Source organism: Microtetraspora sp. AC03309 (assembly GCF_020826795.1).
In the GTDB taxonomy this organism is placed as follows: domain Bacteria; phylum Actinomycetota; class Actinomycetes; order Streptosporangiales; family Streptosporangiaceae; genus Microtetraspora; species Microtetraspora glauca.
Genome location: NZ_JADDIL010000078.1, coordinates 1 through 45905 on the forward strand (window position 1 = coordinate 1; position 45905 = coordinate 45905).

Here is a 45905-nt window from a genome sequence, read left to right on the forward strand (position 1 = left end):
AAAGTGCCTTCTGAATTGGCGCGGACAGGACTCTCGACAAGCCCGATCCTCCCAGTTCAGAGGCGCTTTTCTCATGTAAACGATCAACCTCGGAGAAATTCGTCGCGAAAGCCCGAGGTTAATGAGCATCCATAACTATATGGTGGGGAGATCTTCGATCCCGTTGATGGCGATAACCCAGAATGGATCACCCATCCGGTAGCCTCCGGTGCTGGGGGTGTGGGGCTCGAACTGGCCGGGGCCTAGAAGGACGTGAACACCTTCAGCGCGTAGTGTCTCCACGCTGCGGCGGAATGGCTCGCGTGAGGCAAGGGCGCTGTTCACGAACGGCAGGATGACGACGGGGATGCCCAGGCCGGGCGCCTCCGCGAGAAGGCCCAGGGCGTAGGTGTCGGCGATGCCTTGGGCGAACTTGTTGATGGTGTTGTACGTGGCCGGGGCAACGATGATGGCGTCGGCCCTCGGGGACTTGGGTTCGCCCGGCTTGCGGTACTGGCTGCGGACAGGGTGACCGGTCAGCTTCTCCAGTTCGGGCACGTCGATGAAGTCGAGCGCGGATGGGGTGGCGATGATCTGGACGGTCCATCCCTGCTCCTGCGCCATCGTCACGAGGCGGCCGACGTCACCGGCCGGTCCTGCGGCGCACACGATGATGTAGAGGACCTTGCCGGGTTCGGTCACGCGCTGACTCCCAGGGCTTCGGCGTACTCTCGCGCTTCGCGCCGGACGCTGATGGGGGCGGTGGCGAGGATGTCGCGAACAAGCCTAAGCGTGGCCGGGCGGCCGGTGATCTCTTCGGGGGCGATATCTCCGGCGGCGCGCAGGACGTGCAGGGCGCGGTCGTGCTTGCCCCACGCGAGGAACGCGCGGGATGTGTCGAGTAGGACGGTGGCCTTGCGCTCGTTGATGGGCAGGGCGTTGAGGTCGATCTTGCGGGCGTTGTCGATCGCGGTACCGGCGTCGCCGAGACGGAGCGCGATGTTCACGCGGTGGCACAGGACGTTGTTCGGGCCGAACGCGGTCCACATGTGGTTGCCGTCGTGACCGAGTCGCCGGCCTGCCTGCTCGGCCTCATCGAGGAGTTCGGCCGCGGTGTGCCGGTTGGCATGGAGGGCTGCGGCGACGGCTCCCCGTAGTAGGAGCGTGCCGTACACCGACAGGTCGTCCGGAGAGGGGTAGGACAGGTCGGCGTCCAGGCGCTGGGCGGCGGTGCTGGCCATGGTGGTTGCGGCTCGGTGGTGGCCGTCGTCCATGAGTGCGTGGGTGATGATGCGGGCGCTTGATCCGATCATCAGGGGGTTGCCGCTGGCGTGGGCGGCCTGGACGCTGCGATCGGCCGCGAGCCAGGCAAGGCCCTTGTCTTCGTGCTTGAGCAGGATGGATGCGGCGACGTGATGGGCCTCGGCGGACAGCGCGTACGCGCGTAGCTGTTCGTCGCCGGTGAGCATCGTGCATGCGGTGCGGAGCTTGCGCAGCAGCGACGGGAGGGCGGCGGCCACCTGGGAGTAGTGGCATGCCTGGTAGTTCTGCTTCGCCGCTGCGACGGATGCGGCGAGTGCTCCGAGATCTGTGGGGCCGTCGACCGGGGCGGAGTAGTCGACGAGAGCGGCGGCAAGGGTCTCGATGTTGGACGGGATGTCATGGACCTTGTCCGGCTGTCCGACCACCGCACTGAACAACGCGGCCCCGGCCAGGCCGACGAACTCGCGTCGCCGCATGCCGTCCTCGTCCTTTCCAGATTCGACGAGATTCACAGCGTGTGGGCTGATTATGCGGTCATCAACCCGCATGGAATAGTCGCCAGGCGGAGTGATTGCGGTATCGGCGACGGGCGCGGCTACGGCTCGGGCGCGTTTGGTGGGGGCGAATCCCAGGTCTTCGGGGTCGTGGTGGGTGACCTCGGCGAGTGCCAGCCGGTACGGCTCACGCGGCCAAGAGACCTCTCCGGCCTCCCACCTTCTGATGCGCTCCTCGTCGCAGGTCAGGCCGTACTTGATGCCGCTGGCGGACAGGTTGACCATTTTCGCCATTTCGGCACGCGACAAATTCGCGCGGCTACGCCATGCCCGGAGTTTCACGTTTGGTGTTGCTTCGGGCATATCTGACCTGCTTCCCGATGGGCGATCGAAAAGGGGTTAAGAGGGGGGTCTTTTAGGGGGTCTCGCCATTCTGCTTTGCCGGTGGACTTGCCATCAAGCAACCACGGTACGTCAAGCGGCCTCCCAGGCAGAGGGAACGCCGGATGAACGAGGAGATGGCGACGGTGACCCGGCCAGACGAGAACAGCGAGGCACGGCCCTGTCCTTCGTGTCGGGGACGTGGCAGCAAGGAACGCCACGCACGCCGGGCGCTCCTAATCGGCGGAACCAATGCAGATCACGAATCGGGTGGGGAGCGGGTGTGTCTCGACTGCCTCGGAAGCGGCCGGGCCGAAGGGAACGGAACATGAACCCCATTGATGTCATGGCGGTGGCCTACATGAACCGCACAGACGAGGAGCGCAAGCTCCTCCGGCTCCGCCACGAGTTGACCCAGCTCAGCATTCACACCGAGCTGCGGGACAACAACACCGCACTCATGGTGCACCCTCCCGGCGGGCGGGGGCTGCCGCTGTGGGTGTTCGTCGGGTACGGCGGCGCGTACTTCTCCTGGCAGTACGCCGAGAAGCGGCACCCGGTGAACGACGCCCCGGGGGCGGCGAAGGTGCTGGCGGAGTACGTCAGCCGCTAGAGCTGGCGCGGCGAGATGACGGGAGTGCCCGGCCGGGGGTGGGCGGGCGTCGGTGGTGTCCATCGCCCCGGTCTCGTCGCGCCTGCGGCAGGGTCACGGACAACCACGCCCCCCGGTCCCCGTTCGTGGCCCTGCCGTTCCACCCTTGTTCACCTCTTCCGGCACGTTGTGGGTTGCGGGTATGGGGTGACAGAAATCCGGAGCCGCGTTAGGCTCAAACTTGGTAAAACAACCTGTCGGCTGCTGGACGGTCGTGATGTCGCTAGAGTCCGTGCCTCCGAAGTATGCGCAACTTGTGCAGACGCTTCAGCGGCGTATTGAAGCGGGAGACTACCCGCCGGGGACGCTGCTCCCCAGTGAGAACCAGTTGATCCAAGAGTTCGGCGTGTCCCGGCCCACTGTTGTTGCCGCGTTGCGGGTGCTGAGGGAACAGGGCTGGATCGAGTCGCAGCAGGGCAAGGGACGTTTCGTGCGGGGCCGTCCCGCGCTCGCCCTGGCCGAACAGCCACGCCCCGGCCACGCCTACCTGACCAACCCCGAGGCCGCTTCCCCTGGCGAGGTGCTGGAAGCGGGCGCCCAGGCCGTACCCAACCGGGTCGCCGCGCTGCTCGATCTGCCGGCCAAGAGCCGGGCGTTCCTGCGTCGCCGCCTGGTCGTCCGCGACGGTGAGCCGTCCGAGATCGTCTCGTTCTGGCTGCCCTTGGATCTGTCGGAGGGGACGGACCTGACCAGCGCCGACCCGCTTCCCGACAGCATCCGCGATCATCTCCAGGCGCGTAAGAGCGTGCGGTTCGATCACATCATCGAGCAGATCACCGCGCGCATGCCCTCGACGGACGAGACCAAGCGGCTCGGCATGCCGAAGAACACGCCGGTCCTGGACGTCTACGCGGCCGTGCGTGACGCTTCCGGGCACCCCTTTGTCGTGGTGAACGTACTGCTTCCCGCCGACCGTCACGAGTTGGAAGACGCCTACCCGATCGCCTGATCGGGGAAGGCACGATAACAAGGCATGTGGAACGAGCCCCGAGCGACGTGCCATCACCTGCGGCGGGGCGACACTTCCGACATCATCTTGTCGATGATGTCGAGTGCCGCTTGAAAGTATGCGGCATGATGCTCGACATCATTCGGGCTGACGTACACGATGCCGAGAGCGCCGTGAGTCGCAGCCTCGACGTACTTACCGTCCCTGACGCCGGTTTCCAGGGACAACTTATGTTTGACGGTCTCTTCGCGTCGGACCTCTGCCTCTTGGTCAAAGTCCGATTCAGGTACGCCTATCCGCTTGCTAGCCAGTTCTACGGTGGCGGCACCAACGAGGTCTAGCAAATGTCTATGGACCCGCTTCCTGGCTCTCGGGGCGAGATGCGGGAGCTTCGCTAGGACAGCACAGGCTAGCTGTTCACGACCATGGAAGGAGGCGGCGCCCAAGCCCTCGTTACACACGCCTCCGGTATAGGTGTGTCCATGGATCAAACGGACTCTGTAGGCCGCGAGCGTCTCGCATACGGCCGCCTGCGCCTGGAATCGATGCTTCGCAGCCTCGCCCCGCCACGCGATTTGGCCAGAAGCGAAAACACCACCGACCGCGCCAGAGAACAGTCCTGAGACAGCCCCGATCAAAACGCCCCACACGTCCATGACCGACACCGTAACGGCGGAATGTCTTCAGCGATGGAGGTACGGCGAATGTGACTACGCCCCTAAACATCGCTCACGATCTCGGGAACTTGCTGGAGCTCCACCTCTTTCACCCCTAGGCACTTGACCTACCAAGTTCGCCGACCTACTCTCGAGGCAGTTGATAGGTTAAGTGCCTGTCAGTCGAGAGAGGAAGATCTCCAATGGCTCTGCAAGGACCCATCCCGGTCACGTTCGACATGGTGTTCCCGCACGGCTGCTACGTCGTCGGTGAGGTCGAGCCGGTCAAGGACTTCGACGCCTCGACCAACGGCCGGTTCGTCCAGGCGCGCGACAAGCAGACGGGCGAGCTCGTCTGGCAGGTCGCGGTCATGGACGCCGATCCGACGCTCAAGCCCGCTCAGAAGACGGTGGCGGTCAAGATCCTGTCCGGTGTCCAGCCGGTTCCGCCGGCCGCTGTGCCGGGGGTGCCGTTCACGCCGGTCGAGTTCGACGGGGTCAACGTCACGCCGTACGTGAACAGCAACAGCAACCGGCTCGCCTACTCCATCCGGGTCCGCGAGATGCGCCCCGTCCGGACCGCATCGGGCAAGGCCGGGGGCAAGGAGGCAGCGGCGTGACCCGCGACCCGTACACCTACGTCTCGATGTCGCTCGACCCCCGGCCAGACGCCCCGGATCAACGTCTCGTTCTACACGCTGGATCTGCGGGTGTGGGCCTCAGCGCTGAACGGCGAGCGGCCGATGCTCTCGGTGTCTTCCCGGGAGGCCGACATCTCGATCTCGACCAGCGCAGGCGGCCCGGTCACCGCTGCTGATCTCGACATCGCCCGGCAGATCTTCACCGCCGCCGCGCGCTACCTGGCCGACTGCGAGCACCAGCACGCGCAGCAGTCGGCCGCCTCCGACCAGGTCGACGCCCCCGGTGACGAGGTGGCGGCCTGACAAGCAAGGCGGGGCCGCTGGAACTGGCATTCCAGCGGCCCCCAGATCTCCCACACACGCGAATGTTTGAGAGGGGCACCAGCCTAATGTTCCGCAAGCTCCCCGGAGACGAGGCGCGTAACCTCGTCTCCACCACTCCCGACACCGCTGTCGTGTTCCGTCCGGCCGTCGTCCGGACCCCGGCGTTCATCACGATCGTGATCTGGCTGTCCCGCCTGGTCGCGGGCCTGATCCGGATCGTCTGGCGGCACCCGATCGCCGTCACCGGCCCGGCCGTACCCGGTGTGATCTGGACGCTGTACGGCTGGCGTCTCGCCCTGGTCCTCATCGGCCTTATCGCCCTTGCGGGCCTGTCCTGGGCGTCGCTTCACCGGGCCTCGTTCTTACGGGTCATCGGCTGGCGGCTGTTCGCCTTCTGGCGACGGATCTGGATCTACCGCCGTCACTGGCAACCCGTGATGATCGTCTCGGGTCTCGGGCGGCACTTACGCGGCCGGGACTACCTGCCCCGGCTCGTGCGGGTCGAGTGCGACGGCTGGGCCGACCGCATCACCGTGAAGATGCTCAACGGTCAGGCGGTCAAAGACTGGGCCGACCGAACCGACCAGCTCGCCCACGGCTTCGGCTCCCGAACCTGCCGCGTCTCCATCGCACGGGCGGGACGGCTCGTCCTGACCTTCCCCCGTCGTGATCCGCTCGCCGTGCCGCTGCCTGCCGTCCCGATCCCGGACGTGGTCTCAGTGGGACCGGTCGAGATCGGCGCTCGGGAAGACGGCACGCCATACCGGCTCAAGGTCCACGGCACGCACGTCCTGATCGCGGGAGCGACCGGGGCCGGCAAAGGCTCGTTCCTCTGGTCGACGATCCGCGGCTTGCTCCCCGCGATGCGGGCGGGCTTGGTCGAACTCTGGGCGCTCGACCCGAAGCTGATGGAGCTCTCGTTCGGCCGGGACCTGTTCACCCGGTACGCGGCCGACTCGGAACAGTGCGCCGACCTACTCGACGAAGCGGTCACGGTCATGCAGGAGCGCGCCGGGCGCTTCGCCGGGCTCCAGCGCTCCCACAAAGCGACGGTTGAGGATCCGTTCGTCCTGGTGCTCGTCGATGAGGTCGCGTTCCTGACCGCCTACCAGTCGGACCGGGTGCTCAAGCAGCGGATCACGGCCGCGCTCGCGACCCTGACGACGCAGGGGCGAGCGGTCGGCGTGGGCGTCATGGCGGCGTTGCAGGACCCGCGCAAAGAGGTCATGAACATCCGCAACCTGTTCCCCGACAAGATCGCGCTCCGGCTCGATGAGTCCGAACAGGTCGACATGGTCCTCGGCGACGGCGCACGCGATCGGGGCGCACTCGCTGACCACATCTCGCCCGTGCCCGCGCTCGGGGCCGGGATCGGATACGTCCGGCTTGAAACCTCGCCCGATCCCGTCCGGGTCCGGGCCGCGTACGTCTCTGATGATGACATTCGCGCGATGGTCGTCGAGTACGTCACGCCCGTGGATGCCTCGCAGGTCGCGGACTCTGCGGCGGTCACTGGCTCCGCTCCCACTGTCGACTCCGCTCCGGTCGAGCGGGAGGGAGTGCGGGCCAATGGTTGAGATCTCCCACCTGCTCGACGAACTGACCTGCGCGGGCTGCGGCACCACCAACGCGCTCTGGCTGTACCCGGTCCGGGGCGTGGTCGAGTGCCGCGAGTGCGGCGAAAAGGCGTCCATCCTGCTCGACCCCCTCGACGGCTTCGACTCGATCGACAGCCTCGGCTCCTGCGGCGGTGACTCGTGACCAACACGATCGACAGGACGACCCCTCGGGCGGTGCGGATGGCTCAACCGCTCGCCCGCGAGGTCGTCGAAGAGCTCGCCAAGCAGTACGGCGTGTGCATCCGCCCGATCGCCCTGCGGCGGCTCGACACCTTCACGGGCAAGGTGGAAACCATCGACGTGCCGTGCGGGGCCACCTTGGAGAGCAAGTGCCCTCCGTGTGCGAAGCGGAACCGACAGCTTCGGATGGCCCAGTGCCGGGAGGGCTGGCACCTCGACCACGAGCCGGTCAACACCCCGAACGAGGCGGACGACTATCAGCGCTACCTCGTCGAACTCCGAGCCGACGCCCAGGCCTGGCGGGACAAGGCAGAAATGGCCGGCGACGACACCACCGACCTGGACGCCGCGATAGGCGACCTCGACGACGAGATCAACCGGGCCGGGATGCGCGGCACCGTCCTCGGCCGCACCGCCGGGAAACGGTCACGCTCGACCCGGCGGCGACAGGACGCCCCGGACCTGCCCAAGCGCACCATGAGCGCCACGACACTCGGGCGAACCTTCACCAGTGCCAACGGCAAGACCTTCCGGCCGTCGATGTTCATCACCCTCACCCTGCCCTCCTATGGGCGGGTCAGGAAGAACGGCGCACCCGTCGACCCGAGCACGTACGAGTACGCGCGGGCGGCTCGGGACGCGCTGCACTTCTCCAAGCTGGTGGACCGCTTCGTTCAGAACCTCCGCCGGGTGGCCGGGTTCGATGTCCAGTACTTCGCGTCCGTCGAACCTCAGAAGCGCCTCGCTCCGCATCTGCACATGGCCGTGCGGGGCCACCTCCCGCGTGCGGAGATCAAGCAGATCGCGGCGGCCACGTACCACCAGGTGTGGTGGCCCTCCATCGATCGGGTCGTCTTCGAGGGCGAGCATCTGCCGGTCTGGGCGGACGGTGCCGGATACCTCGCCCCGGCAACCGGTGAAGTCCTGCCCACCTGGGATGAAGCCCTCGACGAGCTCGACCAGGACGACGAGGCCGAACCCCTGCACGTGCTGACCTTCGGCCCTCAGCTCGACGTTCAAGGCGTCCTGGCCGGGACGACCGATGCGGACACCTGCATCCGGTACCTGTCGAAGTACCTGACCAAGTCCATCGGCGACGCGATCGACCCGGACGACTCCGCGCAACGGGAGCACGCGGAACGCCTCGGCAACGCCCTCCGCTACGAACCGTGCTCGCCGACCTGCCCGAACTGGCTCCGCTACGGCGTGCAGCCCAAGGGCGCCAAGCCGGGCATGATCCCCGGTCGGTGCCGGGGCAAGGCGCACAAGCCCGAACACCTCGGCTACGCGGGTCGTCGCGTCCTGGTCTCGCGGAAGTGGTCGAACAAGACCCTGACCGAGCACAAGCACGACCGGCGTACCTGGGTGCTGGAAGCCCTCGGCCTCCCAGACGAACCCATAGCCCCGCACCGGTACGTCTGGCGACAGGTCAAGCCCGGAGATCCCGGCCTCGACCCCATCGGCGTCCGGCTCCTGCGCTCGGTCCACGAACGCCAGCGCTGGCGCAACCACTTACGAGAGCTGGAAGCCCAAGCAGACGGACAAGATCTTTCGGCAACCGAAGGGAGGGCGGCGTAGTGGCGAACAAGGACGGACGGCGGCGGTTCGGAAGCATCCGCAAACTGCCCTCCGGTCGGTTCCAGATCCGCTATCCGGGGCCTGATGGACGGATGCGAACCGGTAACACGACCTATGAGCGGGAGCGCGATGCCGACAAGGCGCTGTCCCTCGTGGAAGCCCAGCTCACCACAGGGGACTGGACGGACCCACAGCGGGCCAAGGTCAAGCTCGGTGACTACGCCGCGAAGTGGATCAGTGAGCGGACCAACCTCCGGCCTCGGACGGTAGAGATCTACACGGGTCTGCTCCGACGCTACGTCGTTCCGCATTTCGGCAACGCCCCCTTGAGCAAGATCGATACAGCCATGGTCCGGGAGTGGCGGGCAACGCTCACCGGGAACGGCGTGGGCGCGTCGGAAGTAGCCAAGGCGTACCGGTTCCTGCGGGCCGTGCTCATGACGGCGGCGGATGATCGGATCATCCCGCGTAACCCTTGCCGCATTCGGGGTGCCGGTGAGGAGAAGCCGGAAGAGCGCCCGGTCCTCACGGTGGCGAAGGTCTTCGAGTTGGCCGACCTCGTCCCCGTACGGCTCCGCGCGCTGATCCTGCTGGCGACCTTCGCGAGTCTGCGATGGGGTGAGGTGGCGGCACTCCGGCGGATGGACCTGGACCTGAACGCGGGCACCGTCAGCGTTCGGCAACAGCATGTCGAGTTGGACACGGGCGAGCTGCTCGTCGGGCCGCCCAAGTCGCGGGCCGGTGTCCGGACGGTCGCCATTCCTTCGGCAATCATCCCCGCGCTTCGGGATCACCTCGACGACTTCACCGATCCGGAGGACGATGCCCTGATCTTCACCGGCGCGCGGGGCGGCACCCTCCGGCGAAGCAACTTCCGCCGAGCCGCCGACTGGGCGAAGAACACGACGAAGATCGGTTGCCCTGGCTTGCACTTCCATGATCTCCGGCACACCGGCAACACGATCGCGGCCAGCTCGGGCGCGACGCTCCGGGATCTCATGGAGCGGATGGGGCACGACTCCGTTCGCGCCGCGATGATCTACCAGCACCGCACGGCGGAGGCGGACCGCAAGATCGCGAACGCCATGAACGGAAAGATCACGGAAGCCCTGCCAGCCAAGGCGAGTGATCTCTAAGCAAGATCGAATGCATCGGCTAATGGCACGTTAATGGCACGAAGCCTCGTAGCAAGATCGCTACGAGGCTTGTTTTCGCTGGTGGGCGGTACTGGGTTCGAACCAGTGACCCCTCGCTTGTAAGGCGAGTGCTCTACCGCTGAGCTAACCGCCCCAGACGGGACTACACCTTACGACACCGGGACGCCTTTCAGCACATCGGGAGATCCGTCCGTGTCTCCCGACGCCAGATCGGGATCCGGGTGCCGCGCGCCGTTCGCGTTGTTCCGGGGCTCGCCGCCTACTTCGCGCCGTTCGCGTTCCGGGCCCCGCCTCGCCGTGGCGGGCCACGTCCGGAGCGCGATGCCCGCGACTCTAACGACCGCCCAGCAGCGTTTCCGTGGCCCAGCCGGCGCCCGCGTCGGGCACACCGGCCGCCTGCCAGCCGAGCAGCGCGGCGCCGAGCATTCCCGCCTGTACGCCGAGAGCCGCCGGACGAAGCTCCGGGGGCTCACGGAAGGTCAGCCGCGCGGCCAGCCGTTCCCTGAGGGGCTCGAACAGGGCGGGCCCCGCCTCCCCCAGCCCTCCGCCGATGACGACCAGCGACGGGTCGAGCAGCAGCGTGTACGACGCCAGCGAGATCGCCAGCGCCTCGATCGCCTCGTCGAAGACCTCGCGCGCCGCGACGTCGCCGGACAGCGCCAGCTCCACGACCTCCTTGGCGGTGGCCGTACGGCCGGAGCGTCGCTCGAAGCGCCGGGCCACGGCGGAGGCGGACGCGTAGGTCTCCAGGCAGCCGACCTGGCCGCACGCGCACTTCTCACCCGAGGGCCAGACGGGCGTGTGCCCGATCTCGCCGCCCCATCCGTGCGCCCCGCCGTACGGCTCGCCGCGGACCACGACGGCGCCCGCGATGCCGGTGCCGATGGGGAGGAAGAGGAAGTCGGCGGCGTCGCGTCCAGCGCCGAACACGCTCTCGGCCAGCCCTCCGGTGCGTACGTCGTGCCCGAGCCGGGCGGGTGCGTCGCCGGGCACGAAGTCCTCGGCGGGCACGTTCCGCCAGCCGATGTTGGCGGAATAGACGGCCGTGGAGGAGGTGACGATGCCCGGAACGGCGAGACCGACACCGGAGGGCCCCTCGCCGAAGCGGGAGACTCCGTGCCCGGCGAGCTCGCCCACGTAGGCGCGGATGGCCTCGACCACGGCCGCCGCCCCGCGCTCACGTTCCGTCGGGCGTCCCTCGAAAGGGGTCACCTCACCGGAGCTCGTGACGAGCCCGCCCTTCATCGACGTACCGCCCACATCGAGCGCAACGACGTAACTCACTCGGACATCGTCGTCACCGGAGGACGATTCGCCAAATCGGGCAGATCAGGAACGTCCGAGGACACGGTTCAGCGCCGCCTCGACCTCGGCGGACAGGTCCGGCGAGCCGGCCGCGGAGACCAGCGACTCGCATGACCGCGCGAGCCGTACGGCTCCGCACGAGCGGCACTCGACCTCCCCGAGGCGGCAGATCAGCGCGGTGGAACCGCATGAGACGCACGCGTCGAGATCGAGGTCGTGCGCACGCTGGCAGTCCGGGCAGACCAGAACCTGCGCCTCGTGGCGCACCCCGCGTTTCCAGGGACTCGCGCCACGGACCGGATCGGCCTGCCGGGCCCCGCACCGGTAGCAGGGCATCTTCGCCTCCCGTAAGGCAGGGTCACAGATGTGTGAGCACCTTCTGGTACTCGGTGACGTCACGCGCCGACCCGATCGCGTTCACGATCTTCCAGCGGATGACGCCCTCGCCGTCGATGATGAAGGTCCCGCGCAGCGCGATCCCCTTCTCCTCATCGAACACACCGTACGCCCGGGCCACCTCACCGTGCGGCCAGAAGTCCGAGAGCATCGAGAACGTGTACCCCTCCCGGTCGGCCCAGGCCCGGTGGGCGAAGACGGAGTCGACCGACACGGTCAGCACCTCGACGTCGCCCTCGGCCGCGGGGACGAGCTCGTCACGGATCGCGGACAGCTCGCCATGGCACACGCTGGTGAACGCCAGGGGATAGAAGACGAGCACCACCTTGCGGCCCCGGAGGTCGGAAAGCCTGACGGGAGCGCCGTGCTGATCCTGGAGCTCGAAATCCGGAGCCCGGTCCCCGACCTCTATCGACATGCGCCGCCTCCCCTGACCTGATCGCACATCATCCTGCCGTACGGCACCGCCGGGCCGTACGGCAGGGCGTCGGCGTCAGCTCAGCGGCGGGCCTTCGGAGCGACCAGCCGCGTTCCCGACCAGTCCCGGGCGGCGCTGATGCTGCTCGTCTGGGAAAGTCCGGCGGTCGTCGCGTCCTCACCGATGTCACTGGGCTCGACGTGGCCGTCCCGGCCCGCCTTGGGGGTCAGCAGCCAGATCTGGCCTCCGTCGGCGAGTGCGGTCATGGCGTCGCTGAGGGCGTCGAACAGATCGCCGTCGCCATCGCGCCACCACAGCAGCACCACGTCGACGACGTCCTCGTATTCCTCGTCCACCAGCTCGTTGCCGGTCAGCTCCTCGATGGACTGGCGCAGTGCCTCGTCGCAGTCCTCGTCCCAGCCGACTTCCTGCACCACCTGACCGGCTTTGAGGCCGAGTCGTTCGGCCAGGCCGCGCTCGCCCTGCGCCTGACCCGCGGTCGCGCTCACGTGTATCCCTCCTGCTTGGGTGACCCCGCCTTGTAATGCGGTTGTCCGGCTCACTGAGAGCCATGCTTCGGCACAGTCCACACGCTGTGACCCACCGTCGTCAACGGTCGCCACGACCGGCGCCCCGCACCGTTATCTATGAACCCGACAAAAACGACAAACGAACACGCCGGTCGGGGTTGTCCACGTTGAGATCGACAAGGGACACCGACTGCCAGGTGCCCAGCGCGAGCCGGCCGTCCAGAACCGGAAGCGTCGCGTACGGCGGAATGATCGCGGGCAGAACATGGGATCGCCCATGCCCCCGGGAGCCGTGCGCATGCCTCCAGCGGTCATCGGCCGGAAGCAGATCCCCCAAAGCCGCGAGAAGGTCCTCGTCACTGCCCGAACCGAGCTCGATCAGCGCGACACCCGCCGTGGCGTGCGGCACGAAGACGTGCAAAAGCCCGTCTCCCCCGCACTCACGCGCGAACTCCGCGCACTCCCGAGTGATGTCGTGCACCCGCTCGCGCGTGCCGGTACGCACCTCGATCTCCATGGATCTCACAGCGCGATATTACGATCCCCGCTGAGCTGGGACGACGACCGCGTCCGGGCCGGGGAACACCAGGCCGGTGTGTCCGTCGTCGAACCTGACGACGTACGGCGGCTCGCCACCGGGCCCGCGTACCTCGATGATCTCGCCGCGCTTGTCATGTTCTCCCACGACGGTCCCATGCACCAGGAGCCGGTCACCCACCGTTGCCTGCATCTCGATTCCTCCCTCTCTCTCCAGAGCCTGATACGGCTTTCGCCCGCAGGGAAGGGGAGTAACCCATCCCCCGCAAGAGGGAGGAACAACGCATACCGAAACGTTACGCTCCCCCGCCGTGACGCACGAGACGGATGGCGGCCGGTTACGTCGCGGTCACCGCGGCGCGCCCCGACGGCCACCGGCGCACGTGCCGTACCGGTCACTGGAAGGAGCGGTGACCGGCGGAAGGAGCGGAGAAGAGAGGTGTGGAGCGACGGGCGGGACGGAGCGGTGCGTCCGGTTCGGGGCTGTGCTTGGATGGCACATCACACCCCGCGCGGATCCGCCTTCTCCCTCGGGAAAAGGCCCGGTCGCGCACGGGCGGTCGGCCCCGCGATCGGGGCACGCTGGGAAGTCTGTAAGAATCGTCCTACCATCGGTGGTCTAGGCCATATATCCCTGCCTGCCAGCAGGGACATCCTGGTTACCCGGCAGTAGAGATGCACTTTCCGGGGCAAGCGGCCAGGATGGAAGTGCCTAGACAAGACATAGTCCATCCTCGGAAGGCGAGACCCAGTGGCTTCCGGACGCCAGCGCTTCTCGATCATCAGTGACGGCCTACCCAGCCAGTTGCCTGATGTCGACCCGAGCGAGACCAGGGAATGGCTCGAATCGCTCGACAACGTCATCAAGACGGAGGGCCGCACCCGTGCCCGCTATCTGATGCTCCGACTCCTGGAGCGGGCCCGTGAGCACCAGGTCGGCGTGCCCGGCCTGCGGAGCACGGACTACATCAACACGATCCCACCTGAGCGGGAACCCTGGTTCCCCGGCGACGAGTACGTCGAACGCCGCATCCGGGCCTACATCCGCTGGAACGCGGCCGTCATGGTCACCCGGGCCAACGCCCGCACCAACGTCGGCGGCCACATCGCGACGTACGCCTCCGCGGCCTCGCTGTACGAGGTGGGTTTCAACCACTTCTTCCGCGGCAAGGACCACGGCGAGTCGGGCGACCAGGTGTTCATCCAGGGCCACGCGGCTCCGGGGATCTACGCCCGCGCCTTCCTGGAGGGCCGCCTGTCGGCCCCCGAGCTGGACGCGTTCCGCCAGGAGCTCTCCCACGGGATCAAGGGCCTGCCGTCCTATCCCCACCCGCGGCTCATGCCGGACTTCTGGGAGTTCCCCACGGTCTCCATGGGCCTCGGCCCGATCGGCGCGATCTACCAGGCGCGGTTCAACCGCTACCTGCTGAACCGCAAGATCAAGGACACCAGCCGCAGCCACGTGTGGTGCTTCCTCGGCGACGGCGAGATGGACGAGCCCGAGTCGCTGGGCGCGATCGGCCTGGCCGCGCGCGAGGAGCTGGACAACCTCACCTTCGTCATCAACTGCAACCTGCAGCGGCTCGACGGCCCGGTGCGCGGCAACGGAAAGATCATCCAGGAGCTGGAGTCATACTTCCGCGGCGCCGGCTGGAACGTCATCAAGGTCGTCTGGGGTCGTGACTGGGACCCGCTGCTCGCGGCCGACGTGGACGGCGTCCTCGTCAACCAGATGAACACCACGCCCGACGGCCAGTTCCAGACGTACTCCGTCGAGACCGGCGAGTACATCCGGGAGCACTTCTTCGGCAGCGACCCCCGCCTGCGCAAGATGGTCGAGCACCTGTCGGACGACGACATCCGCAAGCTGTCGCGCGGCGGCCACGACTACCGCAAGGTCTACGCGGCGTTCAAGTCGGCCCGCGAGCACGTCGGCCAGCCGACCGTCATCCTCGCCCAGACCATCAAGGGCTGGACTCTCGGCAAGGACTTCGAGGCGCGCAACGCGACGCACCAGATGAAGAAGATGTCCAAGGCCGAGCTCAAGGAGTTCCGCGACCGGCTCTACCTGCCCATCCCGGACAAGGATCTCGAGGGCGACCTCCCACCGTACTTCCACCCCGGCGAGGACAACGAAGAGATCGCCTACATGAAGGAGCGCCGCGCCGCGCTCGGCGGTTTCCTGCCCAAACGGCTGACCAGGGCCAAGGCCCTCAAACTGCCCGGCGACGACGTCTACAAGCAGCTCGCCAAGGGCTCGGGTAAGCAGAACGTCGCCACCACCATGGCCTTCGTCCGGCTGCTGAAGGACCTCATGCGGGACAAGGAGATCGGTCACCGGTTCGTGCCGATCATCCCCGACGAGGCGCGCACCTTCGGCGTGGACGCGATGTTCCCGACCGCCAAGATCTACTCGCCGCACGGGCAGACCTACGAGGCGGTCGACCGGGAGCTGCTGCTCTCCTACAAGGAGTCCACCGAGGGCCAGATCCTGCACGAGGGCATCAGCGAGGCCGGCTCGATGGGCTCGGTCCTCGCCGTCGGCTCCTCGTACGCCACGCACGGCGAGCACATGATCCCGATCTACATCTTCTACTCGATGTTCGGGTTCCAGCGCACCGCCGACCAGATGTGGCAGCTCGCCGACCAGATGGGTCGCGGATTCCTGCTCGGCGCGACCGCCGGCCGTACGACCCTGAACGGCGAGGGCCTCCAGCATGAGGACGGCCACACGCCGCTCATCGCCTCGACGAACCCGGCCGTCGTCTCCTACGACCCGGCCTGGGCGTTCGAGATCGGGCACATCGTCAAGGACGGCCTGCGCCGGATGTACGGCGACGCCCCGGAGAACATCTTCTACTACCTGACCGTCTACAACGAGCCGTACCCGCAGCCCGCGGAGCCGGCGAACGTGGACGCCGAGGGCATCCTCAAGGGTCTGTACCTGTTCGCCCCCGCCCCCTCGACCGGGGGGCCGAAGGCCAACATCCTGGCCTCCGGTGTCGCCGGTCCGTGGGCCCTGGAGGCGCAGCGTCTCCTGGCGGAGGACTGGGGCGTCGACGCCTCGGTCTGGTCGGCCACCTCGTGGGCGGAGCTGCGCAGGGAGGCCCTCGCCGTCGAGGAGCACAACCTGCTCAACCCCGACGCCGAGCAGCGCGTGCCGTACGTCACCCGGAAGCTGTCCGAGGCGCAGGGCCCGTTCGTGGGCGTCAGCGACTACATGCGGGCCGTCCAGGACCAGATCGCCCAGTGGGTGCCCGGTGACTGGAGCTCGCTCGGCACGGACGGCTTCGGCCTGTCGGACACGCGTTCTGCGCTGCGCCGCCACTTCCACGTGGACGCCGCGTCGATCACCCTGGCGGTGCTGACCCAGCTCGTACGGCGTGGCGAGATCAAGGCCGAGGTGCTGCGCGAGGCCATCTCCCGCTACCACCTGAAGAACGGCGTGACCGAGGTCGGCGCTCCCGCGGAGAGCAACGACATCCAGTCGATGGGCGTATAACGCCTGAGCGTCTCCGGGTTCGCGTCGGCGGACCCGCCTGCCGGGCCCCCGGACTTCCTGTCCGGGGGCCCGGCGTGTTCACGGCTTCACCGCTTCACGGCTTCTCGGGGCCGACGAACAGGATGACCTGATCGTCGGTTCCGGCCAGCGCGTCGTGGACGTACCACTCCGGCTTCACCTGGTCACGGGTGAGCCCGTCGGGGTAGGGCCGGTCGGATCCCCTGAACACGTAGCGGTACAGGACGCGGGTGATCTTGCGTTCCTCCAGGACGGTCCACGCCTCGGCCACCGTGTGGCCGGGGACGTCCGGCAGCCCGACGCCCTCACCGGGCACGTCGCCCGGCCCCTCGTCGTACATCTCGCCGGGACGGGCGGCCCGGCCGAACACGATGCGGGCGTGTCCCTTGTAGTCCATCGGGACCTTGACGCCGACCCCGCAGACCTCGCTTCCGCACCTGCCCTCGGCGAGGATCGTCTCCAGGTGGCCACCCTCCGAGGTCTCCATGAAGACGAGCGTTCCCGCCCTCCGCGGCGACACCGGCGCCAGCGTGAGGTCGATGTCCATCCCGTACGCCGCGAACTCCTTCTTGTAGCGCGCCGGATCGGCGACCGGATCGTTGACCGTGACGACGAGGGAGTCGCCCTCCTTCCGGAAGGACAGCGCGGCGGCCTCGGCGCGGTTCGGGCCGACGGACACCGGGCCGACCCGCTGATCGGGTTCTGCGATCGACACCGCGATCATCGCCGCGGCGGCCACGGTGACGGCCAGGGGGATGCCGACGAGCAACCGCCGCCGGCCGGACCAGCCGGGCCGTACGGACGTCGGGACGTCGTCTGGCGTGGTCTTCATGACACGCTCGGCCAGGTCGTCCCTTGTCTGGCGGCTCACCATCGCGGCGGCCTCCTCTTCAGTGATCGGGTTGAGTCGTTCGATGTTCATGCGGCGCCTCCTTTCGACGCGGGTGCGGCTCGCCCGTCGCCCTCTTGCTCGTGTTCGCCCTCTTTCTCGCGCCCGTCCAGCGCGCCCAGTGCGCCCAACTCGCGGGCGAAGCGACGACGCGCCCGATACATCCGGATCCGTACGGCATTGCGGGAACAGCCCAGGACGACGGCGATCTCGCCGAAGTCCAGGCCCTCCCAGCCGGCGAGCGCGAGCACCTCCCTGTCCTGTTCGGGGAGGCTCCGGAAGGCCGCGGCGACGGCGGCCTGGTCGGCGGTGCGCTCGGCGTGCTGGTCGGCGGCGCGCTCAGTGTGGCGGCGGGCGTGCGCGAGCTCCCCGCGCAACCTGTCGCTCAGCGCCGTACGCCGCCGCGCGCCCCGGTGCAGGTTGGCGAGGGCGCGCCGGGCGACGCCGAACAGCCACGGCCGGGCCCGGTCGCCGTCGGGGACGTCGTCGAGGCGCCTCCAGGCGACGAGGAACGTCTCGGCGAGGACGTCGGCCGCGTCATGGCCGTTCTCCGTCCGCCGGAGGAGATAGGCGAGAACCGCGTCGTGCGACGTCCGGTAGATTTCCTCGAAGCGGTGTCTTCTCGTGTCGGGTGGCCCCAACAGCGCTCTCCTTTCGCGGCACGCCGTAGCGTCGCTCCTCGATCTGACACCCTCCACGTGTCCCGCACACCGCGGAGCATTTCAGGGGCGGGAAGCATTTCAGGGGAGACGGCCGGTCGGGTGACGCCGCCGGCTCCACGCCGCTCAGCCTGCCCCGGCTCTGGCGCGTTTCGGCCGCCGCGCGGCCGGCCCGGGTCGGGCGCCTTTCGGCCGGTCTTCCGCAGGGGGCCGCGTCGCTTGCGCGCGCGCCAAGTCAGTCACAAGCGATGGACAAGACGGCTGCCCGACGATTACCCGCGTGAATGGATATTTCAGGACATTGATCAGGGGGTTGGCCGCAACGGCGGCGATCGCCCTGCTAGCCGTGGCGGCCGCTACGGCGCCCGCGGCCGCGGCCGACGGCGATGAGAACGTCTCCGTGGGCACGCTGCTGGCCGCCCAGACCCACCCGGCCGTCCAGCTCACCAGCCTCACCTTCGCCGGCGAGGTGGTCGTCCCCACCGCGGACGTGCGGCAGAGCGCTCTGAACGAGCTCGTGTCGCAGATCCAGGTTCTGGTGGCCGCGGGCAAGATCCCCTCGGACGAGCCCAGCATGTACAAGTACATGTTCAAGCGCATGGCCGCCGATGTGAACAAGTACCTCGTGCCTACGGCGCCCAACCGCACCGTGGAGGCACGGGTCGGCGGCATGTGCACCGGCTGGTGGGTCACTCCGGACGGCTACATGGTCACCGGCGCGCACTGCGTGGAGATGAGCGACGAGGAACTGTCCCAGACTTTCGCGCAGCAGGCGCTGCAGAAGTTCAACGAGGAGGACGCCAAGGAGGTCATCTCCGGGCTGGAGAACGTCGTCGCCGACGAGGAGCTCGTCGCCGCCGCACAGCAGGTCTACATCAACTTCAACTCCGCGCACATGAAGCTGGAGAACCTGCAGAAGAGCCTCTCGGTCCTGCAGTCGCTGCCCGGAGGCGGCGTCGACAAGACCGCCAAGGAGGTCCCCGCCGAACTCGTCTCCGTCGGAGAGAGCTACCCCGGCAAGGACTTCGCGCTCCTCAAGGTCAACAATCAGCAGAACCTCCCGACGGTCCCGCTCGGCGACGACGCCGACGTGCAGACCGGCAACACGCTGTACATCAGCGGCTTCCCCGGCCTGGTCACGAACACCCCGTTCTTCAGCATCGAGTCCAAGCTCGACCCGGCGATGACCGAGGGTCCGTACAACGCCAGGCGCACCACCACCGAGGGCGTCCCCTACATCCAGACGCAGGCGCCGTCCTACCACGGCAACTCGGGCGGCCCGGTGTTCAGCCGCGAGGGCAAGGTGATCGGCATGCTGATCGCCGGAACCGTGAGCGACGGCGGTGAGGCGTCGGAGAACGAGAGCTTCGTGCTGCCCGTCTCGATCATCAAGGAGAAGCTCAACGAGAAGAACATCAAGCCCGCGGCGTCGCTGACCACGACGAGGTACAACGAGGCGCTCGACGCCTTCTTCGCCAAGCACTACAAGGACGCGCTTCCCCTGTTCCGCGAGGTCCAGACCCTCCACCCCAACCACCCGTACGTCGCCAAGTACATCACCGACTCCCAGCAGGCGATCTCCAACGGCAAGGATGAGACGCCGCAGCCCATCTGGCTGTGGATCGCGATCGGCGCGGGCGTGCTGATCCTCGTCGCCGGCGGTTTCGTGCTGCTCGCGACGCTGCGCCGCCGCAAGCGCTCCTCGGCCACCCCCGCCCCGTCGTACGACCGGGCGTACGGCGGCGCCTACCCCGCGGCGATCAGCAGGCAGGACGAGCGGCAGGCCTGGCCGCAGACACCGCAGCAGGCACCGCAGCAGGCACCGCAGCGGTATGCGCTGCCCCAGGGCCCGTCCGCGCAGTCCTCCTCGTCCGGCCAGTCCGCGCCGTCCCAGGGCCAGTACCCGCAGCAGCAGTACGGCCGGCAGCACAACCAGCAGGGCTATGACCAGCAGGGCTATGACCAGCGGGAGAGCGGGCGTCGCCAGTACGACCAGTACGGGCAGCCGAACCAGGCGCCGGACGGGGCCACGCAGTACGTCCGGCCCGCGCCGCAGGCGGCCCCGCAGGGCCCCGAGCGCAACGTGGCCGATCTCGAGCGCGAGGTCGAAGAGCTCCGCCGCCGTCTCGGCCAGCGGCAGCCGCCCGATGCCTGAGACGCGTGAGGGCCCGCCGGACGAATCGCGGCGGGCCTTTCGCTCGTTGTCCGCCCGGCCGCCGCGGCCGCGGGGAAGTGCGGGGCCGGGCGACGGGGCGGTGTTCCGGCGACGCCGGTCAGCCGGCCTTGGGGGTGAAGAGGCCGAAGAGGTTGCCCGCGGTGTCGCGTACGTAGGCGTGGTCCGGTCCGGCGGTGTCGCCGACCTGCTTGGACTCCACCTTGCCGCCGAGGCCCTCGATCATCGTGCAGGTGGCCTCCACGTCCTTGACGGCCACGGTGAAGACGGCATGGTTGGACGATCCGCCGGCCCCCAGCACGCCGCCGCGGGGCCGTTCCTCCTCGGCGTAGCTGATGAGCCGGTAGTCCATGCCGCTCTCCGCCGACTCCTGGTCGACGGCGAACCGCCAGCCGAACAGGTCACCGTAGAACCGCTGGAGGCCGTCGGGGTCGTCACCCGCCACCTCGAACCAGGCGATCGTGTTGAAGACGGGAACGCTCATCGTTGCTCCTTGGAATCCGAATCCGGATGGACGGCTCCACCTTCGCCGGGCTTCGCGACAACCCCCTGTCGGTGTTTCCCGAACATTCAATCGAGCGCGGGACGAGTGACGATCATCTCGGGAACGTCGGCGTCGAAGTGCTCGACGGGACGGTAGGGAGCCCGCTCGTCCGTCAGGGCGGCGGACACGATCCGGTCGAGACGGAAGACCCGGACGGCGTCCCGCAATCTGCACCAGCCCACCAGGTACCACGAGCCGCTCCGGCCGTAGACGAACGTGCCCGGCTCGACCTCCCTGGACGTGGTCGCGCCCGCCCTGTCGGCGTACCGGATGCGCAGGACCGAATGCCCGAGCACCGCCGCCTCGATCACCTTGACGATCGGCACGGCGCTCGCGGACTCACGCTTCTCGTCGATGACGATCTGGACCCGCGTCGCCAGCGTCCGCGCCCGTTCCCCCTCGGCGCCCGGCATCGCCGCCACCAGCTTGCGCAGGGCGCTGCGCGCCTGGTCGGCGAAGGGCTGCTCCTCGGCCCGGCTCAGCGCGATCGCGACGGCCACCGCCTCGGCCGGGGTGAAGTTGAGCGGGGGCAGCGACATGCTCTTCTCCAGGGCGTACCCGCCCCGGCGGCCCGGCTCGGCGTAGATCGGCACTCCGGCCTGCTGCAGAGCGCCGATGTCCCTCTCGATCGTGCGCGCGCTCACCTCGAAGCGCCGCGCGAGATCGCGCGCGGAGCGGCAGCGGGGCGAGATCGCGCGCAGATCCTCCACAAGCGCGTAGAGCCGGTCGGTACGGTTCACAGCGCGAGGTTAGGCGACCCGGCCGACATTTCTCCGGACAGCGTTTCTCCGGACAGCGTTTCTCCGGACAGCGGGCAGCGGACACCCGGCATCGGCCGCGCGAGGCGCCCGCGCTCAGGAGTCGAACGTGTCGCCCATCCGGGTGAGCCGCTCGCGGCCCGGCTCGGGATAGCGCTCGCCGGTCGGCTCGGCCGAGACGATCCGGTTGCCCCGGAACACCCGCACGTCGTCGCGGAGCCTGCACCACGCCACCAGGTAGGACACGCCTCCCCTGCCGCTGAGGAAGACGCTCGGCTCGACCTCTCTCGTGGTGGTCTCGCCCTTGGTGCCCGCGTACTCGATGCGCAGCACCTGCCGTTCCAGCAGGGCCTGATCGATCGCGCGGCGGACCGCCTCCCGCACCGCGGTGCGCCCGTCCCGGTGATCCATGCCTCGACGCTACGACCGTGGCCCGACATATCCCGGTATCACCGGGCTGTCGCAGTGGTCACACCCTTGTCACTCCCGCGACCGCGTGTTGATGATCCGGTCGGGCGGGATTCCGCACTGTACGGCTCGCGCGCAGCCGTACCGCTGCCAGTCGAGCTGGCCGGGGGCGTGCGCGTCGGAGTCGACGGAGAAGACGCATCCCATCTCGTACGCGAGCCGCATCAGCCGCTTCGGCGGGTCCAGCCGGTCGGGCCGGGAGTTGATCTCGACGGCCACCCCGAACCTGCGGCACGCCTCGAACACGATCTCCGGGTCGAACCTCGACTCGGCACGTCCCTTGCCCTTGACGACCCTGCCGGTGCAGTGGCCCAGCACGTCCACACGCGGATCGGCGATCGCCGTCACCATGCGCCGCGTCATGTCCTCCGGCTCCATCTTCAGCAGGGAGTGCACGCTGGCCACCACGACGTCGAGCCGTTCGAGCAGTTCCGGGTCCTGGTCGAGGGCACCGTCGGCCAGGATGTCGACCTCGATGCCGGTGAGCAGGCGGAACGGATGGAGTTCCTCGTTGAGTCCGGCGATCACGTCGAGCTGGCGGCGCAGCCGGTCGGCGGACAGGCCGTGCGCGATGGTGAGCCGCGGCGAGTGGTCGGTGACCGCGAGGTACTCGTGGCCGAGCGCCTTGGCCGCCGCGGCCATCTCCTCGATCGGCGATCCGCCGTCCGACCAGTCCGTGTGGCTGTGCAGGTCGCCCCTGAGCGCGGCGCGCATCGCGGCGGTCGCCTCGTCCAGGTCGACGTCCTGCGTGTCCTCCAGCCGTCGGAGATACGTGGGCACCTCACCGTTCAGTGCCTCGGTGACGGCCAGGGCGGTGACCTTGCCGATGCCCTTGAGATCGGTCAGGCCGGCGGTCCGCGCCAGCCGTACGAGCTCGGCGCGGGGCAGGCCGGCGACGGTGGCGGCGGCGCCGCGGAAGGCGCGGACCCGATAGGTGGGCTCGCCCGCGCGCTCCAGCAGGAACGCGATCCGTTTCAACGCCTCGACCGGGTCCACAGTACGGGTTGGTACCCGGAAAACCGAGATCGTTACGTTTCTCCCGAAAAGGAACCTCGCGAGTCCATAGACCCGTTGGTGATACCGAACGGTACGCTGTGCCGACCCCGATCAACAGGAGCCCGATGACCGCCCCTGGGGAGAACCCCCGCACACCGCGTCATCCGATGGCGATGGACTCACCGCATCCGATGGCCGCGGACCCGCCGAAGCCGCGCGGCATGTCGTCGGGCGCCGTCAAGCTGGGCGCCGTCGCCGTGTTGTCCCTGCTCGTGGTCGGGTTCTGCGCGGCGCAACAGGACCGCTACGAGGAGGTCGGCGCCGACTGCGTGGACCTGAACAGCCAGAACCCCGACGGCTCCTACGTCGTGGTGGACGACGACTACTGCGACGAGGACCATTACCACTACCACGGCTCACGCGGCGCGTACGGCTGGTACTACGGGGGCCAGCGCACCGGGGGCCGGGTCGGGCGGGGGACGACGCTGAAGCCGTCGGACGCGCAGATCACCACACGGTCCGGCCGAGTGGTGCAGCGTGGCGGGTTCGGGTTCCACTCCGGCGGCGGAAGCTGACCGCGCGCGCCGATGAGACGTGAACCATCGATCCCGCGCGAGAACTGGGCGGCCACGATCGAGTCCCAGGGACTCGCCTACCATCGCTCGGCCCATCCCGGCGACCTCGACCGGCCCTACTGGGACGAGAGCGTCCACTACGTCTTCACGATGGACGAGGTCCTCGACCTGGAGAACCAGGTCGAGGAGCTCCACCGGATGTGCCTGGCCGCGGTGGAGCACGTCGTCGCCCATGACCGCCTGGCCGACTTCGCGATCCCGCCGCACTGCCGTACGGCCGTGGCGGAGTCGTGGCGGCGCCGGGACCCGCACCTGTACGGCCGGTTCGACCTGCGATACGACGGCACGGGCCCGGCGAAGCTGCTGGAGTACAACGCCGACACCCCCACGAGCCTGGTCGAGAGCTCGGTGGTGCAGTGGTTCTGGCTGAAGGACGTCCATCCGGACGGCGACCAGTGGAACTCGATCCACGAGCGGCTCGTCGACCGCTGGCGGGCCCTCGCCCCGGGGCTGCCGACCGGTCCCGCCCACTTCGCCTGGACCAGCGCGGACGAGACGGGCGAGGAGGCGATGACGCTCGGCTACCTGCAGGAGACCGCCGACCAGGCCGGGCTGAAGACGGTGGCCGTCGCCATGGAGGACATCGGCTGGGACCAGCTCAACCGGCGCTTCGTCGACACGGAGTACCGCGTGATCCGGTCGCTCTTCAAGCTCTACCCGTGGGAGTGGATGGTCGCCGAGCCGTTCGGCAGGCACGCCGTCGGCCAGCAGCGGACCATGACGTGGATCGAACCCCTGTGGAAGATGCTGCTGTCCAACAAGGCGCTGCTGGCGATCCTCTGGGAGCTGTATCCGGGGCATCCCAACCTGCTCCCGGCGTACCTGGACGGCCCGCGCGACATATCCGGATATATCCAGAAACCGTTGCTCGGGCGCGAAGGCGCCTCCATGCGCGTCGTGGCGCCGGAGCTCGCGCTTTCGACCTCGGGGGACTACGGCTCCGAGGGGTTCGTCTACCAGGAGTTCCTGCCGTTGCCGGACTTCGACGGGTGGCGTCCGGTGCTGGGCGCCTGGATGGTCGAGGACGAGTCCGCCGGGCTCGGGATCCGCGAGACGTCGGGGCTGATCACCGATGACACCTCCTCGTTCATCCCGCACCGCATCGAGCCGGCCTGATCGTGCCGACCCGTTCACATACCCCGAAGTCCACCGAAGCACCTGAAGCCTTCCGATCACCGGAACGGCCCGCCCCCGACAAGGAGCCATGTTGACCACCCAGTCCACCCCCTTCGCCGAGGTGCTCGGCCACGGAGCGTTGGCGATCACCGCGTACGCCGTCCTCGGCGTGCTGCTGCTCGTCGCCGGGTTCTACGTGATCGACATGGCGATTCCCGGACGGCTCAGCAGGCTCATCCGCGAGGAGCGCAACCCCAACGCGACCGCGCTGACCGCCTCCGGCCTCGTCGCGGTCGGCCTGATCGTCGCCGCGTCCATCTGGTCGTCGGGCGGCGCGCTGCGGGAGGGGCTGCTCGCCACCCTGGTCTTCGGCCTGGTCGGCATCGCCGTACAGACGGTCGGGATGATCGCCTTCGACCGGATCGTCGGCATCTCGGTCCGGTCGCTGGTCAGCGAACCCGCGCTCCAGCCGGCCACGATCCTGCTCTCCGCCACGCACGTCGCGATCGGCCTGATCACCGCCGTAGCCGTCGTTTGACAATAAATCGCGGATATTCACCGTGGGCGGAATACGCCGCCAGGGGAATTGCCGACGGCGAAACCCGATCCTTTTCCGGGAAAACGCGGGTTACCGTCGGCGGAACAGCGATCTTTCCTTGGAAGCCAGGTGACACGGTGACGTCCCCTTCGCAACACTCGCCCTTCCCGTACGCGCGCCAGTCGGGCAGGACCGGCGGCGAGCACGGCCCGGTCGCGATCGACTCTCTCGACCAGAGGCTGCTGGGGAACCGCATCGTCGTTCTCGGGCAGGAGGTGGACGACGAGATCGCCAACCGCATCTCGATGGAACTCCTCCTGCTCAGTGCCGAGGACTCCCAGGCCGACATCCGCCTCTACATCAATTCTCCCGGCGGCTCGGTATCCGCGGGAATGGCCCTTTATGACGTGATGCACCATATTCCGAACGACGTCAGCACGGTCGCGATGGGACTCGCCGGCTCCATGGCGCAGCTCCTTCTCTGCGCCGGCGCGCCGGGAAAGCGCTTCGCCCTGCCGCACGCGCGGATCATCATGCACCAGCCACACGGTGGCATCGGCGGTACCGCGACCGACATCAGGATCCAGGCCGAGCAGATGCTCGCCACGAAGAAGCTGCTCGCCGAGCGGATCGCGCACCACACCGGCCAGTCGCTGGAGCGCATCGAGAAGGACTCCGACCGCGACCGCTGGTTCACGGCCGAAGAGGCCAGGGAGTACGGCTTCGTCGACCATGTGATCACCACCACGGCCCAGGTCGGCGCGTAGTCGCGCGAGATCCCTTCCGAGATGTCCGATTCGTTCAAGACGAACGTCGCTCCCGGCTCCTAAGGTCGGGGACCATGGCACCGACTTTCAACCTCATCGGCCTCGTCGTCGCGGACATGGGCGCGGCGCTGGCCTTCTACCGGCGGCTCGGCCTGGACGTCCCCGCGGAGGCGGACTCCGAGCCGCACGTCGAGGCGTCGCTCCCCGGCGGGTTCCGGATCGCCTGGGACACCATGGACACGATCCGCTCGTTCGACCCCGACTGGACTCCGCCCGGCGAGGGCACCCGCGTCTCCCTGGCCTTCGCCTGCGCCGATCCCGCGGAGGTCGACCGCGTGTACGACGACCTCGTCAAAGCAGGGTACGACGGGCACAAGGAGCCCTGGAACGCCTTCTGGGGCCAGCGCTACGCCGTCGTCCACGACCCGGACGGCAACGGCGTGGACCTCTTCGCGCCGCTCCCCTCCTGACGGACGGGGACGTCCAAGCGCTAGGCGATCAACACGCCGAGCGGGACGCCGGTCAGGGCCTTCACCTCACGCGCGAGGTGGGCCTGGTCGGCGTACCCCGTACCGGCCGCCACATCGGCGTGCGGCACGCCGGTCCTGGCCAGGGCGACGGCCCGGTCCATCCGCAGGATCCGCATGAGGGTCTTCGGTCCGTACCCGAACGCCGGCACGCATCGCCGGCGCAGCTGACGCTCGCTCAGACCCACCGTGTCCGCCACGGCCGCGACCGGCGTCCCCTCGCGCAGAAGGGCCACGATGCCCTGGACGACGGGATCCGGCCGGTCGGCCCGCCCGAGCCGATCGAGGGCCGCCTCCTCCAGCACGGCGCCCGGATCCGGCGCCTCGTGGACACGCTCGGCGAGCCGCCGTACCCGCGCCTCCGGCCACAGGTCGGCCAGCGGCACCCGCCGGCCGCGCAGCTCGTCCGCGGGCACGCCGAGTACGGCGGGGGCGGTGCCCGGCGCGAACCGCAAACCCGTGTAGCCGGCCGCGTCCCGCGTCCCCGTCGTGAGGTGGGCGACCGGGTCCGGTCCGGCCACGATCAGCTCGCCCTTCACCCAGATCAGGTCCATGCAGCCGTCGGGGAGGATGCGCAGCACCGTTCCGGGGCTCGGCCCGGGGCGCCGCCAGACCACCGCCCCGGGCACGCGTGACGTCCTCTCGCGGTACATGCCCCCAGCATTCCACCCGTACGGCGTGGCACGCCCGGGTGGTGACCGCCACACCGTCCCTGGCCACAGCATCGGCGGTGACCTGGCACGCTAGAACCGTGACCGAGCGGAGCGAGCCAGCAAGCAAGAACAGCGTCCCCGTCATCCGGGCCGCCGACGAGATCGGCCAACCGGACGACAGGGCGCGCATGGACACCGCACGACGGCTCGACCGTGCGATGGGCAGCCTGGGGACGGCGGCCATGGCGCGGATGGAGGATCAGCTCCCCTGGTACCGCGCTCTGTCGGCCGAGGACAGATCCTGGGTCGGCCTCGTCGCCCAGGCCGGGATCGCCGCGTTCGTGGACTGGTTCGGGCACGCCGGGGAAGGACGGCCGATCCCCAACATAGAGTTCTTCGGCACCGCGCCGCGCGAGCTGAAGCGCAACGTCTCGCTCCAGCAGACCGTGGACATGATCCGCATCGTCGTCGAGGTGGTCGAGGCTCAGGTCGAGGAGCTGGCCTGCCCCGGCGGCGAGGACCTGCTGCGCCAGGCCATGTTGCGCTACACCAGGGACGTCGCCTTCGCCGCCGCGCAGGTGTACGCCCGGGAGGCCGAGGCGCGCGGTTCCTGGGACGCACGGCTGGAGGCGCTCATCGTGGACGCGCTGGTCCGCGGCAAGGTGGACGACGGGCTCCACTCGTGGGCGGCGGCGCTCGGCTGGACGTCGGCTCCCGTCGTGGTCTTCGCCGGTCACACCCCGGGCGACGAACCGCAGAGCGTCATCGACGGACTGCGCGACAGGGGCCGCCGCGTGGGCTACGACCTCCTCGCGGGCGTGCAGGGCGACCGGCTGATCGTCATCGTGGGCGGCGCCGACAGCATCAAGGACGCCGCGCGCAGCGTGGTGCCCCGGTTCGGGCCCGGACCGATCGTGATCGGTCCGGAGGTGCCCGACCTGCACGCGGCCGCCGGTTCGGCCCGCGCGGCCATCGCGGGGCTGCGCGCGGCGGCGGGCTGGCCGGACGCTCCGCGTCCCGTGCTGGCCGAGGATCTGCTGGCAGAACGCGCGATCGACGGGGACGCGGCGGCCCGGGCGCAACTCGTGGAGAACGTCTACACTCCCCTCGCCGGAACGCCGCTGCTGGACACGCTCGCGACCTACCTGGAGCAGGGGACGTCCCTGGAGGCCACCGCCCGGCTGCTCTTCGTCCACCCGAACACCGTGAGATACCGACTGAGGAAGATCACGGAGCTCACCGGCTACCAGCCGACGGAGGGCAGGTCGGCCTTCACTTTGCAAGTCGGGCTCATTCTCGGTCGCCTGACCCTCACGTAGCCGTATGGCGTTAACCATGGGGAAACCACGACTGTAGGTTCCCTACAAGGCGATCACCGCAAACTTCGTCCGGATCTCCATCTCTGTGGCGAACCCCTACAGGGCAGGGTTGGGGATGTGCTCGTCATCGTCTCTCCGGGCCAAGGCGCCCAGACCCCAGGATTCCTGAGTCCATGGCTTGAGATCCCCGGTTTCCGGGACCGGCTCTCCGCCTGGTCCGAGATCGTGAGCCTCGACCTGATCGCGTACGGGACCACGGCGAGCGCGGACGAGATCCGTGACACCGCCGTCGCGCAGCCGCTGCTCGTGGCGGCCGCGCTCGCGTCCTTCGACGCGCTCGGCGTCACTCCGGATCTGGTCGCCGGACACAGCGTCGGGGAACTCGCCGCCGCCGCGATCGCCGGAGTGCTCCGCCCGGAGCAGGCGCTGGACCTGGTCCGGGTGCGCGGCCAGGCGATGGCCAAGGCCGCCGCCGTCACCGAGACCGGCATGACCGCGGTGCTCGGCGGCGTCGAGGACGACGTGCTCGCCGCCATCGACAAGCACGGCCTCACCCCGGCCAACATCAACGGAGCCGGTCAGATCGTCGCGGGCGGCACTCTGGAGCAGCTCGCGGCGTTCAAGGAGGAGCCGCCGCAGCGGGCCCGCCTGATCCCGCTCTCCGTGGCGGGCGCCTTCCACACGGTGCACATGGCCCCGGCGGTCGACGACCTCCGCGCGGCCGCCGCCGGCCTCACCCCCGCCGACCCGCGCACCACGCTGCTGTCCAACGCGGACGGCGCCGCCGTGGCGAGCGGCGCGGAGTACCTCCGCCGCCTGATCGACCAGGTCAGCAACCCGGTCCGGTGGGACGCCTGCATGGCGACGATGGCGGACCTCGGGGTCACGACGATGATCGAGCTGCTTCCTGGCGGTACGCTGACCGGTCTGGCCAAGCGGGGACTGAAGGGCGTGCGCACCTTCGCCCTCAAGACGCCCGAGGATCTGGAAGCCGTCCGAGAGGGGTTGAACGAGCAGTGAAGTTGTCCCAGGGGGCTCAGGGGGCCAAGATCCTCGCGTTCGGCGGCTACCAGCCGGCCGACATCGTGACCAACGACGACCTCGCCAAGCGGATCGACACCAACGACGAGTGGATCCAGAGCCGGGTCGGCATCAAGGAGCGGCGCGTCGCCGGGCCGAACGAGTCGGAGATCGACCTCGCGGTCCAGGCGGGCGGCAAGGCCCTGGCGGCGAGCGGGCTGTCCAGCGCCGACATCGACCTCGTGATCGTCGCCACCTGCACGCTGGAGGCGCAGATCCCGAACGCCTCGGCGCGGGTCGCCCACCGGCTCGGCATCGACGCCCCGGGCGCGTTCGACGTGAACGCGGCCTGCGCCGGGTTCTGCTACGCCCTGTCCGCGGCGGCCGACGCCGTACGCGCCGGGTCGGCGACGCACGTGCTGGTCGTCGGCACCGAGAAGCTCACCCAGTGGATCGACTGGGACGACCGCGCCACGTCGGTGATCTTCGCGGACGGCGCGGGCGCCGCTGTGGTGGGCCCGTCGGACACGCCCAGGGTGGGCCCGGTCGTCTGGGGCAGCGCCGGGGACAAGTTCGACGCGATCGCCATCGCGAACCGCAACTCCTTCCTGCACCAGGAAGGCCAGACGGTGTTCCGCTGGGCCACGACCGCGCTTCACCCGGTGGCGAAGCTGGCGTGCGAGCGTGCGGGCGTGGACCCCGCCGAGCTCAGCGCCTTCGTCCCCCATCAGGCCAACCTGCGGATCGTCGAGGCGATCGCCCGCAAGCTGGGCGCCGACAACGCCGTGATCGCCAGGGACATCGTGCTCGCGGGCAACACCTCCGCGGCCTCGATCCCGCTGGCGCTCTCCCGCATGATCGAGCGCGGCGAGGTGCAGTCCGGCGGGCTGGCCCTGCTGCTCGGTTTCGGTGCCGGGCTCACCTACGCCGGTCAGGTCATCGAGATCCCCTAACACTTTGTACGGTTCGCCGTACAAACACTGAAAAATCCGAAAATTCAAGGAGAAATCGCGACATGGCAGTGACCGAGCAGGAGATCCTCGCCGGCCTCGGCAAGATCATCAACGAGATCACCGGCATCCCGGCGGCCGAGGTCTCCCCGGAGAAGAACTTCGTGGACGACCTCGACATCGACTCGCTCTCCATGGTCGAGATCGCCGTCGCCGCCCAGGACGAGTTCGGCGTCGAGATCCCCGACGACCAGCTCAAGCACCTGAAGACCGTCAAGGACGTCATCAACTTCATCCAGGCCTGACCCCGGAGACCGCCGAGCGGAAGCCCGGCGGTCCCCACCGTCACACGGGCTTCGTGAATGTGCCGTGTCGCGGCACATTCACATGGACGACCAATCAAGAGGAGTGCACACAAGTGAGTACGAACCGGGTACGTGTCGTTGTCACCGGGCTCGGCGCGACGACGCCCCTCGGTGGAGACGTCGCCTCGACCTGGTCGGCGCTCCTCGACGGGCGGTCGGGAATGCGCCCCATCACCGAAGACTGGGTCGACACGGTGCCGGTGAGGTTCGCCGGTGTGGCGGCGGTGGATCCCAGTGAGGTGCTGCCCAGGCCGGAGGCCCGGCGGCTGGACCGCGCCGAGCAGTTCGCCCTGATCGCCGCCAGGCAGGCCTGGCAGGACGCCGGCGCGCCGGAGGTCGACGGCGAACGCCTCGGCGTGGTGGTCGGCAGCGGCATCGGCGGCATCGGCACGATCCTCTCCGCCTACGACCTGTACCGCGAGAAAGGCTGGAACCGGCTGTCGCCGTTCACCGTGCCCATGCTCATGCCGAACGGCTCCGCCGGCTGGATCAGCATCGAGCTGGGCGCCAAGGCGGGGGCGCACGCCACGGTCAGCGCCTGCGCCACCGGTGCCGAGTCCATCGGCTACGGCATCGACATGATCCGCTCCGGCCGCGCCGACATCGTGGTCGCGGGCGGCACCGAGGCCGCGATCCACGGCCTGAACGTCGCCTCGTTCGCCGCCGCGCGTGCCATGTCGACCCGCAACGACGAGCCCGAGCGTGCGTCCCGCCCGTTCGACAAGGGCCGCGACGGCTTCGTGCTCGGCGAGGGCGCGGGCATCGTCGTGCTGGAGTCCGAGGAGCACGCCCGGGCGCGCGGCGCCCGCGTCTACGCCGAGGCGGCGGGCGTCGGCTACTCCAGCGACGCCTACCACATCACCGGCATCGACCCTGAGGGCATGGGCGGCCGGCAGGCCATGCTGCGGGCGGCCAGGGACGCGGGCATCGCCCCAGCGGACATCGCCCACGTGAACGCCCACGCCACGTCCACCCCGCTCGGCGACGAGATCGAGGCCCGCGCGATCAAGGACGCCGTCGGCTCCCACGCGATCGTCACCGCCACCAAGTCGATGACCGGCCACCTCCTCGGCGGCGCGGGCGGCATCGAGTCGATCTTCACCATCCTCGCCCTGCACGAGCGGATCGTGCCGGCCATCGCCAACCTCGACGACCCCGCCGACGGCATCGAGATCGACCTCGTCCGCGGCGAGCCCCGGAAGCTCGACGGCGGTCAGCTCGCCGCGATCAACAACTCGTTCGGGTTCGGCGGGCACAACGTCGCCGTGGCCTTCACCTCTGTGTGACTAGGAGCCCCAGATGACTGTGCTGGACAACACGGTGGTGACGGCGGCCTCCAACGGGGAGGCCGCCGACCCCCGTGATCCCCAGGTACGGCTCGGCCACCTGCTCGACGAGGGTTCCATCCGACTGATCACGCCCGAGGACAAGAGTGGCGTCCTGGCGGTCACCGGCCGCATCGAGGGCGTTCCGGTGGTCGCCTTCTGCAGCGACGCCCGGGTCCAGGGCGGCGCGATGGGCAGCGAGGGCTGCGAGCACATCGTGCACGCGTACGACGTGGCGGTGCGCGAGCGCGTCCCGGTGATCGGCGTCTGGCACTCCGGCGGCGCACGGCTGGCCGAGGGCGTCGAGTCGCTGCACGCCGTGGGCCGCGTGTTCGCCGCCATGACGAAGGCGTCGGGCGTCGTCCCGCAGATCTCCGTCGTCGTCGGCCCGGCGGCCGGAGGCGCGGCGTACGGTCCTGCCCTCACCGACATCGTGATCCTGGCCGACAACGGCCGCATCTTCGTCACCGGCCCGGACGTCGTCCGCAGCGTCACCGGCGAGGAGATCGACATGGCCTCGCTGGGCGGCCCCGAGCCGCACAGCAAGCGCAGCGGCGTCGTGCACGTGGTCACCAAGACCGAGGCCGACGCCCTGCTCAAGGCCCGCCAGCTCGCATCGCTGCTCGGCCACCAGGGCCGGGTCCGCGACGTCGACGAGGTCGACTTCAGCACGCTGCTGCCGGACAACCCGCGCCGCGCGTACGACGTGCACCCCCTCGTCAACGGGCTTCTGGACGAGGCCGGTGTCGAGCTGCACCCCAAGTGGGCGCCCAACATCGTCACCACCCTCGGCCGTCTCGGCGGTCGCACGGTCGGCGTCATCGCCAACAACCCGCTGCGGCTCGGCGGGTGCCTGGACTCCACCTCGGCGGAGAAGGCCGCCCGGTTCGTCCGGATGTGCGATGCCTTCGGGGTGCCGCTGGTGGTCCTCGTCGACGTACCCGGCTACCTCCCCGGCGTGGGCCAGGAGCACGACGGTGTCGTACGACGCGGCGCCAAGCTGCTGCACGCCTTCGCCGAGGCGTCGGTGCCGCGGATCACGGTGGTCACCCGCAAGGCGTACGGCGGCGCCTACATCGCGATGAACTCCCGCGCGCTCGGCGCGACCCGCGTCTTCGCCTGGCCGACCACCCAGGTGGCCGTGATGGGCGCCGTGGCGGCGGTCCGCGTCCTCAAGCGGCGCGAGCTCGCCGCCGCGCCCGACGCGGAGCGCGCGGAGCTGGAGGCCAGGCTGGCCGACGAACACGAGAAGATCGCGGGCGGCCTCGACCGCGCCATCGACCTGGGCGTCGTCGACGAGGTGATCGAGCCGGCGAAGACCAGGGGCGCGATCGCCAAGATCCTGGCCCAGGCCACCCCGGCGCGTGGCGCCCACGGCAACATCCCGCTCTGACCGGAGACGAGCGAGGACGACCGAGAACGACCGAGGATCCCGCGCCGCCCACCGGGTGATCTCCCGGCGGCTGACCTTCCGGCGGGTGATCTCCCGGCGGGTGACCTTCCGGCGAGGGGCCCCGTAGCGGGACGACCCCCGCCGGCGGCGCGACAGCACGGCGACGAGACAGGCGCCGGTCCAGTGACTGGACCGGCGCCTTCTGTCATGTCCGCGGTCGGTTCTCCTGCCCGCGCCCAGGGCACGCGGCTCCGGCGACCGCGCCTCCTCGATGGTCGGTCAGACGGCGGCGTGCAGCCAGCGGACGGGAGCACCCTCCCCGGCGTACCGGAAGGACTCGAGCTCCTCATCCCACTGCTTGCCGAGCAGGCGGTCGAGCTCGTCCTCCAGGACGGCCCGGCCCTGCGTCGCCATGAGCATGACGTTGCGTAGCCGGTCCTCGGGGATCAGGATGTCGCCACTCGCGCCGACGACGGCCGTGAAGGCACCGAGCGTCGGCGTGTAGGCATGTCGGGACCCGTCGATGCCCGGCGAGGCGTCCTCGGTGATCTCAAACCGGATGCGCTGCCAGGCCATGAGCGACGAGGTGACCGCCGCCGCCGTCCCCGGACGACCTTCCCACTCGGCCTGGGCGCGCACAGCCCCGGGCGCGGCAGGCTGGGCGGTCCACGTCAGGTCGACGGGAACGCCAAGAACGCCTGCGACGGCCCACTCGATATGCGGGCACAACGCAGGCTGAGCCGAGTGGACGTACAGCACGCCACGAGCAGCTGCCACCGGACCTCCCAAATCGCATGAGGTGCGCCTTCCCCAACGGCCTCACACTGGGATGATCACAAGTGACTGAAGGAGAGACTACCGTCCGTCGCAGCCAGGCACCAGAGGGGGGTCATACCGATTCACGCTTGACAACGATTCGTATCGGGAAAACTACACCGAGTAAGATTCGCCAAGCGAAGGGCCACCCCCATGCGCCCATTCTCCGGCGGTCCCCCGCCGCACCGGCTCGTCGAACCCCGGCCCGGATGCCCCGCCCTCATCCGCCCCGGGGAACTGATCACCTCGTCGCTGAGCGCCGTCTCCCGGTGGGCCGTCGACGCGACTCCCGCCGGCCCGGTCCATCACGTACGGCTGTCTCCCGACGTCGACGTGGTCGACCTCGCGGCCGGACTGTGCGACCGGGGGCTTCGGGCCTCGCCCAACCACGTCTTCCTCGGGCAGCCGCTGCTGTTCGGCGGCCCCGGGGGCGCACCCGTCCCCGCGCACGCCGTGCCGTACGAGCGGGAAGAGTCGTGGGACGTCACCGTCGGCGTGCTGGACACGGGGCTCGCCCCGCACCCGTGGCTCACCGAGTGGTACCGGGACGAGATCGCGGAGACCCCCGACTCCGACGGCGACGGGACGCTCGACGAGCAGGCCGGGCACGGCACGTTCACGGCGGGGCTGATCCTTCGGGAGGCGCCCGGCGTCCGGTTGCGCGCCGTACGGGTCCTCGACAGCCACGGGGTGAGCGACCAGGCCACGCTGCTTCGCGCGCTCGCCCGGCTCGAAGGCGAGCGCGTCGACGTCCTGAACCTCTCCTTCGGCGGTTACACCGTGGACGACGAGCCGCCGCTGGGGCTGGCCGAGGCGTTGCGCGCCTTCCCGGCGGTCGTCGCGTGCGCGGGGAACACCTCCTCCTCGCGCCCGTTCTGGCCGGCGGCGTTGCCGGAGGTGGTCGCCGTCGGGGCGCTCGACGGAGACGCCGTCGCCGCGTTCTCCGCGCACGGCGCGTGGGTGGACGCCTGCGCCCAGGGGGTGGGCCTGACGAGCAGCTTCCTGGAGCATGCGGCCTTCCACGGCTACGCCACATGGAGCGGCACGTCCTTCGCCGCCGCGATCGTCAGCGCGGCGGTGGCCCGTCTCTGTCGGGAGATGCCGCCCGCCCGCGCCGTACGGCACGCGCTTCACGAAGGCGGGCGCGTTCCCGGCTTGGGCATCGCGGTGCGGCGGCGGCACGAGCACGAAGGGACACCGGCGGAGCCGGTCAGGTGAAAGCCACCGCCAGGGGGCGGCCCGACCGCTAGGGTGATCACCATTCGAATCCTCTCCGACGCGCAGAGTCACGAATATGCCTACAGAGAAGACCCTCACCGGCCTGGACCAGGCGGCCTGGGAGGAGCTCGTCACCCGCTTCGGCGGCCGGATGTGGGCGGTGGCACGCGCCTGCGGGCTCGGCCCCGCCGACGCGGCCGACGCCGTCCAGGGCGCCTGGCTGCGGATGGTCGAAAGCCTGGACGGCATCCGCGATCCCGAGCGCGTCGGCGCCTGGCTGGTCACGACGACGCGGCACGAGGCGGTCCGGCTCGCCCGGCGGTCGCGGGGAGAACGGCCGGGACCGTCCGCCCTCGTCGACGCGGTCGTCCCCGATCCGGCGGCGTCCGTGGTGAACGCCGACGTCGGCCGGCGGCTTTGGCTGCTGCTGGACGGGCTGGCCGAGCCGTGCCGGTCGCTGCTCCGCCTGTACGCGCTGAACCCCGACGCGAAGTACGCCCAGATCTCCATGCGCCTAGGCCTCCCGATGGGGAGCATCGGACCCACCCGGTCCCGCTGCATGTCCCGGTTGCGGGCGCTCATCGAGGAGGACCGGTGACCGACGACGGCCTGCCCGACGACCACCTGCCCGATTACCTGCTGGCCGCGTTGCGGATGGCCGCCGGCGTGGATCCCGTGCCCGGCCGCGTGTCGGACGCCGCCAGGGACGCCTACTCGTTGCGGCTGCCTGGAGGCGTCGTGGCGGCGCCGTACGAGATCGGGGCGGCCGTGGGCGCGCGGTCCGAGGGGGACCCCGCGATGCACCGGTTCGGCGCCGACGGCATCACCCTCGACGTCGAGGTGACCGTCACCGACGGCCGCCTCGACGTGGCCGGTCAGGTGTCCCCCGCTCCCGGTCCGGGGGCCCGGGTCGAGGTACGCACCCCCGGCGCCGGCGAGACGCGCATACCGTCCGAGTCCGGACACTTCGCGGTGGCCGGGCTGCCCTCCGGCTGGATCAGCGTGGTCTGCCACCGGCCGGGCCTGGCTCCGGTGGCCACGCGCTGGCTCCACGTCCGCGATTGACCACCGTGGATCCCGGCCGGGCGTACGGCGTCCGCCCATGGGCGTCCGGGCACCACGGCGAAGGCGGCGAGGACGCGACCACCCTGGTGGCCAGGGCCGAGCGGGCGGTCTGGTTGTCCGGAACCGATCCCGAACTCGCCGAGTCCGAGGCGCGAACCGTCCTGGCGGAGGCGCGAGCCGTACCGTCCGGGACGCCGGACCCGCGGCACGCCGAGGCGGTGCCGGTGGCCCTGCGGGCGGCGGCCCTGGCGGCGCGCGAGCTGGGCGACATCGATCTCGCCCTGGAACGGCTGGAACAGGCCGTTTCCGAGGGAGCGGCTTTCCCGAGCCGGGTCGCGCAGGCACGGATGTCGCTGGTGACGGTGGTCGCGGAGCTCGGCGACCCCGAGGGCGGGCTGCGGCTGGCCGAGCTCGCGGAACGCGACCTCACCGGCGCCGACCTCGCCAGGCTGGACGTCCAGCGCTCCGCCGCGCTCATCCTGCTCGGCCGTTTCGGTGACGCGGTACGGCACTGCGACCGCGCGCTCGGGATGCTGGACGGTGATCCGAGATTCCACGCGGGCGGGCTGCTCAACAGGGGCGTCGCCCACACCTATCTGGAGGACTTCGACAGGGCGGAGGCGGACCTGTCGGCGTGCGTCCGGATCGCCGGGACCGCCGGGCTCGACCACCTCGCGATGCTCGCCGAGGGGAACCTGCCGTTCGTGGCGGCCAGGCGTGGTGACATCCCGGGAGCCTTCGAGAGATACCAGGCCGCGGAGGGAACGCTGTTCGGGTATCCCGAGCGGCTGGCCGTGATGCGCACCGACTTCGCGCAGGCGCTGGTGGCGGCGCGGCGGCTCGGTGAGGCCAGGACGCTCCTGGCGCGGGTCGTCACGGACCTGGCCGCCTCAGGGGCACAGGCCGGGTTGGCGGACGCCTGGCTGTTGCTCGCCCAGGTCGAACTGCTCACCGGAGCCGCCGATGCCCGCGGCTCCGCCGAGGCGGCCCGATCGGAGCTGATCCGCCAGGGCCGGACCGCCCGGGTCCCGCTCGCTACCGAGGTGGTGCTCCGTGCCCGGCTCGCGCGGGAACAGCCGAACCGTGATCTGCTGGACGAGCTACTGGCCTGCGTGAGCGACCTCGAGAACGGCGGCTGCCTCTCCGAGGCCGCGGCGCTGCGCCTGACCGCCGCCGAGACGGCCCTGCGGCTGGGCGAGCGGCGAATGGCCCGCGCCCAGCTCGGGATCCTGATCGCCTCCCCGGCCCGGACGATGATCCGGCAGCACGCGCTGGCCACGCGGCTGCACCTCGACGGGGACGTGCGCGGCGCGCTGGCCGCGGCCTGGTCCGGGCTGGCGGCGACCCTCGCGCCGCGCCCTCCGATGGGCGACAGTCCCTCGGCGCTCGGGAGTATGGACGCCGCCTCTCAAGGCGTCACCACTCAAGGCAGCACCACCACTCAAGGCAGCGCCACCATTCAGGGCAGCGCCACCATTCAGGGCAGCGCCGACCACGACGCGGGGGACTGCGACACCGCCTGCCACGACCCCTCCGGGCCGGTCGGTACGAGTGCCGTCGAGGCGCGCGCGTACGCCGCACGTGCCGCCGAGGATCTCGCCGGCTTCTGCGTACGGCTCGCCCTGGAGACGGGTGATCCCTGGACGGTGCTCACCTGTTCGGAACGCTGGCGGGAACTCGTACGGGAAACGCCGGGCCGCCTACGCCTGGAGGGTCTCCCGGCCGAGGCGAGGGGGACGCTGGTCGAGCTGGTGCGGGACGGGGACCGGCTCGCCGCCGTGCTGGTCACGGCCGGCCGCTGTGTCCTGCGGCCGTGCGGCTCGTACTCCGCGGCGGCGGAGGCCACCGTGCGGGTCCGATACGCCCTGCGCAGGCGCAACCTCCGCGACGTCCAGGCGGAGAGCGGCCTCGAACGCGATCTGGCGATGCTCGACCACCAGTTGTTCGACCGGCCGCTGATCCCTGCGGACGTTCCCGGCGGCCCGGTGGTGATCGTGCCGACGGGCACGCTGCACACCCTGCCGTGGCCGTTGCTCCCGTCCCTGCGAGGCCGTCCCGTGTCCGTGGCCGAGAACGCCTCCTCCTGGCTCGCCGGCCCCGAGCCGTCGTCTCCCCCAGAGAGCCCAGAGAACCCGGAGAACCCGGTGGTCGTGGCGGTCGCCGGTCCGGGGCTGGAGAACGCCGAGGCCGAGGTGGAGGCGGTCGTCCGGTCCCATCCTGGGGCGATCCGGGTGAACGCGGCCAAAGCCGCAGTGCTCGACGCCCTCGGTCACGCGGACGTGCTGCACGTCGCCGCGCACGGGACGTTCTCCCCCCGCAGTCCTCTGCTGTCGCGCATCACGCTCGACGACGGACCCCTCATGGCGTACGACCTGATCCGGCTGGGCCGGGCGCCACGACTGGTGATCCTGTCGGCGTGCGACGCGGGCATGGCGCACGCACCGGTGGACGGCGCCGTCCTCGGGCTGGCCGGCACGTTCCTCGACCGAGGAGCCCGGTGCGTGATCGCGGGCGTGGTGCCCGTACGCGACGACGAGGCGCTCGCGCTGATGACGGCGCTTCACCCGCTGCTGAGAGACGGCCGCACTCCCGCCGAGGCGCTCGCCCTGGCGTCCGGCGCGACCGGTGTCGCGGGGTTCGTCTGCTTCGGCAGGGGGGACCTCCGCCTGTCCGCCCCCTGACGCGCAGGCGTCCGCCCGGGGAGCGCACTGGGCTTTCCCGCTCGCAATTCCCGTATGAACGCGCGGCCCCCGTGGCCGACCGGGAGCCGACGGCGATCAGCCGGTGGCCACCGGACGGGCGGGGTCGACCACCCAGTGGGACCAGGATCCGACGTAGAGCGCGGCCGGGATGCCCGCCAGGTCCAGCGCGAGCACCTCGTGGGCCGCGGTGACGCCCGACCCGCAGTAGACCCCCACGGGGACCCCGTCGACCGCGCCGAGCGTGTTGAACCGCTCACGCAGGAACTCCCGGTTGTGGAACCGCCCGCCGGGCTCGACATTCTCGGACGTCGGAGCGCTGACGGCGCCGGGGACGTGCCCCGCCACCGGGTCGATCGGTTCGACCTCTCCGCGGTAGCGCTCGGCCGCGCGCGCGTCGAGCAGGACGCCACTCGTGGCGAGGTCGGCGGCCTGGTCGGCGTCCAGCGTCGGCATGCCTCCGGGGACGGCGGTGAAGCCGCCGGGCGCGGGCTCCCCCCCGGCCCCCTCCTCGATCGGGAGCCCGGCGTGCCGCCAGGCCCGGATGCCGCCGTCGAGGACGCGCACGTCCTGGTGGCCGAAGTAGCGCAGCGTCCACCACGCCCGCGCCGCCGCCGTGGCGTCGGCCTCGTCGTACACGACCACCGTGCGGGAGCCGTCCACGCCGAGGCGGCGCATCGCCGCCTGGAAGTCGGCGGCCTCGGGCAGCGGGTGCCGCCCGCCGGCGCCGGGCGCGGCGGCGAGGTCGGTGTCGAGAGCGCAGAAGACCGCGCCCGGGATGTGACCCTCCGCATAGGACTCGCGGTCGGACGGTCCGCCGCCGAGCCGCCAGCGGACGTCCAAAATCGTGACTCCGTCGAGAGCGGCGAGCTCTTCGGGCGTGACAAGGGTGCTCATCTGGCACTCACCTCCAGCAATGGGACGTTCTGCTCGGCCGCGGTCAGGGAGCCGTGGTAACCGATCATGGCAGCCTCGACCGCCTCCGTCCGGGAGGCGACGATCACACAGTCACCGTACGGCACGGCCACGACATCGCCGACGCGCCCGAGCCACTCACGGCGTACGGCGGGGCCGAACCAGCCCTCATCCACGGCCTCCTCCTTGGAGACGACCCAGGCCCGGTCGCGCAGCGCGTCGGCCCACGTGTCCAGGACGGCCGCCGCCGCGCCCTCCTCGGTGTAGAGGTGGCGGACCCTGGCCTCCCCTCCGAGGAGGGCGACTCCCTCGCGGAGCTCGGGCCGCAGGTCCACGTCCACCTTGTCGGTGGCGTTGACCATGCCGTGATCGGCGGTGACGTACATGGCCGACCCACGCGGGAGCGACCCGGCGATCCGCTCGGCCATCCGGTCGACGACGGCCAGTTCCTCCAGCCATTGGGTGCTGCCCCATCCGGTCTCGTGGCCGGCGGCGTCCACCCCTCCGTAGTAGACCGTGACGAATGACCGGCCGCGCAACGCCTGCCGTACGCCCTCGATCCGGTCGTCGACGCTCTCGGCGGCGACGTGCCGCACGCCGCGGTAGACGGCGCGGGTGAGACCGGTCCCCCTGAACGCCCCGGGCGCGACATAGACCGGATCCACGCCGGCCGCGGACAGCCGCTGGTAGACGGTCTCGGCCGGTTGCCACCAGTCGGGATCGACGGCGTGGCCGGGCGCGGTCCAGCGCAGACAGTTGAACAGCCGCCCCTCCCCCGGGACGGCCATCACGATGCCGAGCATGCCGTGCTCGCCCGGTGGAGTCCCGGTGCCGAGCGTGGCCAGGCTCGTCGGGGTCGAGGACGGGAACCCCGCGGTGAGCGTCCATCCCTGTTGCGCGGAAAGGAACGGCGCGGCGTCGGGGTGGGCGCGCAGCAGGTCGGCGCCCATGCCGTCCACGAGGAACAGGCAGACCCGCTCGGCGGGGTCGAGCCGCAGGGTGTTCCCGGTGCCGGCCCCCAGGGACGCCAACACGGATCCGGGCAGGTCGGCCAGCGAGGCGCCGCCGTACTCGGGGACGTACGGCACGGCGGAGCGCCCTGCGTGGGACTCGGTCACGTCACCTCCAGGGGCCGTCGGGGTCAGGTGGCGGCGAGCGCGGTGGCCTCGGAGAGCGCCTTGGCGAATTCGAGCACGTGCGTGACGGCCTCCGGGCCGTCGGCGGCCTCGCTCACCCGCAGCGACAGGTCATCGGCGGTGATCGCGCCGGTGTAGCCGTGGTCGGCCTCGCAGTTCTCGTCGCCGCAGGTCGCGGGCTCCAGGTCGACGTGGGAGATCGCCCCCCACCCGATCGTGAGGGTCACCTCGGTGGGGGGAACCCCCGGGACATACGAGGCGGGGTCGGGAACCACCCTGGTCACGGCGACCGACTGGATGCGGCTGAGCCGTACGGCCTCGGTGGTGGTAGAGGCGTGTGAGGCGGGCATGCCCTCGGCGGGCGGGTGCTCGTCGGTGTGACACACCAGCAGCCGGGTGGGCGAGAGCACCAGCACGGTGACGTGCCTGCGCACCTCCATCGCGGGGTCGAACGTGGCCTCGTGATGCACGACGTACGCCGTCACCTGCTCCTTGCCAAGGGCGGAGTCGACCGCGTCGGCGACCAGGTCGGGGTAGTAGCCGCTGCGGTCGATCGCCTCACGCATGCCGGCGGCGGAGACTCGGGTTTCCCTCATGGGGTCCATCCTGCCCTGTAAGGGACACCGGTTTCACACTCACGCGAAACCGGCTCCTCACCGCAGACGGCGCGGTCCGACATCGAGCCGGGGACCGACCTCGGGCCGCAGTACGGCTCTCGCCCCCAGCACGACCACCGCCGACTCCCCCACCAGGACCTCGTCCAGGTCCATCCGGCAGACCTCGGGCAGGGCGTCGGCGAGGAGGCCGACCCTCACCAGCAGGTCCTCCAGCGCTTCGACGGCGACCGGCGGGTAGCCGTACTCGCCGAAGAGCAGCGGCGCGGCCCGTACCGAGCGCACGAGAACGGCGGCGTCCTCGGCGGTGAGCGGGGCGAGGCGGTAGGCGCGGTCGCCGAGCAGCCGGGCGGCGACGTCGCCCAGCCCGAAGGACACGACCGCCCCGGCGTCCCGGTCCTGCATCACGCCGACCACGGTGGCCGCGGACGGCTGCGGCGCCATGTGCTGCACGGCGATCGTCACGTCCGGGCCGAGCGTCGCCGCGAGATCGGCGTACGCCTGGCGGAGGCTGCCCGGCTCGCCCAGGCCGAGCCGTACGGTGCCGGACCTGCGGGGGGCGTCGGGATCGGCGGTGGTCACCGGCCGGAACACCGGCTTCAGGGCCACGGGCCAGCCGAGCCGGGCGGCGGCGACCACCGCCTCCTCGGCCGAGGCGACCGGCTCGGCCGGCCAGACCTCGATGCCGTAGCAGGCGAGCAGCGAGGACGCGTCGATCTCGACCTGCTCGTCACCGGAGGCGAGGGCGGCGGCGACCAGCCGCCTGGCCCGGCGGTTATCCACGCCCTCGACGGCCGGAGGCGTGCCCACGGGCTGCTCGCGCCAGCGGGCGTAGCCGACGACGTGGGCGAGCGCCCGCACCGCCTCCTCCGGGGCGGGATAGGACGGGATGGAGCCCCTGGACGGCCCCTCTCCGGGAACGCGCAGTTCGGCGAGCATCCCCAGCTCGCCCTGGAAGGTGGCGAGCACCGGCTTGCCGGACTCCCCGGCGACCCGGACCAGCTCGGCGGCGACCTCGTCGTGCCCGCCGGGGATCGGCGGCATGTAGATCACGACGGCGGCGTCCACGTCGGCGAGTACGCCGCTGAGCGCGTCGGCGAATTCGGCGCCTCCGGCCCGCGCTCCGAGGTTGACCGGCGGAACCGGTTCGAGGCCCCTGGCCCGGCAGGCGTCGACGGCGAGCAGCGCCAGCGCGTCGGAGTTGCTCACCACCCCCACCCGGGTGCCGGCGGGCAGCGGCTGATGGGCCAGGAGTTGCGCGACGTCGAAAAGTTGGGCCAGGTCGTCCACCCGGATCACGCCCGCCTGCTGGAACAGCGCGCTCAGGGCGGTGTCGGGGAGGCGGAGGACGCGGGCGGCGTGCCCGGTGGGCACCCCCTGGCTCTTGACGACGACGACCGGCTTGGTCCGGGAGATCCTCCGGGCCAGGCGGAAGAACTTGCGGGGATTGCCCAGGGACTCCAGGTAGAGCAGGATCACGTCGGTCGCCGGATCCTCCTCCCAGTACTGCAGGAGGTCGTTGCCCGACACGTCGGCCCGGTTGCCCGCCGAGACGAACGTCGAGATGCCCATGCCGCGCTGGGCCACCCGCTGCAGCAGCGCGGTGCCGAGCGCGCCCGACTGGCTGAAGAACCCGACCCTGCCCCTGCCGGGCAGCGTCGCGGCGAGGGTCGCGTTGAGGCGGACCGAGGGATCGGTGTTCGCGATGCCGAGGCAGTTGGGGCCGACCACGCGCAGGCCGTACGCGCGGGCGATGCGGACGAGCTCGTCCTGGCGGGCGCGGCCGTCCGGACCGGTCTCGCCGAAGCCGGACGACACCACGACCAGGCCCTTCACCCCCTTCTCCGCGCACTCCTCGACCACGTCGAGCACGCCTTCGGCGGGGATCGCCAGCACGGCGAGGTCGACGTCGCCGTCGATCGCGGACACGCTCCGGTAGGCGCGCACCCCGGCGACCGCCCTGGCCTCGCGGTGGACGGGGTAGACCGGGCCGGTGAAGTCGGCGGCGAGCAGGTTGCGCAGCACGGTCTGGCCGATGCCGCCCGGCTCACGGCTGGCGCCGATCACCGCGACGGACTCGGGCTTCAGCAGCCGCTCGATGGACCGCGCCTCGGCGCGGTGCTCGCGGGCCGCCGTCACCTGTACGGAGCTGTCCGTGGTGGCGAGGTCCAGCGTCATCCGTACGACGCCGTCCTCGAAGTGGCTCTGGGCGGTGTATCCCGCCTGGCGGAACATGGCCGTCATGCGGTGGTTGGCGGGCAGCACATCGGCGATGAAGGTCCGGATCCCGCGCTCCCTGGCGGCGGCCCTGAGGTGTTCCAGGAGGACGGAGGCCATCCCCCTGCCCTGGTGGGCGTCCTCCACGAGGAACGCCACCTCGGCGTGGTCGGACGGCTCGACCCGGTCGTAGCGCACGACCGCCACCATCTCGGTGCCGATCGTGGCGATGAGGGCGACCCGGTTGTCGTAGTCGACGTTGGTGAACCAGGCGATCTCGCGGTCGCTCAGTCTCGGCCGCGGACCGAAGTATCGGAAGTAGATCGACTGCTCGGAGAGCCGGGAATAGAACGAACGCATGAGATCGGCGTCGTCCGGCCGGATCGGCCGCAGATGCGCCGTTCCGCCGTCGGAGAGCACGACGTCCGCCTCCCAGTGGGCGGGGTAGCGGGATTCCACGGTTTCGAGGGTAGTCCCGGCGCGGAATCGTCTGGCTGGGCAACGCTTGTGCATCGACTCCGACAGAGTGACGACCCAATTCCCCACGACGTGGCCGGAAGCTGTTAAGTTTCTCGGCATAGCCCTCATAGCCCGGCGAGGACGCCGACCCCTGCGGCGGACTCACCTCCACGAGCAGCTGGCAAGGTGGTGACATCATGACGCGGGTCGTCGTGGTGGGCGATCTCATGACCGATGCGGTCGCGCGCGCCCGCTTCCCCCTCGCGAGGGCGAGCGACACCCCGGCGGTCGTGACCATGCACGGCGGCGGCTCGGGGGCGAACATCTCCTCCTGGCTGGCCGTGGAGGGCAACGAGGTCGCCTTCATCGGTCGTCGCGGCGCCGACATCACCGGCCGCAACCGCGACATGGAGTTGATGGGCTACGGCGTGGACGCCCGGCTCGTGATGGACCCCGAGCGGCCGACGGGCACCTGCGTGGTGCTCGTCACCCACAAGGGCGAGCGGACCATGCTGTCCGATCCCGGTGCCAACGCGGCCCTCGCGCCCGAGGACCTGCCGCGCGACCTGTTCAGCGGCGGCGCCCACCTGCACGTGTCGGGATACACGCTCATCAACGAGGGTTCGCGCGACGCCGGCCTCGCCGCGCTCGACCTGGCCCGGCGGGCCGGGATGTCGATCTCCGTCGACTGCGCCTCGGCCGCTCCCGTGGAGCGCACCGGCGCCGAGCCGTTCCTGGAGTGGACCCACGGCGCCAAGCTGCTGCTCGCCAACGCCGACCAGGCCAAGGTGCTGACCGGCCGGGACGACCCCGCCGCCGCGGCGAAGGTGCTCACGGCCTGGTTCCCGCAGGTCGTGATCAAGCTCAACAAAGAGGGCGCCCTCTGGTACACCAACAGCCGGGCCGAGCCGGTCCGCGCGTCCGCCGAGACGGTCGAGCGGCTCGTGGACGGCACCGGCGCGGGTGACGCGTTCGCCGCCGGGTTCCTGCCTCCGTGGCTGGCCGGCAAGCCGCCGGCGGAGGCCCTGGCGGCGGGGAACGCCCTCGCCGCCAAGTGCATCTCCTACCTCGGCGCCCGCCCCCGCCTCTGAC

At 70.2% G+C, this 45905-nt stretch carries 47 protein-coding genes and 1 tRNA gene; 26 read left to right on the plus strand and 22 right to left on the minus strand.

Annotation, left to right across the window (positions count from 1 at the left end; translation table 11 throughout):
• Positions 1–135: 135 nt before the first annotated feature.
• Both IMZ11_RS34285 and IMZ11_RS34290 read right to left on the minus strand, forming a co-directional pair.
• Positions 136–681, minus strand: coding sequence for a flavoprotein (locus IMZ11_RS34285; protein WP_228646552.1), 546 nt, complete (start codon positions 679–681; stop codon positions 136–138).
• On the minus strand, positions 678–2030 hold the full coding sequence (locus IMZ11_RS34290) for an XRE family transcriptional regulator (RefSeq protein WP_228646553.1): 1353 nt from the start codon (positions 2028–2030) through the stop codon (positions 678–680). Before IMZ11_RS34290 ends, IMZ11_RS34285 begins: the two co-directional genes overlap by 4 nt.
• Before the next feature lie 415 nt (positions 2031–2445).
• On the opposite strand from IMZ11_RS34290, the gene IMZ11_RS34295 reads away from it, so the two are divergent.
• Positions 2446–2730 carry a hypothetical protein gene (locus IMZ11_RS34295; RefSeq protein WP_228646554.1) on the plus strand — a complete coding sequence of 95 codons (285 nt, stop codon included), beginning with the start codon at positions 2446–2448 and terminating at the stop codon, positions 2728–2730.
• A gap of 256 nt (positions 2731–2986) precedes the next feature.
• Positions 2987–3718 carry a GntR family transcriptional regulator gene (locus IMZ11_RS34300; RefSeq protein ID WP_228646555.1) on the plus strand — a complete coding sequence of 244 codons (732 nt, stop codon included), beginning with the start codon at positions 2987–2989 and terminating at the stop codon, positions 3716–3718.
• A gap of 53 nt (positions 3719–3771) precedes the next feature.
• Here the strand turns inward: IMZ11_RS34300 and IMZ11_RS34305 are convergent, their stop codons facing one another.
• The gene (locus IMZ11_RS34305) at positions 3772–4374 is read right to left on the minus strand and encodes a hypothetical protein (protein WP_228646556.1); all 603 of its coding nucleotides are present in this window, start codon (positions 4372–4374) and stop codon (positions 3772–3774) included.
• 203 nt (positions 4375–4577) lie between these two features.
• Here IMZ11_RS34305 and IMZ11_RS34310 point away from each other — a divergent pair, with 203 nt between their 5' ends.
• The 6 genes from IMZ11_RS34310 (at position 4578) to xerC (ending at position 9852) form a co-directional block, all read left to right on the plus strand.
• A complete protein-coding gene (locus tag IMZ11_RS34310; RefSeq protein WP_228646557.1) occupies positions 4578–4994 on the plus strand; it encodes a plasmid replication, integration and excision activator in 417 nt (138 codons plus the stop codon).
• Between the two features lie 123 nt (positions 4995–5117).
• Positions 5118–5318 carry a hypothetical protein gene (locus tag IMZ11_RS34315; RefSeq protein WP_228646558.1) on the plus strand — a complete coding sequence of 67 codons (201 nt, stop codon included), beginning with the start codon at positions 5118–5120 and terminating at the stop codon, positions 5316–5318.
• 86 nt (positions 5319–5404) lie between these two features.
• Positions 5405–6916: an FtsK/SpoIIIE domain-containing protein gene (locus tag IMZ11_RS34320; protein WP_228646559.1), complete on the plus strand. Its 1512-nt coding sequence runs from the start codon at positions 5405–5407 to the stop codon at positions 6914–6916.
• On the plus strand, positions 6909–7100 hold the full coding sequence (locus tag IMZ11_RS34325) for a hypothetical protein (RefSeq protein ID WP_228646560.1): 192 nt from the start codon (positions 6909–6911) through the stop codon (positions 7098–7100). Before IMZ11_RS34320 ends, IMZ11_RS34325 begins: the two co-directional genes overlap by 8 nt.
• The gene (locus IMZ11_RS34330) at positions 7097–8716 is read left to right on the plus strand and encodes a replication initiator (RefSeq protein WP_374463125.1); all 1620 of its coding nucleotides are present in this window, start codon (positions 7097–7099) and stop codon (positions 8714–8716) included. The genes IMZ11_RS34325 and IMZ11_RS34330 overlap by 4 nt, the downstream gene beginning before the upstream one ends.
• A 92-nt stretch (positions 8717–8808) precedes the next feature.
• Complete coding sequence (gene xerC, locus IMZ11_RS34335; RefSeq protein ID WP_228646561.1) at positions 8809–9852, plus strand: tyrosine recombinase XerC; 1044 nt, start codon at positions 8809–8811, stop codon at positions 9850–9852.
• A gap of 79 nt (positions 9853–9931) precedes the next feature.
• Here the strand turns inward: xerC and IMZ11_RS34340 are convergent.
• The 7 genes from IMZ11_RS34340 to IMZ11_RS34370 form a co-directional block, all read right to left on the minus strand.
• A tRNA-Val gene (locus IMZ11_RS34340) sits at positions 9932–10006 on the minus strand.
• A gap of 200 nt (positions 10007–10206) precedes the next feature.
• Positions 10207–11157 carry an ROK family protein gene (locus IMZ11_RS34345; protein ID WP_228646562.1) on the minus strand — a complete coding sequence of 317 codons (951 nt, stop codon included), beginning with the start codon at positions 11155–11157 and terminating at the stop codon, positions 10207–10209.
• A gap of 45 nt (positions 11158–11202) precedes the next feature.
• Complete coding sequence (locus tag IMZ11_RS34350; protein ID WP_228646563.1) at positions 11203–11514, minus strand: hypothetical protein; 312 nt, start codon at positions 11512–11514, stop codon at positions 11203–11205.
• Between the two features lie 22 nt (positions 11515–11536).
• Positions 11537–11992, minus strand: coding sequence for a peroxiredoxin (locus IMZ11_RS34355; protein ID WP_228646564.1), 456 nt, complete (start codon positions 11990–11992; stop codon positions 11537–11539).
• Between the two features lie 80 nt (positions 11993–12072).
• Positions 12073–12501, minus strand: a complete 429-nt coding sequence (locus IMZ11_RS34360; RefSeq protein ID WP_061257426.1) for a DUF3052 domain-containing protein — start codon at positions 12499–12501, stop codon at positions 12073–12075.
• A 136-nt stretch (positions 12502–12637) separates the two neighbouring features.
• Complete coding sequence (locus IMZ11_RS34365; protein ID WP_255707514.1) at positions 12638–13039, minus strand: secondary thiamine-phosphate synthase enzyme YjbQ; 402 nt, start codon at positions 13037–13039, stop codon at positions 12638–12640.
• Between the two features lie 18 nt (positions 13040–13057).
• Positions 13058–13252, minus strand: coding sequence for a DUF1918 domain-containing protein (locus IMZ11_RS34370; RefSeq protein ID WP_061257425.1), 195 nt, complete (start codon positions 13250–13252; stop codon positions 13058–13060).
• A 558-nt stretch (positions 13253–13810) separates the two neighbouring features.
• On the opposite strand from IMZ11_RS34370, the gene aceE reads away from it, so the two are divergent.
• Positions 13811–16561, plus strand: a complete 2751-nt coding sequence (aceE, locus tag IMZ11_RS34375) for a pyruvate dehydrogenase (acetyl-transferring), homodimeric type (RefSeq protein WP_061257424.1) — start codon at positions 13811–13813, stop codon at positions 16559–16561.
• Positions 16562–16655: 94 nt separating this feature from the next.
• Here aceE and IMZ11_RS34380 read toward each other — a convergent pair whose 3' ends face one another.
• Positions 16656–17501 carry a hypothetical protein gene (locus tag IMZ11_RS34380; RefSeq protein WP_228646566.1) on the minus strand — a complete coding sequence of 282 codons (846 nt, stop codon included), beginning with the start codon at positions 17499–17501 and terminating at the stop codon, positions 16656–16658.
• The gene (locus IMZ11_RS34385; RefSeq protein ID WP_228646567.1) at positions 17498–18109 is read right to left on the minus strand and encodes an RNA polymerase sigma factor; all 612 of its coding nucleotides are present in this window, start codon (positions 18107–18109) and stop codon (positions 17498–17500) included. The genes IMZ11_RS34380 and IMZ11_RS34385 overlap by 4 nt, the downstream gene beginning before the upstream one ends.
• 298 nt (positions 18110–18407) lie before the next feature.
• Here IMZ11_RS34385 and IMZ11_RS34390 point away from each other — a divergent pair, with 298 nt between their 5' ends.
• Positions 18408–20282 carry a trypsin-like peptidase domain-containing protein gene (locus tag IMZ11_RS34390; RefSeq protein ID WP_228646568.1) on the plus strand — a complete coding sequence of 625 codons (1875 nt, stop codon included), beginning with the start codon at positions 18408–18410 and terminating at the stop codon, positions 20280–20282.
• 118 nt (positions 20283–20400) lie between these two features.
• Here the strand turns inward: IMZ11_RS34390 and IMZ11_RS34395 are convergent, their stop codons facing one another.
• From IMZ11_RS34395 to IMZ11_RS34410, 4 genes are all read right to left on the minus strand, one after another.
• Positions 20401–20784 carry a VOC family protein gene (locus IMZ11_RS34395; protein ID WP_228646569.1) on the minus strand — a complete coding sequence of 128 codons (384 nt, stop codon included), beginning with the start codon at positions 20782–20784 and terminating at the stop codon, positions 20401–20403.
• 86 nt (positions 20785–20870) lie between these two features.
• A complete protein-coding gene (locus tag IMZ11_RS34400; protein ID WP_228646571.1) occupies positions 20871–21584 on the minus strand; it encodes a YafY family protein in 714 nt (237 codons plus the stop codon).
• 114 nt (positions 21585–21698) lie between these two features.
• The gene (locus tag IMZ11_RS34405) at positions 21699–22013 is read right to left on the minus strand and encodes a YafY family protein (protein WP_228646573.1); all 315 of its coding nucleotides are present in this window, start codon (positions 22011–22013) and stop codon (positions 21699–21701) included.
• Positions 22014–22082: 69 nt separating this feature from the next.
• Positions 22083–23066, minus strand: coding sequence for a PHP domain-containing protein (locus tag IMZ11_RS34410; RefSeq protein ID WP_228646575.1), 984 nt, complete (start codon positions 23064–23066; stop codon positions 22083–22085).
• 125 nt (positions 23067–23191) lie between these two features.
• On the opposite strand from IMZ11_RS34410, the gene IMZ11_RS34415 reads away from it, so the two are divergent.
• The 5 genes from IMZ11_RS34415 to IMZ11_RS34435 all read left to right on the plus strand — a co-directional run bounded on the left by IMZ11_RS34415 (position 23192) and on the right by IMZ11_RS34435 (position 26592).
• Positions 23192–23641, plus strand: coding sequence for a hypothetical protein (locus IMZ11_RS34415; RefSeq protein WP_228646577.1), 450 nt, complete (start codon positions 23192–23194; stop codon positions 23639–23641).
• A gap of 12 nt (positions 23642–23653) precedes the next feature.
• Positions 23654–24817, plus strand: a complete 1164-nt coding sequence (locus IMZ11_RS34420) for a glutathionylspermidine synthase family protein (protein ID WP_228646579.1) — start codon at positions 23654–23656, stop codon at positions 24815–24817.
• An 88-nt stretch (positions 24818–24905) separates the two neighbouring features.
• Positions 24906–25355, plus strand: coding sequence for a DUF350 domain-containing protein (locus tag IMZ11_RS34425; RefSeq protein WP_228646581.1), 450 nt, complete (start codon positions 24906–24908; stop codon positions 25353–25355).
• A gap of 218 nt (positions 25356–25573) precedes the next feature.
• On the plus strand, positions 25574–26122 hold the full coding sequence (locus IMZ11_RS34430) for an ATP-dependent Clp protease proteolytic subunit (RefSeq protein WP_228646613.1): 549 nt from the start codon (positions 25574–25576) through the stop codon (positions 26120–26122).
• Positions 26123–26196: 74 nt separating this feature from the next.
• Entirely contained in the window at positions 26197–26592 is a 396-nt protein-coding gene (locus IMZ11_RS34435; protein WP_228646583.1) for a VOC family protein, read from the plus strand.
• A gap of 20 nt (positions 26593–26612) precedes the next feature.
• Here the strand turns inward: IMZ11_RS34435 and IMZ11_RS34440 are convergent, their stop codons facing one another.
• The gene (locus IMZ11_RS34440; protein WP_228646585.1) at positions 26613–27302 is read right to left on the minus strand and encodes an AraC family transcriptional regulator; all 690 of its coding nucleotides are present in this window, start codon (positions 27300–27302) and stop codon (positions 26613–26615) included.
• Between the two features lie 188 nt (positions 27303–27490).
• Between IMZ11_RS34440 and IMZ11_RS34445 the strand changes: the two genes are divergently transcribed.
• From IMZ11_RS34445 to IMZ11_RS34470, 6 genes are all read left to right on the plus strand, one after another.
• Complete coding sequence (locus IMZ11_RS34445; RefSeq protein WP_228646615.1) at positions 27491–28621, plus strand: CdaR family transcriptional regulator; 1131 nt, start codon at positions 27491–27493, stop codon at positions 28619–28621.
• Positions 28622–28738: 117 nt separating this feature from the next.
• The gene (locus IMZ11_RS34450) at positions 28739–29641 is read left to right on the plus strand and encodes an ACP S-malonyltransferase (RefSeq protein WP_228646587.1); all 903 of its coding nucleotides are present in this window, start codon (positions 28739–28741) and stop codon (positions 29639–29641) included.
• Positions 29638–30594: a beta-ketoacyl-ACP synthase III gene (locus IMZ11_RS34455; protein ID WP_228646589.1), complete on the plus strand. Its 957-nt coding sequence runs from the start codon at positions 29638–29640 to the stop codon at positions 30592–30594. The genes IMZ11_RS34450 and IMZ11_RS34455 overlap by 4 nt, the downstream gene beginning before the upstream one ends.
• 62 nt (positions 30595–30656) lie before the next feature.
• Complete coding sequence (locus tag IMZ11_RS34460) at positions 30657–30896, plus strand: acyl carrier protein (RefSeq protein ID WP_061257410.1); 240 nt, start codon at positions 30657–30659, stop codon at positions 30894–30896.
• A 113-nt stretch (positions 30897–31009) separates the two neighbouring features.
• On the plus strand, positions 31010–32242 hold the full coding sequence (fabF, locus tag IMZ11_RS34465; RefSeq protein ID WP_228646591.1) for a beta-ketoacyl-ACP synthase II: 1233 nt from the start codon (positions 31010–31012) through the stop codon (positions 32240–32242).
• A 13-nt stretch (positions 32243–32255) separates the two neighbouring features.
• Positions 32256–33674 carry an acyl-CoA carboxylase subunit beta gene (locus IMZ11_RS34470; RefSeq protein WP_228646593.1) on the plus strand — a complete coding sequence of 473 codons (1419 nt, stop codon included), beginning with the start codon at positions 32256–32258 and terminating at the stop codon, positions 33672–33674.
• Between the two features lie 279 nt (positions 33675–33953).
• Here the strand turns inward: IMZ11_RS34470 and IMZ11_RS34475 are convergent, their stop codons facing one another.
• A complete protein-coding gene (locus tag IMZ11_RS34475; protein ID WP_061257407.1) occupies positions 33954–34451 on the minus strand; it encodes a DUF3145 domain-containing protein in 498 nt (165 codons plus the stop codon).
• Between the two features lie 192 nt (positions 34452–34643).
• On the opposite strand from IMZ11_RS34475, the gene IMZ11_RS34480 reads away from it, so the two are divergent.
• From IMZ11_RS34480 to IMZ11_RS34495, 4 genes are all read left to right on the plus strand, one after another.
• A complete protein-coding gene (locus IMZ11_RS34480; RefSeq protein ID WP_228646595.1) occupies positions 34644–35708 on the plus strand; it encodes a S8/S53 family peptidase in 1065 nt (354 codons plus the stop codon).
• Positions 35709–35784: 76 nt separating this feature from the next.
• Positions 35785–36306, plus strand: a complete 522-nt coding sequence (locus IMZ11_RS34485) for an RNA polymerase sigma factor (RefSeq protein WP_228646597.1) — start codon at positions 35785–35787, stop codon at positions 36304–36306.
• Positions 36303–36773, plus strand: a complete 471-nt coding sequence (locus tag IMZ11_RS34490; protein WP_228646599.1) for a carboxypeptidase-like regulatory domain-containing protein — start codon at positions 36303–36305, stop codon at positions 36771–36773. Before IMZ11_RS34485 ends, IMZ11_RS34490 begins: the two co-directional genes overlap by 4 nt.
• A 5-nt stretch (positions 36774–36778) precedes the next feature.
• Positions 36779–39454: a CHAT domain-containing protein gene (locus IMZ11_RS34495; RefSeq protein WP_228646618.1), complete on the plus strand. Its 2676-nt coding sequence runs from the start codon at positions 36779–36781 to the stop codon at positions 39452–39454.
• Between the two features lie 96 nt (positions 39455–39550).
• Here IMZ11_RS34495 and IMZ11_RS34500 read toward each other — a convergent pair whose 3' ends face one another.
• Genes IMZ11_RS34500 through IMZ11_RS34515 form a run of 4 tightly spaced genes read right to left on the minus strand, consistent with a single transcriptional unit; the run spans position 39551 to position 44867 of the window.
• The gene (locus tag IMZ11_RS34500; protein ID WP_228646601.1) at positions 39551–40369 is read right to left on the minus strand and encodes a sulfurtransferase; all 819 of its coding nucleotides are present in this window, start codon (positions 40367–40369) and stop codon (positions 39551–39553) included.
• Positions 40366–41505 (minus strand): alkaline phosphatase family protein, encoded by a 1140-nt coding sequence (locus IMZ11_RS34505; protein WP_228646603.1) that lies wholly within the window; start codon positions 41503–41505, stop codon positions 40366–40368. Before IMZ11_RS34505 ends, IMZ11_RS34500 begins: the two co-directional genes overlap by 4 nt.
• Positions 41506–41528: 23 nt before the next feature.
• Positions 41529–42119 carry a DUF5998 family protein gene (locus IMZ11_RS34510; protein ID WP_061257403.1) on the minus strand — a complete coding sequence of 197 codons (591 nt, stop codon included), beginning with the start codon at positions 42117–42119 and terminating at the stop codon, positions 41529–41531.
• A 57-nt stretch (positions 42120–42176) separates the two neighbouring features.
• Positions 42177–44867 carry a bifunctional GNAT family N-acetyltransferase/acetate--CoA ligase family protein gene (locus IMZ11_RS34515; RefSeq protein ID WP_255707516.1) on the minus strand — a complete coding sequence of 897 codons (2691 nt, stop codon included), beginning with the start codon at positions 44865–44867 and terminating at the stop codon, positions 42177–42179.
• A gap of 143 nt (positions 44868–45010) precedes the next feature.
• On the opposite strand from IMZ11_RS34515, the gene IMZ11_RS34520 reads away from it, so the two are divergent.
• Positions 45011–45904: a carbohydrate kinase family protein gene (locus IMZ11_RS34520; protein ID WP_228646607.1), complete on the plus strand. Its 894-nt coding sequence runs from the start codon at positions 45011–45013 to the stop codon at positions 45902–45904.
• The last annotated feature ends 1 nt before the right edge of the window (position 45905 follow it).

What these genes read in the sequence shown, in the direction of transcription:
- IMZ11_RS34305 (WP_228646556.1), bottom strand. Translation starts at nt 4,374, where the DNA reads ATGGACGTGTGGGGCGTTTTGATCGGGGCTGTCTCAGGACTGTTCTCT.
- IMZ11_RS34470 (WP_228646593.1), top strand. Translation starts at nt 32,256, where the DNA reads ATGACTGTGCTGGACAACACGGTGGTGACGGCGGCCTCCAACGGGGAG.
- IMZ11_RS34485 (WP_228646597.1), top strand. Translation starts at nt 35,785, where the DNA reads ATGCCTACAGAGAAGACCCTCACCGGCCTGGACCAGGCGGCCTGGGAG.
- IMZ11_RS34415 (WP_228646577.1), top strand. Translation starts at nt 23,192, where the DNA reads ATGACCGCCCCTGGGGAGAACCCCCGCACACCGCGTCATCCGATGGCG.
- IMZ11_RS34440 (WP_228646585.1), bottom strand. Translation starts at nt 27,302, where the DNA reads ATGTACCGCGAGAGGACGTCACGCGTGCCCGGGGCGGTGGTCTGGCGG.
- IMZ11_RS34355 (WP_228646564.1), bottom strand. Translation starts at nt 11,992, where the DNA reads ATGTCGATAGAGGTCGGGGACCGGGCTCCGGATTTCGAGCTCCAGGAT.
- IMZ11_RS34290 (WP_228646553.1), bottom strand. Translation starts at nt 2,030, where the DNA reads ATGGCGAAAATGGTCAACCTGTCCGCCAGCGGCATCAAGTACGGCCTG.
- IMZ11_RS34435 (WP_228646583.1), top strand. Translation starts at nt 26,197, where the DNA reads ATGGCACCGACTTTCAACCTCATCGGCCTCGTCGTCGCGGACATGGGC.
- IMZ11_RS34325 (WP_228646560.1), top strand. Translation starts at nt 6,909, where the DNA reads ATGGTTGAGATCTCCCACCTGCTCGACGAACTGACCTGCGCGGGCTGC.
- IMZ11_RS34420 (WP_228646579.1), top strand. Translation starts at nt 23,654, where the DNA reads ATGAGACGTGAACCATCGATCCCGCGCGAGAACTGGGCGGCCACGATC.
- IMZ11_RS34320 (WP_228646559.1), top strand. Translation starts at nt 5,405, where the DNA reads ATGTTCCGCAAGCTCCCCGGAGACGAGGCGCGTAACCTCGTCTCCACC.
- IMZ11_RS34425 (WP_228646581.1), top strand. Translation starts at nt 24,906, where the DNA reads ATGTTGACCACCCAGTCCACCCCCTTCGCCGAGGTGCTCGGCCACGGA.
- IMZ11_RS34510 (WP_061257403.1), bottom strand. Translation starts at nt 42,119, where the DNA reads ATGAGGGAAACCCGAGTCTCCGCCGCCGGCATGCGTGAGGCGATCGAC.
- IMZ11_RS34365 (WP_255707514.1), bottom strand. Translation starts at nt 13,039, where the DNA reads ATGGAGATCGAGGTGCGTACCGGCACGCGCGAGCGGGTGCACGACATC.
- IMZ11_RS34515 (WP_255707516.1), bottom strand. Translation starts at nt 44,867, where the DNA reads ATGCACAAGCGTTGCCCAGCCAGACGATTCCGCGCCGGGACTACCCTC.
- IMZ11_RS34350 (WP_228646563.1), bottom strand. Translation starts at nt 11,514, where the DNA reads ATGCCCTGCTACCGGTGCGGGGCCCGGCAGGCCGATCCGGTCCGTGGC.
- IMZ11_RS34395 (WP_228646569.1), bottom strand. Translation starts at nt 20,784, where the DNA reads ATGAGCGTTCCCGTCTTCAACACGATCGCCTGGTTCGAGGTGGCGGGT.
- IMZ11_RS34370 (WP_061257425.1), bottom strand. Translation starts at nt 13,252, where the DNA reads ATGCAGGCAACGGTGGGTGACCGGCTCCTGGTGCATGGGACCGTCGTG.
- IMZ11_RS34405 (WP_228646573.1), bottom strand. Translation starts at nt 22,013, where the DNA reads ATGGATCACCGGGACGGGCGCACCGCGGTGCGGGAGGCGGTCCGCCGC.
- IMZ11_RS34480 (WP_228646595.1), top strand. Translation starts at nt 34,644, where the DNA reads ATGCGCCCATTCTCCGGCGGTCCCCCGCCGCACCGGCTCGTCGAACCC.
- IMZ11_RS34520 (WP_228646607.1), top strand. Translation starts at nt 45,011, where the DNA reads ATGACGCGGGTCGTCGTGGTGGGCGATCTCATGACCGATGCGGTCGCG.
- IMZ11_RS34380 (WP_228646566.1), bottom strand. Translation starts at nt 17,501, where the DNA reads ATGAACATCGAACGACTCAACCCGATCACTGAAGAGGAGGCCGCCGCG.
- xerC (WP_228646561.1), top strand. Translation starts at nt 8,809, where the DNA reads ATGCGAACCGGTAACACGACCTATGAGCGGGAGCGCGATGCCGACAAG.
- IMZ11_RS34460 (WP_061257410.1), top strand. Translation starts at nt 30,657, where the DNA reads ATGGCAGTGACCGAGCAGGAGATCCTCGCCGGCCTCGGCAAGATCATC.
- IMZ11_RS34300 (WP_228646555.1), top strand. Translation starts at nt 2,987, where the DNA reads ATGTCGCTAGAGTCCGTGCCTCCGAAGTATGCGCAACTTGTGCAGACG.
- IMZ11_RS34310 (WP_228646557.1), top strand. Translation starts at nt 4,578, where the DNA reads ATGGCTCTGCAAGGACCCATCCCGGTCACGTTCGACATGGTGTTCCCG.
- IMZ11_RS34500 (WP_228646601.1), bottom strand. Translation starts at nt 40,369, where the DNA reads ATGAGCACCCTTGTCACGCCCGAAGAGCTCGCCGCTCTCGACGGAGTC.
- IMZ11_RS34295 (WP_228646554.1), top strand. Translation starts at nt 2,446, where the DNA reads ATGAACCCCATTGATGTCATGGCGGTGGCCTACATGAACCGCACAGAC.
- IMZ11_RS34445 (WP_228646615.1), top strand. Translation starts at nt 27,491, where the DNA reads ATGGACACCGCACGACGGCTCGACCGTGCGATGGGCAGCCTGGGGACG.
- IMZ11_RS34315 (WP_228646558.1), top strand. Translation starts at nt 5,118, where the DNA reads ATGCTCTCGGTGTCTTCCCGGGAGGCCGACATCTCGATCTCGACCAGC.